Annotated in this window: 45 protein-coding genes and 4 tRNA genes (1 of these 49 only partly in view); 26 read left to right on the forward strand and 23 right to left on the reverse strand. The window is 54.0% G+C overall.

What is annotated here, in order from left to right:
- On the forward strand, positions 1-1,473 hold the 3' portion of the coding sequence (locus V6U78_RS02830; RefSeq protein WP_405336974.1) for a hypothetical protein. 1,275 nt of this gene lie to the left of the window's left edge; only the last 1,473 of its 2,748 coding nucleotides appear in the window; the start codon falls outside the window, past its left edge; the stop codon is at positions 1,471-1,473.
- Here the strand turns inward: V6U78_RS02830 and V6U78_RS02835 are convergent.
- The gene (locus V6U78_RS02835; protein WP_405336976.1) at positions 1,470-1,991 is read right to left on the reverse strand and encodes a DNA-deoxyinosine glycosylase; all 522 of its coding nucleotides are present in this window, start codon (positions 1,989-1,991) and stop codon (positions 1,470-1,472) included. The genes V6U78_RS02830 and V6U78_RS02835 overlap by 4 nt on opposite strands.
- A gap of 30 nt (positions 1,992-2,021) precedes the next feature.
- Between V6U78_RS02835 and V6U78_RS02840 the strand changes: the two genes are divergently transcribed.
- The 3 genes from V6U78_RS02840 to V6U78_RS02850 all read left to right on the forward strand — a co-directional run bounded on the left by V6U78_RS02840 (position 2,022) and on the right by V6U78_RS02850 (position 3,758).
- Entirely contained in the window at positions 2,022-2,498 is a 477-nt protein-coding gene (locus V6U78_RS02840; protein WP_405336978.1) for a YaiI/YqxD family protein, read from the forward strand.
- Positions 2,499-2,689: 191 nt separating this feature from the next.
- Positions 2,690-3,289, forward strand: coding sequence for a YitT family protein (locus V6U78_RS02845; RefSeq protein ID WP_405336980.1), 600 nt, complete (start codon positions 2,690-2,692; stop codon positions 3,287-3,289).
- A gap of 265 nt (positions 3,290-3,554) precedes the next feature.
- Positions 3,555-3,758 (forward strand): cold-shock protein, encoded by a 204-nt coding sequence (locus tag V6U78_RS02850; RefSeq protein ID WP_405336982.1) that lies wholly within the window; start codon positions 3,555-3,557, stop codon positions 3,756-3,758.
- 255 nt (positions 3,759-4,013) lie between these two features.
- Here the strand turns inward: V6U78_RS02850 and V6U78_RS02855 are convergent, their stop codons facing one another.
- The 4 genes from V6U78_RS02855 to rmf form a co-directional block, all read right to left on the reverse strand.
- A complete protein-coding gene (locus V6U78_RS02855) occupies positions 4,014-5,147 on the reverse strand; it encodes a cation diffusion facilitator family transporter (RefSeq protein WP_405336984.1) in 1,134 nt (377 codons plus the stop codon).
- Positions 5,148-5,215: 68 nt separating this feature from the next.
- Positions 5,216-6,373 (reverse strand): 1-acyl-sn-glycerol-3-phosphate acyltransferase, encoded by a 1,158-nt coding sequence (locus V6U78_RS02860; RefSeq protein WP_405336986.1) that lies wholly within the window; start codon positions 6,371-6,373, stop codon positions 5,216-5,218.
- Positions 6,374-6,492: 119 nt separating this feature from the next.
- Positions 6,493-7,419, reverse strand: a complete 927-nt coding sequence (locus tag V6U78_RS02865; RefSeq protein ID WP_405336988.1) for a recombination-associated protein RdgC — start codon at positions 7,417-7,419, stop codon at positions 6,493-6,495.
- Positions 7,420-7,573: 154 nt separating this feature from the next.
- Positions 7,574-7,792, reverse strand: a complete 219-nt coding sequence (rmf, locus tag V6U78_RS02870) for a ribosome modulation factor (protein WP_405336990.1) — start codon at positions 7,790-7,792, stop codon at positions 7,574-7,576.
- Between the two features lie 260 nt (positions 7,793-8,052).
- On the opposite strand from rmf, the gene rlmKL reads away from it, so the two are divergent.
- A complete protein-coding gene (gene rlmKL / locus V6U78_RS02875; RefSeq protein WP_405336992.1) occupies positions 8,053-10,287 on the forward strand; it encodes a bifunctional 23S rRNA (guanine(2069)-N(7))-methyltransferase RlmK/23S rRNA (guanine(2445)-N(2))-methyltransferase RlmL in 2,235 nt (744 codons plus the stop codon).
- Positions 10,288-10,342: 55 nt separating this feature from the next.
- Positions 10,343-10,585: a glutaredoxin family protein gene (locus tag V6U78_RS02880; RefSeq protein WP_405336994.1), complete on the forward strand. Its 243-nt coding sequence runs from the start codon at positions 10,343-10,345 to the stop codon at positions 10,583-10,585.
- A 46-nt stretch (positions 10,586-10,631) separates the two neighbouring features.
- On the opposite strand, the gene V6U78_RS02885 is transcribed toward V6U78_RS02880, so the two are convergent.
- A complete protein-coding gene (locus V6U78_RS02885; protein WP_405336996.1) occupies positions 10,632-10,922 on the reverse strand; it encodes a hypothetical protein in 291 nt (96 codons plus the stop codon).
- A gap of 194 nt (positions 10,923-11,116) precedes the next feature.
- Here V6U78_RS02885 and V6U78_RS02890 point away from each other — a divergent pair, with 194 nt between their 5' ends.
- Complete coding sequence (locus tag V6U78_RS02890; RefSeq protein ID WP_405336998.1) at positions 11,117-12,253, forward strand: 4-phosphoerythronate dehydrogenase; 1,137 nt, start codon at positions 11,117-11,119, stop codon at positions 12,251-12,253.
- On the opposite strand, the gene V6U78_RS02895 is transcribed toward V6U78_RS02890, so the two are convergent.
- The 6 genes from V6U78_RS02895 to V6U78_RS02920 all read right to left on the reverse strand — a co-directional run bounded on the left by V6U78_RS02895 (position 12,250) and on the right by V6U78_RS02920 (position 19,383).
- Positions 12,250-13,956: a methyl-accepting chemotaxis protein gene (locus V6U78_RS02895; protein ID WP_405337000.1), complete on the reverse strand. Its 1,707-nt coding sequence runs from the start codon at positions 13,954-13,956 to the stop codon at positions 12,250-12,252. The genes V6U78_RS02890 and V6U78_RS02895 overlap by 4 nt on opposite strands.
- 213 nt (positions 13,957-14,169) lie before the next feature.
- The gene (htpX, locus tag V6U78_RS02900) at positions 14,170-15,063 is read right to left on the reverse strand and encodes a protease HtpX (RefSeq protein WP_405337002.1); all 894 of its coding nucleotides are present in this window, start codon (positions 15,061-15,063) and stop codon (positions 14,170-14,172) included.
- Between the two features lie 158 nt (positions 15,064-15,221).
- A complete protein-coding gene (locus V6U78_RS02905) occupies positions 15,222-16,436 on the reverse strand; it encodes a pyridoxal phosphate-dependent aminotransferase (protein WP_405337004.1) in 1,215 nt (404 codons plus the stop codon).
- A gap of 20 nt (positions 16,437-16,456) precedes the next feature.
- Positions 16,457-17,629, reverse strand: a complete 1,173-nt coding sequence (locus V6U78_RS02910; RefSeq protein WP_405337006.1) for a GGDEF domain-containing protein — start codon at positions 17,627-17,629, stop codon at positions 16,457-16,459.
- A gap of 5 nt (positions 17,630-17,634) precedes the next feature.
- On the reverse strand, positions 17,635-18,543 hold the full coding sequence (gene ylqF / locus V6U78_RS02915; protein ID WP_405337008.1) for a ribosome biogenesis GTPase YlqF: 909 nt from the start codon (positions 18,541-18,543) through the stop codon (positions 17,635-17,637).
- Positions 18,544-18,618: 75 nt separating this feature from the next.
- Positions 18,619-19,383 (reverse strand): hypothetical protein, encoded by a 765-nt coding sequence (locus V6U78_RS02920; protein ID WP_405337010.1) that lies wholly within the window; start codon positions 19,381-19,383, stop codon positions 18,619-18,621.
- A gap of 210 nt (positions 19,384-19,593) precedes the next feature.
- Between V6U78_RS02920 and V6U78_RS02925 the strand changes: the two genes are divergently transcribed.
- From V6U78_RS02925 to V6U78_RS02940, 4 genes are all read left to right on the forward strand, one after another.
- Positions 19,594-19,669, forward strand: a tRNA-Glu gene (locus V6U78_RS02925).
- Between the two features lies 1 nt (position 19,670).
- Positions 19,671-19,745 (forward strand) — tRNA-Gly (locus V6U78_RS02930).
- Between the two features lie 22 nt (positions 19,746-19,767).
- Positions 19,768-19,843, forward strand: a tRNA-Glu gene (locus V6U78_RS02935).
- 1 nt (position 19,844) lies between these two features.
- Positions 19,845-19,919 (forward strand) — tRNA-Gly (locus V6U78_RS02940).
- 159 nt (positions 19,920-20,078) lie between these two features.
- Here the strand turns inward: V6U78_RS02940 and rarD are convergent.
- Positions 20,079-20,954 carry an EamA family transporter RarD gene (gene rarD, locus V6U78_RS02945; RefSeq protein WP_405337012.1) on the reverse strand — a complete coding sequence of 292 codons (876 nt, stop codon included), beginning with the start codon at positions 20,952-20,954 and terminating at the stop codon, positions 20,079-20,081.
- A gap of 108 nt (positions 20,955-21,062) precedes the next feature.
- On the opposite strand from rarD, the gene V6U78_RS02950 reads away from it, so the two are divergent.
- The 7 genes from V6U78_RS02950 to V6U78_RS02980 all read left to right on the forward strand — a co-directional run bounded on the left by V6U78_RS02950 (position 21,063) and on the right by V6U78_RS02980 (position 30,943).
- Positions 21,063-22,823 carry an ABC transporter transmembrane domain-containing protein gene (locus tag V6U78_RS02950; protein WP_405337014.1) on the forward strand — a complete coding sequence of 587 codons (1,761 nt, stop codon included), beginning with the start codon at positions 21,063-21,065 and terminating at the stop codon, positions 22,821-22,823.
- A gap of 119 nt (positions 22,824-22,942) precedes the next feature.
- Entirely contained in the window at positions 22,943-24,586 is a 1,644-nt protein-coding gene (locus V6U78_RS02955; protein ID WP_405337016.1) for an alpha/beta hydrolase, read from the forward strand.
- Between the two features lie 527 nt (positions 24,587-25,113).
- On the forward strand, positions 25,114-25,881 hold the full coding sequence (locus tag V6U78_RS02960) for an HAD family hydrolase (protein ID WP_405337018.1): 768 nt from the start codon (positions 25,114-25,116) through the stop codon (positions 25,879-25,881).
- Positions 25,882-25,893: 12 nt separating this feature from the next.
- Positions 25,894-27,498, forward strand: coding sequence for an ABC transporter substrate-binding protein (locus tag V6U78_RS02965; protein ID WP_405337020.1), 1,605 nt, complete (start codon positions 25,894-25,896; stop codon positions 27,496-27,498).
- A 16-nt stretch (positions 27,499-27,514) separates the two neighbouring features.
- Complete coding sequence (locus tag V6U78_RS02970; protein ID WP_405337022.1) at positions 27,515-28,474, forward strand: ABC transporter permease; 960 nt, start codon at positions 27,515-27,517, stop codon at positions 28,472-28,474.
- Positions 28,475-28,488: 14 nt separating this feature from the next.
- Entirely contained in the window at positions 28,489-29,313 is an 825-nt protein-coding gene (locus tag V6U78_RS02975) for an ABC transporter permease (RefSeq protein WP_405337024.1), read from the forward strand.
- Positions 29,306-30,943: an ABC transporter ATP-binding protein gene (locus V6U78_RS02980; RefSeq protein ID WP_405337026.1), complete on the forward strand. Its 1,638-nt coding sequence runs from the start codon at positions 29,306-29,308 to the stop codon at positions 30,941-30,943. The genes V6U78_RS02975 and V6U78_RS02980 overlap by 8 nt, the downstream gene beginning before the upstream one ends.
- 54 nt (positions 30,944-30,997) lie before the next feature.
- On the opposite strand, the gene folE2 is transcribed toward V6U78_RS02980, so the two are convergent.
- Both folE2 and V6U78_RS02990 read right to left on the reverse strand, forming a co-directional pair.
- Entirely contained in the window at positions 30,998-31,915 is a 918-nt protein-coding gene (folE2, locus tag V6U78_RS02985; protein ID WP_405337028.1) for a GTP cyclohydrolase FolE2, read from the reverse strand.
- 83 nt (positions 31,916-31,998) lie between these two features.
- Complete coding sequence (locus V6U78_RS02990) at positions 31,999-33,351, reverse strand: ABC1 kinase family protein (RefSeq protein ID WP_405337030.1); 1,353 nt, start codon at positions 33,349-33,351, stop codon at positions 31,999-32,001.
- A 32-nt stretch (positions 33,352-33,383) separates the two neighbouring features.
- Here V6U78_RS02990 and V6U78_RS02995 point away from each other — a divergent pair, with 32 nt between their 5' ends.
- The 7 genes from V6U78_RS02995 (at position 33,384) to V6U78_RS03025 (ending at position 41,950) form a co-directional block, all read left to right on the forward strand.
- Positions 33,384-34,277: a DUF1853 family protein gene (locus V6U78_RS02995; RefSeq protein ID WP_405337032.1), complete on the forward strand. Its 894-nt coding sequence runs from the start codon at positions 33,384-33,386 to the stop codon at positions 34,275-34,277.
- A 156-nt stretch (positions 34,278-34,433) separates the two neighbouring features.
- Positions 34,434-35,234 (forward strand): FecR family protein, encoded by an 801-nt coding sequence (locus tag V6U78_RS03000; protein ID WP_405337034.1) that lies wholly within the window; start codon positions 34,434-34,436, stop codon positions 35,232-35,234.
- A gap of 112 nt (positions 35,235-35,346) precedes the next feature.
- Positions 35,347-37,284: a methyl-accepting chemotaxis protein gene (locus V6U78_RS03005; protein WP_405337036.1), complete on the forward strand. Its 1,938-nt coding sequence runs from the start codon at positions 35,347-35,349 to the stop codon at positions 37,282-37,284.
- A 242-nt stretch (positions 37,285-37,526) separates the two neighbouring features.
- Positions 37,527-39,434: a CHASE2 domain-containing protein gene (locus V6U78_RS03010; protein WP_405337038.1), complete on the forward strand. Its 1,908-nt coding sequence runs from the start codon at positions 37,527-37,529 to the stop codon at positions 39,432-39,434.
- A gap of 170 nt (positions 39,435-39,604) precedes the next feature.
- A complete protein-coding gene (gene cysB, locus V6U78_RS03015; RefSeq protein ID WP_405337040.1) occupies positions 39,605-40,576 on the forward strand; it encodes an HTH-type transcriptional regulator CysB in 972 nt (323 codons plus the stop codon).
- A gap of 112 nt (positions 40,577-40,688) precedes the next feature.
- Positions 40,689-41,306: a bifunctional phosphoserine phosphatase/homoserine phosphotransferase ThrH gene (gene thrH, locus V6U78_RS03020; protein WP_405337042.1), complete on the forward strand. Its 618-nt coding sequence runs from the start codon at positions 40,689-40,691 to the stop codon at positions 41,304-41,306.
- A gap of 53 nt (positions 41,307-41,359) precedes the next feature.
- The gene (locus tag V6U78_RS03025; protein WP_405337044.1) at positions 41,360-41,950 is read left to right on the forward strand and encodes a YqiA/YcfP family alpha/beta fold hydrolase; all 591 of its coding nucleotides are present in this window, start codon (positions 41,360-41,362) and stop codon (positions 41,948-41,950) included.
- On the opposite strand, the gene V6U78_RS03030 is transcribed toward V6U78_RS03025, so the two are convergent.
- The 7 genes from V6U78_RS03030 to V6U78_RS03060 all read right to left on the reverse strand — a co-directional run bounded on the left by V6U78_RS03030 (position 41,947) and on the right by V6U78_RS03060 (position 49,781).
- Positions 41,947-42,996, reverse strand: a complete 1,050-nt coding sequence (locus tag V6U78_RS03030; protein ID WP_405337046.1) for an ABC transporter ATP-binding protein — start codon at positions 42,994-42,996, stop codon at positions 41,947-41,949. The genes V6U78_RS03025 and V6U78_RS03030 overlap by 4 nt on opposite strands.
- Positions 42,996-44,582: an ABC transporter permease gene (locus V6U78_RS03035; protein ID WP_405337048.1), complete on the reverse strand. Its 1,587-nt coding sequence runs from the start codon at positions 44,580-44,582 to the stop codon at positions 42,996-42,998. Before V6U78_RS03035 ends, V6U78_RS03030 begins: the two co-directional genes overlap by 1 nt.
- Before the next feature lie 203 nt (positions 44,583-44,785).
- Complete coding sequence (locus V6U78_RS03040) at positions 44,786-45,397, reverse strand: ABC-type transport auxiliary lipoprotein family protein (RefSeq protein ID WP_405337050.1); 612 nt, start codon at positions 45,395-45,397, stop codon at positions 44,786-44,788.
- A 3-nt stretch (positions 45,398-45,400) separates the two neighbouring features.
- Positions 45,401-46,294 (reverse strand): MlaD family protein, encoded by an 894-nt coding sequence (locus V6U78_RS03045; protein WP_405337052.1) that lies wholly within the window; start codon positions 46,292-46,294, stop codon positions 45,401-45,403.
- Positions 46,291-47,076, reverse strand: coding sequence for an ABC transporter ATP-binding protein (locus V6U78_RS03050; RefSeq protein WP_405337054.1), 786 nt, complete (start codon positions 47,074-47,076; stop codon positions 46,291-46,293). The genes V6U78_RS03045 and V6U78_RS03050 overlap by 4 nt, the downstream gene beginning before the upstream one ends.
- Positions 47,077-47,079: 3 nt before the next feature.
- A complete protein-coding gene (locus tag V6U78_RS03055) occupies positions 47,080-48,171 on the reverse strand; it encodes an MlaE family ABC transporter permease (protein WP_405337056.1) in 1,092 nt (363 codons plus the stop codon).
- Between the two features lie 272 nt (positions 48,172-48,443).
- Positions 48,444-49,781 carry a DEAD/DEAH box helicase gene (locus V6U78_RS03060; protein WP_405337058.1) on the reverse strand — a complete coding sequence of 446 codons (1,338 nt, stop codon included), beginning with the start codon at positions 49,779-49,781 and terminating at the stop codon, positions 48,444-48,446.
- 211 nt (positions 49,782-49,992) lie between these two features.
- Here V6U78_RS03060 and V6U78_RS03065 point away from each other — a divergent pair, with 211 nt between their 5' ends.
- Positions 49,993-51,510 carry a fumarate hydratase gene (locus V6U78_RS03065; RefSeq protein WP_405337060.1) on the forward strand — a complete coding sequence of 506 codons (1,518 nt, stop codon included), beginning with the start codon at positions 49,993-49,995 and terminating at the stop codon, positions 51,508-51,510.
- A gap of 114 nt (positions 51,511-51,624) precedes the next feature.
- On the opposite strand, the gene V6U78_RS03070 is transcribed toward V6U78_RS03065, so the two are convergent.
- On the reverse strand, positions 51,625-52,611 hold the full coding sequence (locus V6U78_RS03070) for an integron integrase (RefSeq protein WP_405337062.1): 987 nt from the start codon (positions 52,609-52,611) through the stop codon (positions 51,625-51,627).
- Positions 52,612-52,918: the final 307 nt, after the last annotated feature.

Consider the following 52,918-nt stretch of genomic DNA (forward strand, 5'->3'; position numbering starts at 1 on the left):
GAAGAGGATCAGGTGCTCGGCGGCTATGCAGTGCATCCGGCGGGTGATCAGCTGGTGGCCAGCCTGCGTCTGGGTCGTGAGAGCTGGAACCTCTATCAGCTCGATCTAGGCACGGGTCAGTGGAGTCCATTACTGACGGGGGCGGCGGTCTATAGTGATCCTGTTTATGACCCAGAAGGCGAGCGCCTGCTCTTCAGTGCAGAAGAAGAAGGCAGCTATAACCTCTATCAGCTGACACTGGCAACGCAAGAGTTAGTGCGGTTGACGCAGATGAATACTGGTGCTTTCACGCCAGTTTATACAGCGCAAGGCCTTGCCTTTCAGCGTTATTCAGCCAGAGGCTATGATCTGCATTATCTTGCGGCGAGCCAGTGGTTGAACGAACCTGCGCGTCCCTTAGAAGCCAGTTGGCGTCAAGCGATGGCGGCGGCTGAGCCAGTGTCACTGACGCCTGCGCGGCCTTATCGCCCTTGGGCAACGCTGCGCCCTCATGCGTGGATGCCGGTGGTCGAGAGCAACAGTGATCGCACTCAATATGGTGTAGAAATCTCGGGTCAGGATGCCAGCTTGCGCCATCAATACACCTTGCGTTTGGCTTATGATGATCTGGCCGAAGATGTCTTGGGTGATCTGACCTACGAATGGGATACGCGCTATCGCCTGCATCTGGAAAGAGAATTCGCCGAGTCGCGTGTTGATGGTGATTTGATGGCGCTGCGCGATGAGCTGAGTGTTGGCTTGGCGCGTTTAGCACTCTGGACGGCGGATCACGACCGACTGCGCCTGCATGCTGGCGCCTATTTTGAGCGTGAAAGAGCCGCTTGGCGTCGCTCAGAGCAGGTCATCTTATCGCAGACAGAGCGCAGTGATTTGGGTGTGGCGCTGACTTGGCAGCGTCAACGCTTTGGCCTTGACAATCTAGGTGGCCCAGCCTCGGGTTGGTCGGTGCTGGGTATTGCTGAACACCATGCCTGGGGGGATTACGAAGGTGGGCGTGTGCATTTGGATGGACGCTACTCTTGGCATTTAGGCCGCTCTCACGTGGCGGGTGCGCGTCTGTATGCTGCCTACGCAGAAGCGGAGGCCAAGGCCTTTGAATTAGGTGGCGAGAAAAACGAGATGGCTGCCAGTTTTGTTGGGCGCGATCGCTATCCTCTGCGTGGCTACGGCAGTGACAGCCTGCGCGTGCACGAGTTTGCCGCTGTCACGCTGGATTATCGCTTGCCTTTGGCACGCATCGATCGCAGCTGGGGCGTCCATCCTCTAGCTGCTCAAGGCTTATATGCCACCTTATTTACTGATTATGCGCACCTGAAGGGCGGTGAAGGCTATCCCGGCGTGGGTCTCGAACTGACCTTGGAGACGCATCTTCTCTATTCCATGGATCTACCGATTTCCATCGGTTATGCCTATGGCACAGAAGAACAGCTGGGTGGTAGCGAGTTCTGGCTCCGCATCGGCGCTGAATTCTAAGACTGGGTCAGCCAAGGACGGATGGCCTCGATCCAGACGCTGGTTTTATCGCTCAGGCTTAAGCGCGCGTGGGCAGGACTGGTTGAAGGCAGCTGAATAGCAGGGCGATCACACCAGGGTGTACTGAGCTGAGGAAGCACCTTGCGCTGATAGGTTGTCCACGCCGTGCCGCCATTGCAAAAAACCGCCTCAGTGGTGGGATGGCGCGCAAACCAGGCCGAAAAATCCTGCGTCTGGATACTCTGTGGCAAAATAGCGCTATCAAGGCTGGAGGGTCTGATGCAGGCGGCCATCACATCCCAGACGCCGATCCCTGCTCGCTGGAGCTGCTGCACACGCTGGTCATAGGTAAGATCGGCGCAGAAACCGAGCAGGCTGGCCATAATCGGCCAGAAAGCATTGCGTGGATGGGCATAATAGGCTTGAGCACTGAGTGAGGCCTGCCCTGGCATGGAACCCAGAATCAACACGCGGGCTGAAGCTGGCTCGATGGGCGCAAGGCTATGAATGGGTTGCATCAGTCATCCTTAAAATCAATGGAGAAGGTAATGAAAATTTGGGTCGATGCGGACGCCTGTCCGACAGTGATGCGAGAAATTCTGTGTAAAGCGGCTGAGCGGGTCAAGCTGCCGCTGATTTTTGTGGCCAATCAGCGCGTGCCTGTGCCCAGTTCAGAGTGGATCAGCGCCGTGCAGGTGGCTGCGGGTTTTGATGTGGCTGATAACGAGATCGTTCGTCGTGTTGCTGCTGGCGATCTGGTGATTACCAGTGATATTCCGCTGGCAGATGAGGTGATCACCCAGGGGGCTTTGGCGCTGAATACGCGTGGTGAGCTGTACACTGCCGATTCGATCAAGGCACGCCTGAATATGCGTGATTTTATGGACACCATGCGCTCTAGTGGTGTGCATACCGGCGGCCCTGCGGCCTTGAGTCAGGCTGATCGGCGTGCGTTCTCCAATCAGCTCGATCGCATTTTGACGCGTTATCGACGCCAGCATCCTGTGAATGCTGCTAGCCAATAACGCACCAAAATATGGCTTAAAAGCGTGATTTGCACCGAAATTGGGCGAAAATAAAGCCATTCAGGTGGCTGGAGCCAACAAAATAAACTGGTATACTTGTTGCATTGCAGAAGATTCAACGCTCTTCACAAGAGGGCGTAGAAAAAACTCCTTGTTGTTCTCCATAAGTCAACATCGTCAGGATAGATGCTATGCAAACCACTCATCGTTGGCTTTCGATTATCGAAGGCTGTCTTCTGGTCGCTCTGGGCGTCCATTTATTGCAAGTTTCCCAACTATTGATCAGCGGTACAGCGGGCCTCGGTCTGGTGCTGATTCAGGTGACCAACCTGTCCTTTGGACAGCTGTTCTTTTTGTTGAACCTGCCTTTTTATATTCTGGCTTGGCGAACGCTGGGGCGTGCTTTTACCCTACGCACCTTTTTGAGTATCTCGCTGCTATCCGTGCTTTCTGAGCTGATGGCCCGCTATGTTCATCTTGAAATTCATCCTATTTTGGCCTCAGTGCTGGGCGGGCTGCTGGTCGGTTTTGGTTTGATCTTGCTGTTTCGTCATCAGGCTTCCTTGGGTGGAATGAATATTCTGGCTGTCTATCTGGAGCGACGCTTTAACTGGCATGCCAGCACCACCTTGCTGATTGGTGATCTGGGCGTGCTGCTTCTGGCGCTCTTGTTGCTCGAACCTGCCCAGGTGATCTGGTCGGTATTGGCCTTTATTGCACTGAGTTCAGTGGTGAAGCGCTATCATCGTCCACCGGCTTGGGCCGTGCCTAAGCCAGCAGCGGCGGGTTGATCCGCCGTTGTGAAGGGATTGCGGATCAAGGTGTAGCAAAAAATAAATTTTATTTTGTTTGACTTAGGTGCAGAAGAAGCGCAACCTTAGCTTCGTTGGTGCAAGGTGGTTTCAGTGTTGTAACCCTAGTGTGATCGAAGTTGGCATATAACCTTTCGGTAACATCAGTACTTCATGATCCCTATCTTGATTTCCACATTGAATGAGCTTGGGAAATCATTTCTGAAAGTTCTGATTATTAAAAATATTGAAAGGTGTAAATACTATGGCTAACGGCACAGTTAAATGGTTCAACGATACTAAAGGTTTCGGTTTCATCACTCCAGACGACGGTGGTGAAGATTTGTTTGCTCACTTCTCTGAAATTCAATCTTCAGGCTTCAAAAGCCTGGCTGAAAACCAGAAAGTGTCTTTTGAAGTGACCACTGGTCCTAAAGGCAAGCAAGCTGCTAAGATCCAAGTGATCTAAGTCGCCGTCCTCCTAGAGAAGCTGTCTTAGACAGTCTTCTTGAAGAAGACACAAAAACCCGCTTACGAGCGGGTTTTTTGCGTCTGTGATTTTGTTGTCAGCCTTGTGTGTCCCTTCAATTCTTATGCTTACTTTTTTATTCAGTCCCTCTGCCTATCCGCATCGATCAATGGAGTCAGGTGTCGATTGAGTCAGGTATCGAGGCCGAGCTTGCCGGCCAGAAGCACACTGGCTGTTGGGTTGGCAGGGGCTTGCTTAATCTGATCGAGGCTGCACCCAGAGTTTGACGCGACGAATCCAAGGTAGATCCTCAATGGCATGGATCAACGCCTGCTGGAGCCTCTGTGCATCGATCAGTTGATCCTGCTGGTGGGCGAGTTGATCTTGTGTGTAATAAAGATCAATCTCGATTTGATGATCCAGATAGTGGAGTGTGATCTTTTGCGGTGGCTGATAATCCGCCAGACCTTGCCAGCGGTTTTGCAGCAGCTGCATGACTTCAGGGCGTAAAGGCAGCAGAGCTTCAGGACGCGGCGTCGGGACTTGGGCATCGTCTTCAGGATCGATGTGATAGGTGATGTCATCGATATCCGCAAAGGTATCGCGTAGATGGCGTGCCACCCAGACACCGATTTCATGGCCTTCAGAAACACTGATATGCGGCGGCACTTGCAAGTGAATATCCAGCAGCGTGCGATTGCCCATGCGACGTGTTCTGAGGTGATGCACATCACGGACACCAGAAATAGACAGCGCGGCTTCTTTGATGGCGCGGGTGGTTTCTTCTGGCAGAGCGGTATCCACCAGCTCCTGTAGGCTGCTCCAGATCAGCTGAACACCCATGCGGGCGATCATCAGGCCGAGTATCAGGGCAGCGAGTTGATCTAACCAAGAAAAACCAGCCAGGCTGCCCAGTACCGCCACCAAAACCACGACAGAAGAGAGTGCATCGCTGCGATGATGCCAGGCATTGGCCGTCAGAAGTCGTGAGTTGAGCTGAGTCGCAATGCGCAGCGTAAAGCGGAAAATCCATTCTTTACTGGCGATGGATGCCAGTGCCACCAGCAGCGCTATCCAATGGGGAGAGGTCAGGCTGGTCTCGCTCCATAAGCGACTGAGGCTTTCCCAAGCCAAAGCGCCGGCCACGCCAATCAGCAAGGCACCCAGCAGTAAGGTCGCCAGCGTTTCATAGCGATCATGTCCGTAGGGGTGATCTTGATCTGGCGCTTGGCGGCCAAAATGTGTTGCCACCAATACCAGTGCATCACTGAGCAGATCCGATAAGGAGTGGAGCCCATCGGCAATTAAAGCCTGAGATTGCGCCCAGAATCCCACCAGTATTTTTATCAGTGCATTGGCAGCATTGATCCATAAGCCAATCCAAGTCACCCGCTGGGCAGCTTTTTTTTCTGCTGACTTGTTTATCGATCTGTGTGAATCGGGTGTCATGGCGGACTCTAGTGTGTTGGGCCATCCAAGCGATTAAAGTAATTCTTGACTGGATTGGCATACATGGCGAGCCACTGATGCTGATAAGCTTCTGGGCAGGCCGCCAGTTGTTGATTAAAGGCAGCACGATAACGCAAATCAAAATCGGGCAGCGCGATGTCCTGCAGCTCGCCCAGTGCTTCCAGTGCCAGATAGTGGCTTGGGAACAGGCGATAGAGGCGTGAGATCTGCGCATCTATGGCTTGCGCAACGGCATCGGCATCAGCCAAATCACTTTGCAAGGGTTCGCCAAAGGCAACATGCACGCGGCCTTTATAGCCTGCGATGCCTTGAGCAATGCTATGGATATCCTCAAACTCGCTCTTGGCATAGCTGCCATCCTGCTGCTTCATCACCAGTTCACGCGCTTTTTCTATGCCGAGAGGATCATATTCATAGCTGATGGCAACAGGCACGATGTTCAGCTGCTGAATGATTTCGCTAAAAGGGCGTTCTTTCTTTTTGGCCATGCAGAACATTTTGATGATCGCCGGATCGGTGCGATCGATGCCGTTTTTCGCTCGTCCTTCACGCTGAGCGATCCAGATGGAGTGCTGCTCCTGGTGCAGGCTGAAGTCGATATAGCGCGAGAGCTGCTGAAAGGCCGCCATCACTTGACGCACGCCCTTGGCAGAGCGCTGGACTATAAAGCTCTTGTTGAGTCGCATCAGATCGCTGACATAGGGCTTCTTGAGCAGATTATCGCCTATGGCAATGCGCACGGTGTTCATGCCGCGTGTATGCAGGGCATAGTTCACCAGTGCTGGGTCCATCGCGATGTCACGATGATTACTGACAAACAGATAGGTTTGATCTGGATCGAGTTTTTCGATGCCGTCCACACTCATACCATCGGTGGATTTGGCAAGCATACGCGCCATATAGGCTTCGACATACAGCTGCACATCTCGGACACTGCGCGCACGCCCCAGTAGGCGGCGCAGATTTCTGCGCACCAACCAGCTCAGCAAGGGGGCAATCAGGGGCGTGGAGGCCAGCTGAGGGAATTTAAAGCGCAGTATGGCCTGAGCCAGTTCAGGATCTTCTGCCAGCCGGTTGAGCACAAGTTGCACCTCATCGTCATGATAAGGGCGGATATTGGCAAATTCATCGTCAGGGGTGGTCATAAAGGCAGTGTCTCAATTTACAAGTCTGGCGGATTATTATTGAAGTGGTGCGTTGTTCTGGTGCTGGTTATTTGGGTGGCTTGTTGTTTGGCTCGATGCCTCTTCTAGAAAGCCTCTGATTATGCTTGTGCTGGCTCAGCGTGCAAAGCGCTATGCAAGCCTTCATGCAGCTGGATCAAGCGATCAATTAAGCCGCTGAGGCAGTTGGTCATCAGGATAAATTCGGCATCCAGTGCAATCAGCGGGTCTTGGTCTGGGTTCACATCGGCGGCTTCTTCAAGGAGCTGATCTGCATACTGGAGGGCTTTTAAACCCAATTGATCCGTCAGAGTGAAGTTGAGCTGATCCTGCCAGTTGAGGCGCAGTTGGGTGACCTGTTGGCCACTGGCAACCAGCTGGCGAATCTCTTCACTGTGCAGGTCTTGACCTTTACAGCGCACAACGGCTTGGCTGTCTTCTGGATCGCGCAGTTCACATTGATCCAGCAAGGTGAAATCCTGGGGTGGCTGATCGCTGAGCCATCCTGTCATCACCTGGGTACTGGTGAGTTGGGTATTCAGCGGGATAACGGGGAGACTGCCGAGGCTTTCGCGCAGTAGATTCAGCGCCAGTTCGCAGAGTTTTTCTGAGGCATGATTAAAGATCAGTCGCTGTTGGTGTAGATCTATCCAGAGATGGAGCTGGCGCGAGCGAGTAAAAGCTTGAGGAAGCAGCGTGATTTTGACTTCTTCTGCCAGCTGCTGCTTTTCTTTACGGCCTATTTTGCGCTGTTCGCTGGCGGCCCTTTGCTCGGCTAACAGCTGAACCTGCTCATTGATGACGGATCGAGGCAGGATTTTTTCTTCGATTTTGAGCGCAATCAGCCATTGATCGCCTTGCTGGTGGATCAAGGTGGTCTGACCTGTTGGTGAGACCCAACCCAGACTTTGCTCTTGCTGTGCAGAACAGGGCTGAAAGGCTTGCTTGGCCAGCCCTTCTTCAAAGCTCTGACTCTGCCAGGTTTGGGGGCGAGTCAGTTGATAGATGCGTAACGCTTTAAACCACATGAAAAAACCCTTCTGCTCATTGAGTCCGCTATTATCTCTGATCCCGAAGGGAGACGCCAGACTCCAGCCAAGGATGGTGTTGCGTTGTTGCGCTAAAAGCAAGATCCCCGCAAAAAGCGGGGATAGTCGAGATGAGGAAGTGAGGTGGTCGTAGTTATAGGAGACCGGATTGGACTGCCGGGTTTTTATGAATCGCGGAGACGCCGCGCATACCTGACCAGCGATCTTCTCTGCCTTCACGCCAGCCATTCAGCCAGTTGTGACGGAGGTCTTCCTGAGTCAGTGGACATTTATCTTTAGATTGACCTGCCATGCCGGCTTGGTAACCACGGGTAAAAACACTCTGAGTACGATCTCGTTTTTGACGCTTCATAGAGTACGGCCTCTCTTGTTTATTGTAAGATAGCATCCTTCTACGGCAGGTCTCTTGAGTGCCTCATCTCTATTGATACGGGATATGACAGCCAAATGACAGCTTATTTTATTTATCACCCAAGGTGGAATGATTGGACAAGCTAATGGAACCTTTGGCGGTCTGCGCCAAGGTGAGGACTTCTCAGGCTTTTCAGTCAGGCACTTCATCAGGATTTTTTGCCGTCTTCTCAGGTGGCATGACATAAAAGGCGGCACACTATGCAAGATCATCTTTACACTTTTCATTTGAGCTGCTCGCAGGGCTTGGAAGCACTGCTTGCCGATGAAGCCAAATCTCTCGGGTTTGTTGAAGCCAATCCGCGCGTTGGGCGGGTCACCGGCAAGGCGACGCTTGAAGCCGCGTATCGCCTTCTCATCTGGTCGCGTTTGGCCAGTCGTTTGCTGCTCGAATTGGATCAGGCCAAGGTCACCAGTGCTGAAGATCTGGCGATTTGGCTTGCTGGTATTGATTGGCAAGACCACCTGTTGGCACAAGGCAGCTTTGCGGTGGATGTGCATGGCACCACGCCAGCCTTGCGTCATACGCATGATACGGCCTTGCGCGTCAAAGATGCGATAGTGGATTATTTTCGTGATCTATCGGGTCAGCGCCCGAATGTGATCAAGGAGCGCCCTGATCTGCGTGTGCATCTGCGCCTCGATAAAAATGAACGGGCGATGATCAGCCTGGATCTAGGTGGCATGAGCCTGCATCAGCGTGGTTATCGCCTACAAGCCGGTGCTGCGCCCTTGCGTGAGAATCTGGCTGCGGGGTTGCTGATGCGTGCTGGTTGGCCAGAGCTGGCGCGTGAAGGTGCAGCTTTGATTGATCCTTTTTGTGGCTCTGGCACTCTGCTGGCTGAAGCGGGTTTGATGGCGTGGGACATCGCCCCCGGCTTATTGCGGCCTTGGATTGGTGTCACCAGCTGGCTGGGTCATCATGCCGGTTTTTGGCAGGACTTGATCGAAGAGGCAGAGGCTCGTCGTGCTGAAGCAGCATGGCGACGTTTTGATCTGCGTGGCTATGATCAGGACCCAGCTGCAGTTGCGACATCCCTCGCGAATCTGAAGCGAGCAGGTTTGGCGGGCTTGATTGAGGTGGAGTCGGGTCGTGCGCAAGATTTACCTGCAACCAGCGCAGCGCGGGGGCTGGTGATCACCAACCCACCCTATGGTGAGCGTTTAGATGAGTTGGCCGGATTAGCCAGTGTGTATGCTGCTTTTGGACAGCGAGTGCAGCAGCAGTATGCAGGTTGGCGTCTGGCTTTATTCACCAATGAGAAGGATCTGGCCTATCGGATACCTGCTCGCCCCTATAAAAACTATCCACTGAAGAATGCGGCCTTGGATTGTCGCCTGTATCTCTTTGAGTTGTCGTCAGCACATGCCGCTGGGTCCACCGCTCAGATGGCGGCACAGCGGCAGCCAGCGGAGAAGGTCGAGGCTGAGGTTGGCTCAGCAGTGGCGGCACCTGTATGGAGCGAAGGTGCGCAGATGCTGGCCAATCGCTTGCGTAAAAATCTGAAAAAATATGCACGTTGGCTGAAGCGTGAGCAGATCAGTTGCTATCGTCTCTATGATGCTGATTTGCCAGAATATGCGCTGGCGATCGATCTTTATACTGATGCCAAGACCCATCAGCCGCAGGTGCATGTGCAGGAGTATGCGCCACCCGCTTCGGTGCCGGAGAACAAGGCGCGCCAGCGTTTGATGGAAGCCTTAACGGTCCTGCCTGAGGTGTTGCAAGTGCCGGCCAATGCTCTGCATCTTAAGCAGCGGCAGCGCCAAAGCGGTAAGCGTCAATATCAGAAGCAAGGGCAGGCAGGTGCCTTCTTTACTGTGCGCGAGGGCGCTGCGCTGCTGGAGGTGAACCTGAGCGACTATCTGGATACCGGCCTGTTCTTGGATCACCGCCCTGTACGGCGGCGCTTGTATCAAGAAACGCAAGGGCTGCGCTTTTTGAATTTGTTTTGCTATACCGGCGTGGCGACAGTGCAGGCCGCGCTCGGTGGCGCGATACAGACCACCAGTGTGGATTTATCGCGCACCTATTTGAACTGGTTAGAGCGCAATCTCGCGTTGAATCATTTGGAGAGCAAAAAGCACTTTCTGGTGCAGGCAGATTGTCGTGCCTGGCTGGCGCAGCAGGCCCAAGAGCAACGTCTCAGCTATGATGTGATCTTTATGGACCCGCCTACCTTCTCTAACTCCAAGCGTATGCAGGGCACGCTGGATGTGCAGCGTGATCAGGAGGATCTGGTTCACCATGCGATGTCTTTACTGACCAGCGACGGGGTGCTGATCTTCTCTAATAATTTACGCGGTTTTAAGATCAGTCCTGCTCTTTTAGAGGCCTATGAAGTCAAGGATATCAGTCGTGCTACGCTTGATCCTGATTTTGAGCGCCGTCCGAAGATTCACCAGTGTTTTGAAATACGCCATCCCATCGTTTAACCCAGTGTTGGCGCCACTCCATTCATTGGAGTGGCGTGAAGGAGTTCAATGCAAGATGCACTTAGAAGTCAGGCTTTATACCACCCTAGGCTGTCATTTATGCGAGCAAGCACAAGCCCTATTGCTGCCTTGGGTGGCGCAGGGCGTGCAGGTGGAGCTGGTGGATATTATCGAAGATCCGCAGTGGGTTGAGCGCTATGGGGTTCGCATTCCAGTGCTGGCGACAGCGCAGGGTGCGGAACTGGGCTGGCCTTTTGATGCTGAGCAGCTGCGGCAGTGGCTATTAGAAAGCCTCTGATTCACTCTTGCGCTTGGTCATGAGAGCGGCGGGTATGCGTTGTTGCCTACCCGTTTTGAAAAGCCAGTTCATCCTGCATGGTGGCTTGAAGATCGGCTGGAATCTGGTTCAGGCTTTGGGTTTCAAGCACTTTATGATAGCCACGGCTTTCTTGAATATGGCGTACATCATCTACGAGGATGGCGGCCTCGGCCTCAGAGTGTACCAGCGTGTGTTTGATGCCACCATACTGGGTGCCGGTTTGCCCCCAGACACGCGTGACCAGCAGATCACCGAGCATATCCTGATGCACATAGACCAGATAATAGTCTTGTTCTTTTTCCCAGCGTATTAACACCTGACCACTCCCCTGATGCCAATTGAGCGGTCAAGGTGCGTCCTGATTGACCGATCAACTGAAAAGTATTCAACTTAACCTTTTGGATTGTAAACTCTTTTTAGCAGGAGCGAGAAATATTTTCTTGATCTGGCTCCATCAGTAGCAGATCGCCCTTGATCAGTCTGCCTTGCAAGAGGCTGCAGGAGAACACCATGCGCTTAGTGATTGATGAAAATATCCCCTTTGCTGAGGCATTTTTTGCCTCCAGCGTGAGTGAGCTGATCCGTCTGCCGGGAGCTGCCATCCAAGCGGCCACCCTAAAGCAAGCCGATGCCTTGTTGGTGCGCTCGGTCACGCGAGTGGATGCAGCGCTCTTGGCGCAGAGCCAAGTGCAGTTTGTAGGCAGTGCCACGATCGGTGTCGATCATATCGATCAACAAGCCTTGGCCGCGCGCGGTATTCGCTTTGCCCATGCACCAGGCTGTAATGCCGATTCAGTGGTGGATTATGTGCTCGCCTGCTTGTTGTTGCTGGCTGAAGAGCAGGGCTGGCAGCTTGATCAGCAGCGCATCGGTATTATCGGTGTTGGTCAGGTTGGGGGGCGTTTAGCGCGGCGTTTGGCCCAGTTGGGCTGTCATTTACTGCTCAATGATCCACCACGTGCCGCTGCTGAGCCAGAAGGCGAGTGGGCCAGCTTGGAGACACTGCTCGAAGAAGCCGATCTCTTGTGCTTACATACGCCGCTGGTGCGTGATGGCCTGCATCCAAGCTGGCATTTGATCGGCGCCACGCAGTTAGAAAAAATGCGCGCTCGGATATTGATCAATGCTGGGCGCGGGGCGGTGATGGATCCAACGGCATTAGCAGCTTATCTTGCACAACCTGCGCCAGCTGAAGTGGTGTTGGATGTCTTTGAAGGTGAGCCGAATCTGGATCGCGAGCTGATCGCGCAGCTGAAGCTGGCTACGCCACATATTGCTGGTTATAGCCTGGAGGGCAAGGGGCGCGGAACAGAGCAGCTCTATCAGGCTTGGTGTCAGTGGCAGGGGCAGCCGCCACAGCATCAGTTGGCTGATTTTCTGCCACAGGTGCCTTGGCGTCAGCTGGTGCTCAGTCCACACCTCACGCCACAGCAGGCGGCCTTGCAAGCGGCGAGTCTGGTGTATCAACCTGCGCTGGATCACTGGCGCTTGCAGCAGGCCTTGAGACAGCCACAGCCGACAGCAGCGATCTACCATCAGTTGCGTAAGCACTACCCTGAGCGGCGTGAGTTTTCGAGCTTAGCAGTCGTCAGTGACAATCCAGCCCAGCGCGCTTGGCTCAGCGCACTGGGCTTTCGCTTGGGCTAAACCTTAAAGCGCGCAATACGATGATCCAGCTGCTCGGCCAAGCTCGCAAGGCTTTGGCTGGCGCTGCGAGTCTGGCTGGTAGCGGCAGAGCTTTCTTCGCATAGATGAACAAGATTGACAATGCTGCCATTGATTTCTCCTGCTACCTGAGACTGCTGCTCGGCAGCAGCGGCAATCTGATGGTTCATATCGCGAATATGCTCCGCCGCTTCAGCAATGCTGCGCAAGGCGACTTCTGCATCCTGTGCGGCTTGAACTGTCGCATCGGTTTCGCTAAGGCTGTGATCCATGGTTTTGACTGCCAGCTGCGCGCCCTCTTGTAAGAGCTGAGTAATGCGGCTGATTTCCTCAGTGCTTTCTTGGGTGCGACTGGCTAGTGCGCGCACCTCATCGGCCACCACAGCAAAGCCACGGCCAGCTTCGCCGGCCCGTGCCGCTTCAATGGCCGCATTCAAAGCCAGCAAGTTCGTTTGCTCGGCCACTGCGCGGATAACATCCAATACGGTCCCGATCTGCTGTGTATCGTCGCTTAAACGGTGAATGACCTGTGTCGATTCCTTGACCTGCATCACCAACTGGTGAATCGCCTGAGAGGCCTGATGCACACTATCATAACCGCTGGAGACAGCTTGATCGGCCGAGTTAGCCGCCGAAGAGGCGGTGCGTGCACTGGTAGAGACTTCGAGAATCGTCTGGCTCATTTCATTGATTGCTGTAGCGACCTGATCTGTCTCACGTGTTTGCTGATCTTGTGTGGTGTAGCCCTGTTCTGCAACCTGCATCAGCTGATCTGAGGCTTCAGTGACCTGTGTCGAAATCTGGCGCATCTCCTTCAGCATACCAGAGAGCTGTTCGGTCATTTTCATCACGGCCCCCATAATGCTTTTGGGGTGGGCACGAGACAGGCCCTGGATGCAGGTGAAATCCCCCTCGGCCACCTTTTCAACCAGCTCGCGTGTGGCGGCGACTTCACCACCCAGCTGCTTGAGGACCCAGTTACGCGTCAGGATAGAAAAGCCAACGGTAATCAGCACTAAAACCAGTGCCAGTATGCCAATGCGCCAAGCCAAGCTGGCAAAAATACTGCTGATATCATCAACATAGATTCCTGTGCCGATCACCCAATCCCATTCTGGATCATGGACAACATAGGATAGTTTGAGATAGCGATCTTCGGTAACGCCACCACCGGCGAGTGGCTTGGGCCAGCGATACTCAACAAAGCCGCGTCCATTGAGTTGGGTCACCGTTTGGGTGAAGGCAACAAAGATATTTTCATTATCAAGGCGTCGATCTACGCGGCCATCGAGGCTACGAATGCGAGTCGCATAGTGGTAGTTGGGGTTATCGAGAATCTGGCCATTTAAGCGCGGTACAGTGGGGTGCATGATCATGCGTGGGATCGGCCGAGTCAGATCGTTGATCCAGATGTATTCCACTTCTTGATAGCGTAAGCCTTGGATGGCCTGTTGGGCGGCGAGCTGGGCTTCTTCACGGCTCATCTGCCCACTGCGGGCCTGCTGCTGATAGTGACGCAGTAAACCTTCCGCCAGATCCACGATCGCCACAATGCGTGCTTGGCGATCTTCATGCAGGATCTGATTGAGTGTTGAGAGAGCAACGCCTGCCATAATGGCAAAACCGAGCAGCGCGAGCAAAGGGATGACCAGCAGGCGGCCGCCAATTGTTTTTATTTTAAGCATAATAATCCCTGGGTGTTTGAGTGAACACGGGATGGGTCAGCGTGACCTATCTAGATGGATGACGTCAGAGCATCTTAACAGTCACCGTCAGGTTTTAGATTTAGCCTTTAGGCTTAGAGAAAAAGTGGAGCCGCGCGCAACAAAAAGGCCACCCGAAGGTGGCCGTCTAATCTCGCTGACAGTGGCTAAAGTGATCTAGCCCTTGGCTTTTTGTTACTGATAAGCGCGCTGGCGCAGAGCCGCAATGCGATCATCCAGTGGTGGATGGCTTGAAAAGAGCTTTTGAATCATGCTTTGCGCTTGGCCTTTATTGATGCCAAAGGCAGTCAGGCTATCAGGCATCTCATTAGGCAGGTTCTGTTCGGCTTTTAAACGCTCCAGGGCATTGATCATCGCGCCAGCACCGGCCAGATGTGCGCCAGCGGCATCGGCACGATATTCACGGTAGCGGCTGAACCACATCACAATTGCTGAGGCCAGAATGCCCAGAATAATCTCAGCAATAATCGTGGTCACAAAGAAGGCAATACCATGGCCTTGTTCATTTTTGAACACAACGCGATCCACGGTATGGCCGATAATGCGCGCAAAGAACATGACGAAGGTATTGACCACGCCTTGCACCAGCGCCAGGGTGACCATATCGCCATTGGCAACGTGGCCAATCTCATGGGCGAGGACGGCACGTACTTCTTCAGGACGCATACGCTCCATCAGGCCCGTCGACACGGCAACCAGCGCATCATTGCGGTTCCAGCCGGTGGCAAAGGCATTGGATTGGTGTGAAGGGAAAATACCAACTTCCGGCATTTTAATGCCTGCCTTCTGCGACAGCTCTGCCACAGTTTGCATCAGCCACTGTTCTTGCTGATTGCGGGGTTGAGTAATGACCTGCGTGCCAGTGCTTCTTTTGGCCATCCATTTTGACAAGAGCAAGGACACGCCCGAGCCGACCATACCAAAGACAAAGCAGAAGATGAGCAGGCTGGTGAGATTCAACCCACCGCTGGCATCAAGATAGCTGCCCACGCCCAACAGGTTCAGGGTAATACTGGCGATGACAATAATCGCCAGGTTGGTGAGCAAAAAGAGCCCAATACGCATCATAGGTGTGTTACTCCTCATTTTTTAGTGATTCTGGGGTTTAGATTAGGGCAAAGATAAAAGGTTTCAAGGTCTTGAGCGGTTCACAGGGCAGCGCAGGAGGCAGCACAAAACTGGAGCCGCCTGACGACTCCAGATACTGCGCGTGATGCTGATGTGTTTTATTGACGATAGCGTGACAGGAAACGCTCCAAGCGGCCAATCGCATCTTCCAAATCATCAACGCGCGGCAAGGTCACGAGGCGGAAGTGATCCGGCTGTACCCAGTTAAAGGCAGTGCCTTGAACCAGCAGGAGTTTTTCCTGGCGCAGCAGATCCAACGCAAACAGCTCATCGTTCTGGATATTAAAGACCTTCGGATCAAGACGCGGGAACATATACAAGGCACCCTGAGGCTTGGTGCAGGTTACGCCAGGGATTTGCGTGATCAGCTCATAGGCTTTATCGCGCTGGGCCAACAGGCGGCCACCGGGCAGAATATAGTCTTGGATGCTCTGATAGCCGCCGAGTGCCGTTTGAATCGCATATTGTGCGGGCACATTGGCGCATAGGCGCATCGAGGCCAGCATATTCAGTCCTTCGTGATAGTCCTTGGCGAGATGCTTGGCACCAGAGACAATCAACCAGCCAGAGCGAAAACCAGCGACACGGTAGCTTTTTGACAGGCCGTTAAAGGTACAAAAGACCAGATCATCGGCGAGGCTGGCAATCGAGGTATGCTGGGCTTCGTCATAGAGAATCTTGTCGTAGATTTCATCAGCAAAAACGACCAGCTGATGTTCGCGTGCCAGATCAATAATCTGTTGCAGCAGCTCGGTGGAGTAGACCGCCCCAGTAGGATTGTTGGGGTTGATGATCACAATACCCCGCGTGCGCTTGGTGATCTTTTTCTTGATATCCTCGATATCGGGGAACCAGTCGCTTTGCTCATCACAGATATAATGCACAGCATTGCCACCAGCCAAGCGTGCAGCCGCAGTCCACAAGGGATAGTCTGGCGCAGGGATCAGAATTTCATCCTGATCATTGAGCAGTGCTTGCATTGCCATCACGATCAGTTCGCTGACGCCATTGCCCAGATAAATATCCTCAATCGCCACATTGGCAATGCCCTTGCGCTGGCATTCTTGCATCACCGCTTTGCGTGCAGAGAACAAGCCCTTGGAGTCGCTATACCCCTGCGCCTGGTGCAGATTGCGCATCACATCCTGCAAAATCTCATCCGGTGCTTCAAAGCCGAAGGGGGCAGGGTTGCCGATATTGAGCTTCAGAACACGGTGGCCTTCTTCTTCGAGGCGTTTGGCTTCTTGTAATACCGGGCCGCGAATATCATAACAAACGTGGTTTAACTTACTGGATTTACGCAAGGGATTCATAACAAGATCCTAAAAGAAGGCTAGTCGGCATCAATAAAGCAATTGCGTCCCTGATGCTTGGCAGCATAAAGACGCTGATCCACTCTTTGCAGGGCTGAATCGAGGGATTCCTGATCACGCAGCTGGGTAATGCCAATACTGGTGGTAAAGGGCACGGGCTGGCCATCATGCGCGTGGATGTCGGCATGGGCGCAGCCTTGTAAAATACGCTCGGCGATCTGAGTGGCAGCCTCTTTGGTCGCACCTGGCAGCACGGCCATAAATTCTTCTCCGCCATAGCGTGCGACTAAATCTGATTTACGCACCTCTTTGCGTAGGATGCTGGCAAACTCTTGCAGTACATGATCACCAATCGAATGACCGTAGCTATCATTGATCTTCTTAAAACGATCCAAATCAAACATGAGTAAACAGACGGGGGGCGCCGCACGGCCTTCGCTCAGCGCTTCTTGACGCTGTATTTGTAAGTCATCCAGCTGTTCCAGCAGGACACCACGATTCAGGAGCCCCGTGAGGCTATCCATACTGGCTTGACGATAAAGGCGCATCAGCGCACTCACCTGAGAATGATTGGCCCATAAAGAAATACACAACACAGTGCCCAATAGCCAGATTTCTTGCAGGCCCGCAATCGAAGTGAGCTCACCGAGGTGATAAAGCACAAAGGCTTCTAAGAGACAGACAGCAAAACCAACGCCAAAGCCTTCGATTAAGGTCAGCGGAAAAACACTGATAAAAGCCACCAGCAGCAGAGGGATAAAGTTATAGCCAGCCAGCGAGCCAAGACTGGGTCCGATGGCCCAGGCCAGCGCGGCATAAAAAATCAGTGGCAGCAACAAGGTGGCGGCAAGCAGATTGCGCACGCGATTCAGATTCTGGCGACTGCGCAGCAAGCGATAAAGCACAAAGGCGAGGCTGAGCATGAGCAGGCTGCGGCCAATCAGCAGTTCCAAGGTGTGGCCGCGTGGGAGCAGCAGCAGATCGACCAAAAACCACAAGGGCACCAGCAGGAAAAAAGCGCTGGCGACAAACACCAGTCGGCTGCGTAGATATTCGCTGCGTGCACAGTTGAAATCATGCGAATGATGACGGTTACTGAGCGTATCGCGTAAAGAAGCTGGCAACCAGCGTGGATGCCAGGGATTACGCAGTTTGAGGCCTAAAGAAAAGCGCCGACGCTCAGTGTGGGGCATGATAGCTAGGATTCCTCTTTAAATTCAGGCGCATCTTGCCCTAAATCAGTGGTTTCACGCAAGGCCAGCAGCATCTCTTCAGTGGGGATTTCTGTTGGTGCTTCGAGGGTGATCAACCCAAGCTGGCCGCCGCGCAGATCATGTAATAAGACTTCGCAAGCGCGGTGGTAATCTATTTCGCCACCCGCTCTGAGGCCACCCCGTTTTTCAGCGATCAGCTTAAGCAGGCTGGCTGCACTGTCTGGCTGCTCTTTCAGCTTATAGCGTGCTATTAATCGCTCAGGGTAGCGCTGTAGCAAATCCTGTGCGCTCCAAAAGCCGACATCTTCATAGTCCATCGCGGTATCACGAATCGCCCCCGAGGCGGCAAGGCGGTAAGCCGAATCTGGCCATTCAATTCTGGGCCATAACACGCCAGGTGTATCGATGATCTGGAGGCGATCACCAACTTGAATCTTTTGCTGACGCCGAGTCACCGCTGGCTCATTGCCTGTTTTAGCGATTTTTTTGCCCGCCAGGGAGTTAATCAAGGTGGATTTGCCGACATTGGGAATACCCATCACCAGCGCCTTCACCGAGCGGCTTTCACGGATATGGCTGGTGAGCTGTGCGCATAGGCGTGCGATGGGTTGCAGGGTTTTCTTGTCGGTGGTGACAATCGGCAGGGCACGCATCTGGCTGTCCTGCTCAAAATGCTCGACCCAAGCCTGGGTGAGTTGTGGATCAGCCAGATCACTTTTAGAAAGAAGCTTAAGGCGGGGCTTATGCGCGATCAATTGTCCCAATACTGGATTGGCGCTTGAAAAAGGCAGGCGTGCATCGACCAACTCGATCACTAGATCGATCTCAGGAAGGGCTTTTTTGATTTCTTTGCGGGCCTTGTGCATATGGCCCGGATACCAATTGATTGTCATAAATCTCTGCTGTGTTCAGGGTGGGGTGAGGCAAAAAAGCAGCGGCTTGCTGAGGCTACGTTGATCAGAGGCGTCTTAGTCATCATAGATTTGTTTTTTCTTCCAGCTGTCGGCTTCATCGATCATCTCAGAAACACTGTTCGCCAGCTGGTTGTCGTTCGCTTCGGCAGAAAGTGCGATCTGTTCTTCTAATTGATGGATCATCTGGCGTGACTCAAGCAGCAGCTGGTTATTGATGCCATTGGGATTGTTGCGATTCAACTCGCTCATGATGCGTTTATGGTGAACAACGGCAAGGCGCAGATTGCCTTCGAGTTCAGCCTTGCGTGCTCCAGTTTGAAAGACCTCAACCATGGTTTGGGTGAAAGCCTGTTTGATCTCATTGAGATAAGTCTGAGCAATACGATGTGAAATTTTGCGATCTTGGTACATGGCCACGATCAACTTATTGAGCAGCTTGAGGTTGCGACGTACGGCATTGGCCAGCTGTATGTCCGTTACGGGCTTATGCTGAGGCTGGTTGCTGCTGCGCATGGTATTGAGCTTGTTTTGCGCTGTTTCCAGCTCGCTGGTCAGCTTGGCATCCTGGCCGCTTGAGTTTTGTATCTCGTGCAGCAGCTCGATCCACTGGGTGGCCAGAAAAATCCTGAAATCCTGCGAGATATAAGTAGGAGGCAGCTCTTCTAAAAGCAGCTGGATTTGCCGAGCGCGATCGCCAAGAACGCGAATACGACGTAGTTCTTCTATTCTCTTTTTCTCGTTTTGCTGTCGAGCAAATACAACCAATACCAACAGTAGGGCAAAAGCAAACACCCCGCCGAGGACTAAAATGATGACCATCCTGTGCTCCCGCAAGCTTATCTTTGCTAGATCAGATCTGAAACTCCAGCGCCTAAGTATCTTACAAAGCTTAGCGTGATGACAATCATGTGCCTGATATTTTAGCGGACAGAGGGTGTTTTGTTGGCTTTGCAAAAAAAATGCAAAACAGAGTTGACACATGGAGGATGTCTCTTTAAGATACGCGCCATCTTGAACAGAGCAAGTCATGTCCCATTCGTCTAGTGGTCTAGGACACCGCCCTTTCACGGCGGTAACAGGGGTTCGAACCCCCTATGGGACGCCAAGCGGGAATAGCTCAGTGGTAGAGCACAACCTTGCCAAGGTTGGGGTCGCGAGTTCGAATCTCGTTTCCCGCTCCATTATGTTCTGTAAAGATTTTTTGTCCCATTCGTCTAGTGGTCTAGGACACCGCCCTTTCACGGCGGTAACAGGGGTTCGAACCCCCTATGGGACGCCAAGCGGGAATAGCTCAGTGGTAGAGCACAACCTTGCCAAGGTTGGGGTCGCGAGTTCGAATCTCGTTTCCCGCTCCAGATTCTAAGAACCAGCCTTCGGGCTGGTTTTTTGCGTTTGGGGGTGCACAACCGATGCGCTTAAGCCCTGTCGCGCCTTCCTGTCAGGAGACACCTGTCTTGATGTCTCCTTGCCTGATTTTTTCTCTTCTTTGCAGCATCCGTGCTCGGCGTGCGTTTTTACGCCTTGGCCTTTGTGCGCCTGGCTCGCCAGAGACCCAGCATAAAGACCAGTATGGCGATCCAAGTGAGTAAAAAAGTGATCAGCCTTTGGTGCGGATAGCTTTCACCGAGAATCCAAACTGCCGTGATAAACTGCATAATCGGGTTGATATACATAATAAAACCGACGATAGAAAGATCGAGTCGGCGGGCAGCGGCAGCAAAGAGTAGCAGGGGTGTCGCCGTCAACAATCCAGAGGCCACCAGTAGCCAAGAAAGTGGCGCATCATGACTAAAGACGACCGGGAGGTTAGCAAGCTGCATCCAGATCAACCAGCCAAGAGCAAAAGGCAGCATCCACAGCGTTTCCACTGTCAGGCCTTGAATCGAATCCACTGCTTGTTTTTTGCGTATCAGGCCATAAAAGCCAACTGTTAAGGCCAGAAAAAGCGGTATCCACGGCAGCTGCCCTAGGCTTACTAATTCCCAGATGATGGCCAGAGCCGCGATGACGCCTGCGGTGAGTTGTAAGGGGTGTTGCTTTTCTTTGAGCAGGAGCCAGCCTATTAACAGGCTGCACAAGGGTGAAATGAAGTACCCAAGGCTGGCCTCCAGCACACGGTTTTGGCTCACCGCCCAGATAAAGACCAGCCAATTGGAGCTGATCAGCAATCCAGAAAGGGCCAGCCAGCCCAATGTGCGTGGTTGTTGGAGCAGCTTTTTGAGGCCCTTGGCCTGGCCGAGCAGCATAATCATGCCCAGGGTGAACACCAAGGCCCAGATCACGCGATGCGCCAGAATCTCGGTTGGCAGCACCGAGTTCAGTTGATGGAAAAACAGTGGGAAGAAACCCCAGATCACATAGGCAGCGATAGCCAGTGCTAAACCTTGCATGCGCGCAACTCCAGAAAAACAGAGTATGTTATCACCCTCGTATCGGCTGTCTTGTGTTATTTTAGGCTGACGAGTCTATTTTTCTTATTTCACTCCATCTGGAAGCCTATGACCACTTCTTCGCGCGCGCATCCACGCTTTCTGCTGCCACTGCTTAGCTTTTTGCGACCTTATAAATTGCGTCTGTTGTGCGCAGCGATCGCCTTGGTGGTGGCGGCCAGTGGTGTGCTTTTATTAGGGCAGGGTTTGCGTTTGGTCGTCGATCTGGGTTTTGCATCAGGAAATGCCCAGTGGTTGAACTGGGCGCTGATGGGCACGCTTGGCGTCGTCGCGATCATGGCGCTGGCCTCGGCTTGTCGTTTTTATCTGGTGAGTTGGATTGGCGAGCGTTTAGCGGCGGATCTACGCGCCCAGGTTTTTCATCATCTGCTTACGCTTGAACCCGAGTACTTTTTTCGTAATGGTGCGGGTGAAATCCAAAGCCGACTGACGGCGGATGCCAGTGTGCTGCAAAGCCTGTTTGGCTCCTCGCTGTCGATAGCCTTGCGCAATCTGTTGACCTTTATTGGGGCTGTTGTGCTGTTATTGATGACCAGCCCCTGGCTGACGCTGATGGTGCTGCTGGGGATTCCGCTCGCTGTGGTTCCGGTCATTTGGTTTGGGCGGCGTGTGCGTCGGCTTTCTCGTTCGAGTCAGGATCAAGTGGCAGAACTTGGCCGCTATGCCGGTGAGGCGTTGCAAGGCATCGAAACCCTGCAAGCCTTTCATCATGAGGCAGAGGATCAAAAACACTATGGTCGTCGTGTTGAAGAGGCTTTTGTGGCGGCGCGCGCCAGAATTTTTCAGCGTGCGCTGCTCACTGGTTTTGCCCTTTTCATCACCTTTACGGCTGTTGGCATTATTCTATGGCAAGGTGGGCACGATGTGCTGGCTGGGCGTATGAGCCCGGGTGAGTTAACTGCTTTTGTGTTTTATGCATTGATTGCGGCCGGTGCCATTGCTGCCTTGGCTGAAGTTGCAGGCGAGGTCCAACGCGCGGCAGGCGCCGCCGAGCGTTTATTAGAGCTCTTAGCGGCGCAGCCCAGTATCGCCGCGCCAGAGCACCCCCTGGCCTTACCCAAGCCGCTTGAAGGGCGGGTGGCCTTTGAGCAGGTGACCTTTGCCTATCCATCGCGCAAAGATCAACCGGCTGTTGAGGATATCTCAGTGGTATTGCAGCCAGGGGAGCGCGTTGCACTTGTGGGGCCATCGGGTGCGGGTAAATCCAGCCTGCTTAAACTCTTGCTGCGTTTTTATGATCCTCTTGCAGGGCGGGTGACCTTAGATGGCGTGGATATCAAACACTTCGATCCGCGTGATCTCAGGTCGTGTTTGGCTTTAGTGGCGCAAGAACCTGTGTTGTTTACAGGGAGCGCAGAAGACAATATACGTTATGGACGACCAGAGGCCAGCATCGAAGAGATACGCCAAGCGGCGGCTGAAGCTCAGGCGCTGGATTTTATTGAGGCACTACCGCAAGGTATGCAGACCTGGTTAGGGCCAGGGGGTGTGCAGCTCTCTGGTGGTCAACGCCAAAGGCTCGCGATTGCCCGCGCCCTCTTGTGTCATCCGCGCGTGCTGCTGCTGGATGAAGCCACCAGCGCGCTGGATGCGGCCAGTGAACAAAGAGTGCAAGCGGCTTTAGATCGACTGATGCAAGGACGCACCTCGCTCGTGATCGCCCACAGGTTTGCCACCGTGATTGCCGCGGATCGTATTTTGGTGATGGATCAAGGACGACTGGTGGCGCAGGGCACCCATCAAGAGCTCTTGCAGACTTCTGCCTTGTATCGCCAGTTGGCGGAGTTACAGTTTCGGCAGGCTTCTTGAATCGGGCGGGTATGTCGGATGTGTGATCTTTTGCATAATGAGTGAAGTGATCCAGTCTGGTGTGGCTGGATGACTCTGTTCTCAGCCTATCAATGAGTGTAATTGGTGGACATGAAATAATGCGTTATTTGGCTTCTCCCCTCGTGTATCCCCATGTAGTCGGGTTGTTGATCGGTACGATTTTCTTTGCCTTTTCGTTGACGCCTTCTTTGCTACCCAGACCGATTTTGATCCAAGGCATCTTGTCTGGCTTGTCCTTCTCTGCTGGCTATGGATTGGGCAGTGTCTTGCTCTGGCTCTGGTCCTATTTGCAGCTGCCAAGCCCTCATCTGCGCTGGGCGCGCGCGATTCAGCTGGTCGCCAGTGTCCTGTGCTTGATCTTTGTGCTGCATTTCGCTTGGCAGGCAGCTGAGTGGCAAAATGCACTGCGCGGCATGATGGGGTTGGAACTGCTGACCGACAGCCAGCCGTTTTATCTTGGACTGATCGTGGCGCTGGTGTTTTTGCTGATGCTGGCAGTGGCACGCTTGTTCAAATGGGCTCTGCATGCGCTGGCAGTGCGTTGGCAGCATTATATTCCGCCGCGCATCTCTTACCTGACCAGCTTTGTTGTGGTGTTGCTGCTCTTCTGGTCGGTGATCGATGGGGTGCTGATCAACAGTTTGATGCGTACCGCCAACAACTCCTTTAAACAGCTTGATGCCTTGATTGACGACCACTTGCCACGCCCGACGGCGGCATATCAGACGGGCAGTCAGGCTTCATTGATGAGCTGGGAAGAGCTGGGACGTCAGGGGCGACGCTTTGTGGCGGGTGGACCGGGCGAGGCAGGTTTGCATGCGTTTTTCGGCCAGGAAACAGCCGCACCTGTGCGTGTTTATGTGGGGTTGGCTTCAGCAGAAACACCGCAGCAGCGTGCTGAGCTAGCTTTGCAGGAACTCAAGCGCAGCGGTGGTTTTGAGCGCTCGCTGCTATTGCTGATCACCCCGACGGGAACAGGCTGGATCGATGCCTCCTCGATTGATACGCTGGAATATCTGCATCGTGGTGATGTCGCGAGTGTGGCTGTTCAGTACTCCTACTTGAATAGCCCGCTCACGATGATGACCAATCAGGCTTATGGTGAAGAAACAGCTCGAGCCGTGTTTTCGCGTATTTATGGCTATTGGCGTGAGCTGCCAAGGGAGAGCCGTCCGCGTCTTTATTTATCTGGGATTAGCCTGGGATCACTGAATTCGGATCGCTCCTTTGATCTGTTCGATATTATTGATGATCCTTTTCACGGTGCGCTTTGGGCGGGGCCTCCCTTTCGCAGTAACACCTGGCGACGTGTGACAGCCCAGCGGGATGCTGATTCACCTGCTTGGTTGCCCAGCTTTCGAGGTGGCGCGGTGGTACGTTTTATGAACCAAGAGCAGGGATGGGATCACGCCCGTGAAGATTGGGGCAGCTTTCGCTTGCTCTATCTGCAATATGCCAGTGATCCGGTCACCTTCTTCAGCCCCGGCATTGCCTGGACGGAGCCCGACTGGATGAAAGCCCCTAGAGGGCCGGATGTCTCGCCTGATCTGCGCTGGTTTCCGCTGGTCACGATGCTCCAGCTGGGTGCTGATACCATGTTTGGTATCGCGCCCAAGGGTTTTGGCCATGAGTATGCGCCCGAGCATTATATTGATGCGTGGCTCGGGCTGACGGAACCAGAAGGCTGGGATGAGAGGAGTATCCAGCGGCTGAAAGCCCTATTTCAGGCACAGCGGAATTGATGTCACGGCAGCCAGCAGGCTGAATTTCTCTTTTTCATCGCTGGATTTTTCTCAGTGCATCTTAATAGGTGCACTTTTCACTTCTTATTGTTCACGCTTGATTCCTCTTGCGCCTCGGCCGTCCTGCACAGAAATCAGTCATCTTATCTGACTCATCAGTCATCTATTCTGTCATCAAAGCTTCACACTCAGCGCTTATTTTTGTAGTATAAAAATTGAATGAACGTTCAATAAAAAATATAAGTAGCTCATTTATTTAGGTTTTTGAATAAAGTCTATGGTTGAGGGGCCTGGTGTCCTGATCTTTTAGGCCTGTTCATGTCTTTTGCTCCTGTGCTGAGACGCCTGTCTGGCTCAGCGAGTCACGCATCGCGCCTGCGGTGTCACCCATGTTACGCGATCGAAGGCTGTGTGCCGGGTCAGCGAATGAGGATCAAGAAAAGGATGGTGATGTTGGATAGCTTGCCCTCTAGTGGAACAGACCTTTACAAGATGCGATTAGGTGCTGGTGTCGCAGAGGTGGATATATGACTCAGGTACGTATTGCTCAGCAGATCTACGATGTTGATGCCTTGCTCTTCGATAAGGATGGCACCCTGCTGAACTTGAATACCCTCTGGTGCCCTTGGTTGGATGCGGTGGTGGCGCAGCTTGGTCAGGCGTCAAGCGCACCCACGCCTGCCGATTTTGATCTGGCATTGGGCGTGTACAAGGCAGAACAGGGGCGGGTGATTGATCCGACAGGGCCCTTGGCGATTGGCTCGATGGATGATGTGCTGACGATCCTGGCGCAGGTGCTCTATCAGCAGGCGGGTTATGGCTGGAATGACGCGCTGCGCTGTGTGCATCTGGCGCGTATGGCCGCAGAGTCTGCCTTGAATTGGGCAGAGTGGATTCAACCCCTGGCTGGCGTGCAGTCTTGGATTGCCGCTGCGCAGGCCGCTGGGCTGCGCTTGGGTGTGGTGACCTCGGATGATCAGGCCAGTGCCTTGACACATTTAAAAGCGCTGCAACTGGATCAGGCCATGTCGGTAGTCATCGGTCATGATCAGGTCGAACAGGGCAAACCCTTCCCACAAATGGTCGAACGTGCCTGTCAGCAGCTGGGCGTCTTGCCAGAACGAACGCTGCTGTTTGGTGATTCGAATGGCGATATGCAAATGGCACAAGCGGCGGGTTTGCTGGCCGGTATTGGTATCGCCCCTGAAGATCAGCGTTCACATCTTAGCGCAGCACAGCAGGTGATTGCTGATTATACCGACTGCGCCCTTCTCGATTCATTCTCATCATCATAAAGGACGACTCCAATGCATGATCAAAAGAAGAAGCAACTGCAACATCTGAGTGAACAAGCGCGTCAAGGCCAGCTTTCTCGGCGGGATTTTCTGGGCTATGCCGCCGCTTTAGGCGTGAGCCTGCCGCTTTCCGGCGGCCTGTTTGCTGCCAGCCCTGCGGTGCAGACACCGATCAAGGGCGGCACACTGCGCGCGGGGATGCAGGGAGGTGAGTCAACCGATAGTCTCGATCCCGCCAGTTGGACCAGTCAGGTGCAGCACTCTTTTGGTCAGTCTTGGGGAGAAACCCTGACCAATCTTTCGCCAGAAGGTGAGTTGATCCCACGTCTTGCTGAATCGGTGAGTGCCACGCCAGATGCACGCACCTGGACTTTCAACCTCCGTCGCGGCGTGCTTTTTCATCACGGTGAAGAGATGACCTCTGCTGATGTGGTCGCCACCTTGCAGCGCCATTCGGATGAAAACTCGCAATCTGGAGCGCTGGGCATTATGCGTGGCATTCAGTCCATTGAGGCCAAAGGGCGTTATCAGGTCGAGGTGGTCGCCACTGAGCCTAACGCGGATTTGCCCTTTTTGATGTCGGATTATCACCTGATTATTCAACCTAACGGGGGGCGTGATCAGCCGGCAGCGGGCATCGGCACCGGCCCTTATCGTGTGACGGAGTTTAACCCGGGGGTGCGTCAGCGAGCGGAGCGCTTTGAAGACTATTGGAATCTGGAAGAGTTTGGACATGCTGATGAGATCGAGATTCTGGTGATCAATGATCCTTCAGCGCGTGTTGCCGCGCTGCAAAGTCGTCAGGTGGATATGATCAACCGCGTTGAGCCGCGAATTATGGGCATGCTCAATCGCCTGAATCATGTGGTGCCGCGCAGTGTTTCAGGCCGTGCGCACTATGTTTTTGTTATGCACACAGATACCGCGCCTTTTGATAACAATGATCTGCGTATGGCGCTTAAACTGGCGATCGATCGCGAAGATATGGTGAATCGCATCCTGCGTGGTTATGGCACGGTGGGGAATGATATGCCGATTAACGCGGCCTACCCGCTCTTCTCCGATGATATTCCGCAGCGCAGTTTTGATCCGGATCGGGCACGCTACCACTATGCGCGCTCAGGCCATAGCGGACCGATTGTGCTGCGAACATCCGATACCGCCTTCCCCGGTGCAGTGGATGCCGCTCAGCTGTTCAGAGAAAGCGCGGCTCAGGCCGGAATTGATCTGCGCGTGCAGCGCGAACCCAGTGATGGCTACTGGTCAGAGGTGTGGAATAAGCAGCCCTTCTGCGCTTCCTACTGGAGTGGCCGTCCCACGCAGGATCAGATGTATTCCACCGCTTATATCTCTGATGCAGATTGGAATGATACCAATTTCCAGCGAGCTGATTTTGATCAGCTGGCGCGTCAGGCTCGCGGTGAGCTGGATCAGGAGCGGCGTCAGGCCCTGTATCGTCAAATGGGGTTGATGGTGCGTGATGAAGGTGGACTGATTCTGCCGATGTTCAACGATTATCTAGAAGCCACCAGTGATCGTGTTGGCGGCTGGAAACCCCATCCAATGGGAGAAATGTGCTCAGGTTATGCCTTATCTCAGTGCTGGTTAACGGCGTAAACGGGTCAAAAAACTGATGAATGTCTTGGTCTTTAAACTGGTTGCCCAGCGGATAGCGCTGGGCCTCCTGCTGCTTTTGGCTGTCTCTGCACTGATTTTTGCAGGCACAGAACTTCTTCCTGGGGATGTGGCGCAATCCATTTTGGGCCAGTCCGCCACACCTGAGGCGGTGGCGAATTTACGCCGCGAAATGGGGCTGGATCAGCCCGCTCTACAGCGTTACTTCTCTTGGTTAGGTAGCGCCTTGCAGGGTGATTTTGGCGTCTCGCTGTCAAACCAGCGGGATATTGCTGAGGCCATCGGGGATCGCCTTGGCAATACACTGTTTCTGGCCTTTTGGACGGCATTGATTGCCGTACCGCTGGCGATCCTACTGGGTTTGCTCGCGGTGCGCTATCAGAATCGTTGGCCAGATCGTCTGATTTCTGGCAGCACCTTAACGGCCATCTCGCTGCCGGAGTTTTTTGTCGGCTATATCATGATCTATGTGTTTGCGGTGCATTTACAGTGGTTTCCTAGTCTTTCCACTGTGCACTCAGGCATGCCTTTGGGCGAGCGCTTGTATGCCATTGCGCTGCCGGTCGCCACGCTGACGCTGATTATTCTGGCGCATATGATGCGTATGACCCGCGCGGCCCTGCTGAATGTGATGCAATCTGCCTATATTGAAACGGCTGAATTGAAAGGGCTTTCAGGCTTGAAGGTCATCTGGCGACATGCCTTACCCAACGCGATTTCACCTGTGGTGAATGTGGTGATGATTAATCTGGCCTTCTTGGTGGTGGGTGTGGTGGTGATTGAGGTGGTGTTTGTTTATCCCGGCCTCGGCCAGTTTTTAATCGACCATGTTGCCCGTCGCGATCTGCCTGTGGTGCAAGCCTGCGGATTGATTTTTGCTAGCGTTTATATCTTGGTCAATATGCTGGCTGATGTGATCGCGATACTGGCCAATCCTCGCTTACGCCATCCCAAGTAAAGAGCCTGTTATCGATGAATATCAAACAAATACCTTGGACCGCCTTGATCGGTCTGATCTTGACCATCCTGTTTGTGGTGGCTGCCATTTTTGCCCCTTGGATTGCACCCTATGATCGCAACGAGCTGGTGGGTGATCTGTGGGAACCTGCCTCGCACTATGCCTGGCTGGGTACGGATAACCTGGGGCGGGATATCCTCTCACGTCTCATCTATGGTGCCAGAACAACACTGGCGATTGCCGCGTTGGCAACGGCCTTGGCTTTTACGCTGGGTTCGGTGCTGGGCATCTTGGCCGCCGTGCTGGGCGGTTGGGCCGATCAGCTGATGTCGCGTTTGGTCGATATGTTGATGTCGATTCCGACGCTGATTTTTGCTTTGGTGGTCTTGTCGGTGATGCCAGCCACGATTCCGATCTTGATTTTGGTCATGGGCTTGCTGGATTCAACACGGGTGTATCGCTTAGCCCGCGCAGTGGCGGTGGATATCCATGTGCAGGATTTTGTGGAGGCGGCTCGCTTGCGTGGAGAAAAGCGCAGCTGGATCGTGTTTCGCGAGATTCTGCCTAACGCCTTACCTCCGCTGGTTGCTGAACTGGGCCTGCGCTTTGTCTTTGCGGTGCTCTTTCTTTCTTCCTTATCCTTTTTGGGCTTGGGTGTTCAGCCACCTGAGGCAGACTGGGGCAGTCTTGTGCGTGAGAATCGTCAAGGTATCGCCTTTGGTGTGCCAGCGGCCTTGATTCCTGCTGCGGCCATTGCGCTGCTGGCGATCTCAGTCAATCTGGTCGCGGATTGGGTGCTGAAGCGGGCTACAGATTTAAAAGGAGGTCGCCGTGCCTAACCTGTTGCTTGAAATCAAAGATCTGAAAATAGAAGTCACGGTGCAGGCGGCAGGTGAGGCGGCACGAGAAGTCACGCTGGTGGATGGCGTGAGTGCTTCTTTAGCGCGCGGGCAGGTGCTGGGCCTGATAGGTGAATCCGGTGCGGGTAAATCAACCCTGGGTTTAACGCCAGCTGGTTATGGGCGAGGTGGTGTGCGCATCACAGGTGGAGAAATCTGGCTGAACGGGCGCAATATCCTGCAAGAAACACCCAGTGGATTGCGCCAGTTGCGTGGCCGCGAGGTGACCTATGTCGCGCAATCCGCCGCCGCTGCTTTTAACCCAGCGATCAAGCTGATCGATCAGGTCATTGAATCCACGCTCGAACACCAGCTGGCCTCCCCGTCAGAGGCCAAAAAGCGCGCGATAGATTTGTTTCGTCAGCTGGGGCTACCTGATCCTGAGCAGTTTGGTGAGCGTTATCCGCATCAGGTTTCAGGTGGGCAGTTGCAGCGTGCCATGACGGCCATGGCACTGTGCTGTGAACCTGATCTGATTATTTTTGACGAGCCCACCACGGCATTGGATGTCACCACACAGATCGAGGTCTTGGCCGCGATTAAAAATGCCATTCGTGAAACTGGGGTCGCCGCGTTATATATCACGCATGATCTGGCTGTTGTGGCGCAGCTGGCCGATGACATCATGGTGCTGCGCCAAGGACAGTGTGTTGAGTATGGCTCGGCTCGCCAGATTCTTGAAACCCCTCAGCAGGAATACACCCAAGCGCTGGTTTCTGTCCGCTCGATCACGCATCAAGCTCAGCAGCCAGATTCGCAGCCGCTGTTATCCATTCAGGATATTCATGCCGCCTATGGGCGAGATCAAAAAGCACCGAGCGTGCTCAAGGGCATCAATTTGGCACTGTCTGCGGGGCAGACTCTGGCGGTCGTGGGAGAATCTGGCTCGGGCAAATCAACGCTGGCGCGGGTGATCACTGGGTTATTGCCGCCACGCCAAGGGCAGATAGAGTTTGACGGTATCCAGCTGGCCTCAGCGCTGGATCAGCGACCTAAGGCGCATCTGCGCCAGTTGCAGATGGTCTATCAGATGGCGGATGTGGCGATGAATCCGCGCCATACCGTGGGTGACATCATCGGTCGCCCCCTCACCTTTTATTTTGGTTTGCGCGGCGAGAAAAGACGCCAGCGGGTGATGGAGTTGCTTGAGGCGATCGAAATGGGGGATGGCTATTATCACCGCTATCCTGCTGAGCTGTCTGGCGGTCAAAAGCAGCGTGTTTGTATTGCTCGCGCCTTGGCAGCAGAGCCCAAGCTGGTGATCTGTGATGAGGTCACCAGTGCGCTGGACCCACTGGTGGCAGATGGCATCCTCAAGCTGTTGTTGAAGCTTCAGCAGCAGCAAAATGTGGCTTATCTCTTTATTACCCATGATCTGGCCACGGTGAAATCGATAGCAGATTCGATTGCCGTGATGTTTCAGGGCGAGGTTGTGCGTTATGGCACGAAGGAGAAGGTACTCAGCCCACCCTTTGATGCCTATACCGAAGAGCTCTTGTCCTCTGTGCCGCAAATGCGTCTTGGATGGTTAGAAGAGACGCTGGCGGCACGCGCGCAGCTGACGTCATGATCATGACTCCCTCGGTGTCGTCTCAACGCCGAGGGAGAAGAGCGGCTTAGGCCATCAGAAGGTCATCAACCACGGCCGAGGCGTGGCACGACGGCTGAGCCAGCGACTGGCGATGGCATCATGCGCATGCAGGCTTTCAAAATGTGCCACCTGAATATGGGCTTCCAGCCATTGGCTGTCTTCTTCCATCATCTGGGTGAGACGACGGGCCGCATCCTCACAAAACATCTGATTGGCCCCATTGCGTAGTGCAAAGGCCTGTTCATCTGTGCGCTTGACGGCAGTTTGCACTGGGGTCGCCAGCGTCTGCTCGGCACGCTGAAGATGATCGATCAGCTGCCAGGCTTTTGCCTGCTCAGCGGCTCGCCGCCAGCTGAGTGTCGCTTGGCTGCGTTGACTATGGGGTGTGGCCAGGCTGCCATGCGCTTGAATCCAGTGGCGGATGTCTTCACGCGCCACCAGCGGTTGGTGCGCAAAGTCGGCTTCCAGCGCTTCGGCCAGAGCATCGCGGGATAAGGCGGCCGAACAGGGGCAGGTCGAGGAGTAGAGCAGGCGGATCTGTTCCACCAGCTCGGTCTGCCCAGCTTGATGCGCAACAGTGATGCGCATGGGATAGGCTTGCCAGCCCTGATGTGGGCTGAGCAGCGCAGGGACAAGACGCAGCTGCTCCCATTCCAGCGTCAGGCTGAGTTGCTGGCTGCCAGAGCCTTGGGTTGCCAGAAGCTGCTCTGCTGCAGCCACCAGCCCTGCTGGAGTCAGCGAGGCTTGACCTAAGGCTTCTGCAAGACCGAGATAAAGGCGTGACATATGAATGCCGCGCTGCTGACGATCGAGATCGACCGTCAGCGTGGCGCGCGCTTGTACTGGCTGATCATCAAATATCAGTTGCAGGGGAATACCTGCCATACCGACCTGATCCAAATACAGGCTTGAGTGGGTTTGGCTGGCGACATCGGGGAGAGAGGCGCTCATGATTCTTCCTTAGCTCAAAAGTGTTATCTTATAACATATCTGGCCTTGGCGTCATCTGCTTCTGTGTTGAGCGTGGCTGTCGGTTAAGAAAGTGTTGGTTGAGAAGATGTTGGTTGAGACGGCGTCGCTGGATCAAGATAGGGTGCGACCACAGCCCGAACATCGATGGTGACCTGCATCCGCTGAGCGAGTAAAAATAAACCAGCCAGTTTACGATGGAGCAGCAAGGCTTCTAGCGGTGGTTGATACCAGTAACCCAGCTCGAAGCTCAGCCGCATGGCCAGTTGCTGGAGTTCGGCCACCAGATCTGAACCAGCAAAGTCATAAGGGCCATCAAAGATGCGCCCAACACACTGTAAAAGCTGCACGAGACAAGCCTCCTGCGCGGCGGTCATCCCCGGGCGGCAATAGCCTATTTGCTGTGCAGCAGCCAGTAGCGCCGGCGCATCTGCGGCGATCAAGGCCTGTAATAGCGCGCGATAAGCCTGACAGAGGGCGGTCGGATAGGTGCGCGCGGCGCCAAAATCGATCAGACCCAGGCGCTGGTGTTTGAGATCCAGCAGATAGTTGGCAAAGTTGGGGTCCGTTTGAATGTGCTGCCACTCAAAAAGCTCGCGCAGCAGCAGTCGAAAGAGTTTTTCTACCCAGAAGTGGCGCTCTGCCTGGCTGGCGCTGGCCAGCTGATCGATGGGCTCACCGCCAATAAAATCCATCGCCAGAATCTTGGCACCGCTGAAAGAGGCTTCAAGCTGAGGGAGAATCAGATCGGGATCGCTCGCCAGTTGTCGCTGCATCTGTTCGAGCTGCTGCGCTTCATAGAGGTAGTCGGCTTCTTGTTGCAGCTGAGCCTTGGCTTCGGCCAGCAGGGGAGCGATATCCAGATCTGGCGGTAGCAAGCGGCTCCAGCGCAGTAAGGTCGCGACCTGATCCAGATCATGATCGATGCTCTCGACGACACCCGGATACTGCACCTTGATGGCCAGATGGCGACCTGAAACTGTCCAAGCTTCATGCACCTGCCCAATCGAGGCTGCAGCAATGGGTTGATAGCTAAAGCGTTGAAAAGAGGACGGCCAGTCAGCGCCCCAGGCCGCGCTGAGCAGTGGCTCCAGCTGAGACAGAGGCAGGGTATGGGCATGGTTTCTTAAACCTGCCAGAATACTAGCCAGTTCAGGTGGCAGCAGATGTCCGGCATCCATCGAGAGGAGTTGGCCGAGCTTCATGGCTGCGCCGCGCATTTCAGAGAGGCGATCACTGATACGCTGTAGGTTGCCTGCACTGAGCGCCTGTTGCTGCCAATCCCAAGACTCACCGCGCTGCCAGCGGCGTACGCCCTCGCCAACCAGACCACCAGCGACGCCGACAGCAAGGCGACCAAAATGAGATAGACGGGTCAAACGACCGCTGGGCAAAGGACGGCTAGGGCGTTGGGTCATGATTTCTCTCTTCAATGAAAGGAGTGCATCTCTTGCATGAACAGACGCACTACCCAGCTTGGAAGCAAGCGTGTCTGATGGATGATCTGCGTTGGCTGGTGAGCGCACCACCCTTGATTCAAGGTGCGCAGGTGACCCAGTTGACGCTGGATTTTCTCGGCTGGGATGCAGCTGGCTTTGAAGCCTGGCTGCAACAGCTCACCAACCCACCCAGATTAGCAAATCTTTTGCTGTCACGCCGCCTTGGCCAGTATCACGAGGCCTTATGGCAGCTGCTGCTTGAAGCCGCGCCAGCGGTTGAGCTGGTGGCCGATCATCTGGCGATTCGCGAGCTAGGGCGCACGCTGGGTGAGCTGGATTTTCTCTACTGGCACCATCCAACCCAGCGCCTTTTTCATCTAGAGGTGGCGATCAAATTTTATCTGGGTGATCCCGATGCGGCCTGTGAAGCCGAGATGTGGCGTGGACCAGCCAGCCAAGATCGCTTGGTCATCAAGGCCGAGCAGATGCAACAGCGCCAGCTGGCGCTGAGCTGTGATCCGCGTGCCCAATCGGCCTTACAAGCGGTGGCCGGTGCACGACTTGAACGGCTCAGCCACCAACTGGTGATGCCGGGTGTGCTTTTCTATCCTTGGTCTGGGCAGCTTGCCTCGCCCCAGTTAGCCCACCCGCAGCATTGGCGCGGTCACTGGATGACACGTTCTGATTTTACCGTCTGGCTGGCTGGGGCACCGCCCAACTTCGCGGCCTGTCTATTGCACAAACCCCATTGGCTCGCCTTGCCGCAGCAACTGGTTTCGGCCTCAAGGCTAGAGCAACAGCTGGCTCAGGTCTCCTGGCCGGTCCAGCTGGCATGGCGCAGTGAGGCAGGGCCTGTAAAGCGCTTGTTTTTAGTCGAGGATGGCTGGCCAGGGCAAAGAGCGTAACGCTGTGTTGCTTTCTTTAAACAGGTCACATAAAAGGTATTGGGTCTACATTAAACCTAGGCTTTTTTACACTCTCCTTCTATATTAAATCTGGCTCATGGTAGATCATGAGCCGCTTCCATCTGCTCAGAAGTTATATCAAAACTGGATATCATCATGAAGCTCCTTTCATTGCGCGTGGCGAGTCTTAGCTTACTGCTCACGCTGTGCTTTTCCTTACCCGCTTTTGCTGCTGATTCTGTTGACGCCTTAGCTGATCCGGCCTGCTTGCCTCTGGCCGAACTGGTCAGAACCGAGGGTCAAGTGCGTGTGACCCGAGCCCCTTCGCCCTTTCCCTTGCGTCAACTTGAGCTGCCTTTTGCACTGTGTGCCGAAGATCAGGTGCAAACCGTCACCGGCGCGCAGGCTTTGATCCACTATGCCGGTGGCGAGCTGGTTCTGGCTGAGCAAAGCCGCCTGCAATTGCGTGGCGCAGAGCAGCTTGAACTCGAAGAAGGCGTGGCCTTGTTTGAAGTCAGCCGTCGTGAAGGCGGGCAGTTTGTTGCCCAGACGCCCTTGGTGGTGATCGGCGTCAAAGGCACGCGTTTTCTAGTCAGTGCACAGGCCGAACGGCATGATGTCGCGCTTTTTCGTGGCGCGGTTGAAGTCGAGCGTCAGGATGGTCAAGAGATGGCCTATTACCTTGCTCGCCCGATTGAAGAAATGACCTTTGCCGAATATCGCGCCTATCAGCGCCAGCAATTTCAGCAGTTTCAGCAGGATTTTAATCAGGCCTTTCAAGATTACCGCGAACAAGTGCGCGCTGAGTTTCAGGCCTTTGTGCGAGGGGTGGATCTGCAACCTGGTCGTCAGCTCACACTCAGTGGTGCCGATGACTCAGTGGATGCCATCGATGCCCCCGTTAGTGAGTCAACCCTGGCGGTGCAAGAGGCCTTGGCGAATTGGTTGACTGAATAATAACAAGCCTCAGGTTCACCACTGGGTGAGCTGAAGTTGGCGCTAAGAAAAATAGCTAAGAAAAATAAAGTGGGCTCATCCCACTCTTTCATGCATGCAAACGGAGAAGAAAATGAAAAGCCTGATCGGTTTTTTTGAGCATTTCAGTATTGCCAGAAAGCTCTTGGTTGGCTTTCTGAGCGTGGTACTGCTGATGCTGGTGGTCGCGACAACCAGTTATCAGGGGCTGAACCTGCTGATTGATCGCAGTAATAAAGCCAGTTGGGGTGAAGAGCTGGATCAGCTGGTGATCCAAACCGAGCTAGCGCGGGCAGCCTATCGCCAGCAACCCAATGATCAACAAGCGCAAGCCGTCCAAGCCAGGCTGAATGAACTGGCACAGTCCCTAACCGGTCATGACTATCATTTCTCGGATGCGCACAACCTACAGCAGCTGGCTGCGCTGGCGCGCTTAAACGAAGAGTATCGGGGGCATTTTCGGCGCTTGATGGATTTAGCTGTCGAACGGGATGGCGTTCGTCAAACCTGGGTTGCCGCAGGTAACCAGATGGTGCAGGGCTATAGTGAGCTGGAGCAGTTGCTGACGCAAACAGCACGCATGGCCGACTATCCCTTGATCGCTACAGAATCCGCTTTAGAAGCAGCCAGAATCAACCAGCAGGTGGCGTTGCTGCGTTTTCATATGCGCGGCTATATTCTTGAAGACCAGCAGCGCCACTTAGATGCGGCCAACCAGATTTTGGATCAAATTATTCAGGCCACGGAGAATCTGAATCTTCTTGGGCAATCGCGTTTGATGGAGCAGGCCAATCGCTCTGTTGAAGCACTGAATCGCTATCGCACCCACTTGGGTCAGCTGCAAGGCGTCAACCAGAATATTGTTTCCGAGCGTGCCCAGCTGGAAGGCCTGAGTCAAACAATGCGCTCAGTGGTGACTGAATTTGTTGATGATCAGCTGGCCAAGCGCGTTGCGGCTGTCAGTCAAGTGATCAGTCGTTTGCTGCTGGTGGTGGGCTTAGCCATTTTGGTGGCGCTCTTCTTTGCTTGGGGGATTACCCGCCTGATCGCGCAGCCCTTGGTGGAGGTTGTGACTTTAGCGCAGAAAATCGCGCAGGGTGATCTGACGTCGGATCTGGCCAGTGAGCGCCGCGATGAGGTTGGGCAGCTGATTCGAGCCATGGGCGAGATGAACGCCAAACTGCGCGAAGTGCTGGGGCATATCGGCGAAAGCAGCTTGCAGTTGGCCTCAGCCACCACTCAGCTGTCTTCCTCTTCTGAGCAGAATACACAAGGCATGCAGCGCCAGTGTCAGGAGACAGACCAGGTTGCGGCAGCGATTAACGAGATGGCGGCCACAGTACAAGAAGTGGCGCAAAATGCCGAGCTGGCTGCACTGGCTGCGACTGAGGCCGATCAGCTGACGCAGGCCGGTTCTTCCAGTGTATTAGGTACAGCGCAACAAATTGAAACCCTGGCAGATGAGATTCTGGCTGCGGCGGAATCGATGAACCAGCTGAAAGAAGAAAGTGATCGCATTGGCGGTGTTTTGGATGTGATCAAAGCCATTGCTGAGCAGACCAACCTCTTGGCACTGAATGCCGCGATTGAAGCCGCGCGTGCCGGTGAAGCCGGACGTGGTTTTGCTGTAGTGGCGGATGAAGTGCGCAGTCTGGCCTCGCGTACACAAGGCTCGACGCTGGAGATCGAAGAGCTGATTGCTGGCTTGCAGAATAAGGCGCAGGGTGCCGTGCAGATGATGGAAAAAAGCCGTGGTGTGACCGACAGCAGTGTGCGTCAGGCGCGTCATGCCGCAGGCCAGCTGGAGAAGATTGCCCAGTCGGTATCTCGTATTCAAGGAATGAACCAGCAGATTGCGACCGCCGCTGAAGAGCAAAGTGCCGTGGCGGAAGAAATCAACCAAAGCGTTATCCGTGTGCGCGATATTGCTGAGCAGGCCGCCGAGGCCGCGCATGAGATTTCTGGTGCGTCAGAAGGTCTCGCGCAGATGGGTGGACGTTTACAAAACATGATGGGGCAATTTAAGCTCTAGATCAGTAGCTTCAGCCTGAGATCTGGTGCTTTGATCCATCAGTGCTTTGATCAATCAGTGTATTGATCCATCGAGGTTCTCTGAAGGGTGTGGATTGCCAGTTCAGGGAGCCTTTTTACAGTGCTGAAGCCTAATTTCTGTGCCCCATCTTTCTGTGATTCATCTTTTTATGACTCATCTTTCTATGACTCATCTTTTTATGACGCATCAAGGAGAGGTTGTCGACCGCTGTCAGCCTATGAATGAATAACCCCCTGCCATTACTGCAACGTGAGCGTTTGCAGCTGCTGTACCTGAGCCTTCTGCTGTGCAGCACTTTGCTGATCGGCAGCCTCGCTCCTGCATCTCCAGCCTGGTTGAGTCGTTTTGCGGCGCTGGTGAGTGATAGCTATCATGCTTGGCAGCCACGACCTGCTTCCACTCAGGTGGTGTTTATCGATATCGAAAATACCAGTGTACAAGCCCACGGGCGCTGGCCTTGGCCGCGTCACCTGCTGGCCGAGGCCCTGTTGAGATTAGATCAGGCCGAAGCCATCGCGCTGGATATGCTGTTCGCTGAGGCCACCACCGAGGCCGATGATCTGGCGCTGGCCGAGGCGATGCAGCAGCTGCCGCTGGTGAATGGTGTTTTCTTGAATGGTCCGCAGGCCAGACACCTGACAGCAGAAGGCTATGCCCAGCTTTTGGATTCTTCGCTTTTTCAGATTCAACACGCGCAGCTGATTCAGGCTCAAGAGCTGGAGCTACCGACGCCCCTGCTGAGTGGCGCTAGTCCTGTGCTGGCGACGCTGAATATTCTGCCGGATGCGGATCAACATCTGCGCCACTACCCCTTGGCTTTTTGGGTTGATGATCTGGCGGTACCCAATCTAGGGGTGCAGCTGTTGCGCTTGGCTGAGCAGCAACCCTTATTGATTGACGGTCGGCAGGCCCAGTTTTTAGGCCAGACGCTGCAACTGGATACACTGGGCCGCATCAAGCTCAGCTATTACCCGCTAGCAAGCTATCAGCGTATCCCCTTGGCGGATGTCTTGGCCGCCGATTGGGACCCAGCGCGCCTGGCGGGTAAGCTGGTTCTGGTTGGTGTCAGCGAGGCAGGTGTCACGGATTTACGCGCGACGCCCGTGGGTTATCTGCCTGGGCCCTTGGTGCATGTCACGCTGATCAGTAATCTCCTCGAAGGCCATATCATTCAGCCTATTGCGACTCTGCATTGGTGGCTGGGTTTGGCCTTGCTCGCGCTGTTGCTGATCTGGATCTACTACTGGCCGAGTGCACTCTGGCGTCTGGCGGGCTATCTCTTGTTGATGATCAGCCTGTATGTAGGGGCCGCACTGCTATATCGGATGAGCAATCTGTGGCTGGAGGCTTTTTATCCGCTACTGCTGGTGCTGGTTGCGATGCTGGTTGGCGAGTTGATTCTCTTCACGCGTCATAAGCGCCAAGGCGAGCAGCTACAAAGTGCCTTTTCCAGCTATGTGGCACCGGCTTTGGTGAAGCGGATCGTGCAGCAAGGCAGTGCGCTTCAGCTTGGCGGCAAGCGGCAAGAGCTCACCTTGCTCTTCTCTGATTTGCGCAACTTTACGCCCACGACTGAAGCGCTAGAAACCGAGGCGCTGGTCGAGCTATTGAATCAGTATTTTGGCTGCATGATCACCCAGCTACACCGTTTTCAGGGCACGCTCGATAAGCTGATGGGCGATGGCATCATGGCGCTGTTTAATGCGCCTCTGGATGATCCAGAACATGCCTACCATGCCTGTCTCAGTGCTGCGGCCATGCAGCAGGCGCTGGAGGCGTTTAATGCACGCTTTGCCGAGGATGATGTGCGGCGTTTGGCGATGGGTATTGGCCTCAATACTGGCCCTTGCGTGGTGGGTAACATTGGTGCCGCTGGGCGTTTTAACTACACGGCCATCGGTGATGCAGTGAATACGGCAGCGCGCCTTGAAAGCGCGACCAAAGGCCTGACCGATCTGAATGGACGCCCAGTTGATATTCTGCTGGGGCCAAGCACCTATGCCTTGGTCAAGACACGCCTTGGTCAGTATTGTGCGCCAGTGGGGGCAGTGCAGCTTAAAGGTAAGGCGCAGGCAGTCGAGGCTTGGGCCTTACATTGGCGTGATCTGGCGGCCGATTTATGGCCCTAAGCTGAGACTGAGGTATTCAGGCTGAATCGAACTCTCAGATTCGACCCAAAAACAGCAGTGGAGATGATTTTTTATTCTTATAGGTTATAAAAGCGCTTGCCTTTGTTGACGCAGCTTATTATTCTTTCTGGCTATCAAAGATGGTTTTTTTATTTCTTTTGGAGAGTCAGATGAAGCTGCAACAGCTGCGCTATATTTGGGAAGTCGCCCACCATAACTTAAATGTATCCGCGACGGCGCAGAGCCTCTATACCTCTCAGCCAGGGATCAGTAAGCAGATCCGCCTCTTGGAGGATGAACTGGGTATCGAGATTTTTGCGCGCAGTGGTAAGCACCTCACACGCATTACGCCCGCAGGCCAAGAGGTGGTGCGTATGGCAGGAGAAATCTTGCGTACGGCTGAGAATATCAAGCGAGCGGCGCAAGAGTTCAGCGATGCCAAACGCGGCAGTCTGGTGCTGGCAACCACCCATACTCAGGCGCGTTACATTCTGCCCGAGGTCATTCAGCAGTTTATTCAGCGCTATCCCGAGGTCACGCTGAGCCTCAAGCAGGGGACACCGCCACAAATTGCCCAGATGGTGGTTGAGGGTGAAGCCGATCTGGCCATTGCGACAGAATCCATCGCCAATACCAACGATTTGATCACCTTCCCTTGCTATCAGTGGAACCGTTGTGTGCTGGTGCCGAAGGATCATCCCTTAACCCAGGTGCAGCCTTTAACCTTGGCGGCCTTGGCAGAGCATCCTCTGGTCACCTATACCAGTGGTTTTACTGGTCGTGCGAAGGTAGATGAAGCTTTTCAGCAAGCTGGTATCGAGCCGCGCTTTGTGTTTACCGCAGCGGATTCTGATGTCATCAAAACCTATGTGCGCCTCGGTGTGGGTGTCGGCATTGTGGCCCATATGGCTGCCGATCAGGCTGAAGAGGATCTGGTCGTGCTGGATGCCAGCCATCTTTTTGAGCCAAGTATCACCCGCCTTGGGCTACGTCGTGGTGCCTTTATGCGCAGCTATCTGTATGACTTTATTGAGCTTTTGGCCCAGCATTTGGATCGCGATACGCTGAGTCAGGCGCTTGAGTTGGGCTCGAAAGCCGAGGTTGACGCGCTGTTTGCCGATCTGACCCTGCCACTGCGCTAGCCAGCAGCATTTTGCATGTGAAAAAGCTATACTGCGCTTTCTGATGAGGCCCAGCCCAGTGCTGGGTCTTTTGTTGATGCTTATGGCTTTTCTCTGAGTAGGAAGAAAGATTATGGAATTGGCTTGCCTGGATTTAGAAGGGGTACTGATCCCTGAGATTTGGATCGCTTTTGCTGAAAAAACTGGCATTGATGCACTCAAAGCGACCACCCGCGATGTTCCTGATTATGATGTGCTGATGCGTCAGCGTTTGCGTATTCTGGATGAGTATGGCTTGAAGCTTCCTGATATTCAGGCGGTGATTGCTGAACTGGAGCCCTTGCCCGGTGCGGTTGAATTTGTGAACTGGCTGCGTGAGCGTTTTCAGTTGGTGATCCTGTCGGATACCTTCTATGAGTTTGCCATGCCTTTGATGCGCCAGCTGGGCCACCCCACACTCTTGTGCCACAAGCTTGAAGTCGATGCCGAAGGCCGAGTGGTGGATTACAAGCTGCGTCAACGTGATCCCAAGCGTCAGAGCGTGCGTGCCTTCCAGCTATTGAACTATCGCGTGATCGCGGCGGGGGATTCTTATAACGACACCACCATGCTGGCACAAGCCGAGCAGGGAATACTCTTCCATGCGCCGGATAATGTGATTGCTGAGTTCCCTCAGTTCCCGGCTGTGCACACCTACGACGATCTGAAAAAAGCTTTTTTGCAAGCCAGTGAGCGGCCATTAAGCCTGTAAGCTGTCTGCTGCTCAGCAGAGCAGAAGCCTCTGCTGCTGAAAGGAACAACAAGATGCGCCCACTGCTGCTGATCTATCTGCATGGTTTTGCTTCAAGCGGTCAGGCCCACAAGGCCGAGCTGCTTCGCGCTTGGTGTGCTCAACACCAACTGGCTTTTATCGCGCCCTCGCTGCCAATCCAGCCGCAGTTGGCGCTTTCCAGTGTGCAGGAAACTCTGACCGCGCTCCTGCCCTTCTATCGGGTGGGATTGGTGGGCGCATCGCTTGGTGGATTCTATGCACGCTATCTGGCGCAGCAGGCGCAGCTTCCCTGTGTGTTGATTAACCCTGTCGTCAACCCAGCGCAACGTTTGCAAGAGGCGATAGGCTCGGTCACTCATTATCACGATCAGCTGCGTTTTAGCTGGACGCAGGAGCACTGCCAGAGTCTGGCCGCTTATCGGGTTGAAAAGGCCAGCGTGCCTTGTCGATTGCTGCTGCAAACCGGGGATGAAGTGTTGGATTATCGCCAAGCGCAGCTGGCCTATCCAGAAGCTGAACTCTGCCTAGAAGAGGGTGGGGATCATGGTTTTGCAGGCTTTGAGCGGCATATTCCTACGCTGGTGGCCTTCCTTGACCAGCATGCCGCAGATCAAGAGGGTTAAGCGCCAAACATCTGTGGAGGCAGCACTGCCGCGAAGCGTTCACTGCGTAGCTCAACACGACTGCCCAGCTCAAAATAATGGTGGCTGGGGGTGATCACACAATACTCTGCGCCATCTTGCTCCAGCACATAGAGATAATCGTGGCCACGAAACTCTCTTTCCTTGACCAAGGCAGCCTGATCACTGTCGCTGGCGACCATATACAGGTCTTCAGGCCGCAAGGATAGCTGCACTTCGCCTTGAGTATCGCGATTAAGCTGAATGCGCCCCAGTGCTGTACTGGCTTCTAAACCTTGTGCCGTGCCTTGGAGCAGATTGGTGTGGCCCAAGAACTTGGCAACAAAGGCATTGGCTGGCTGTTGATAGACCAGCTGAGGTGTATTGAGCTGCACCAGCTGGCCTTGTTGCATGACGCCCACGCGATCTGCAAAGGTCAGCGCCTCGGCCTGATCGTGGGTGACCAGAATGACCGACGTGCCTGCCTTCTTAAACAGCTGGCGCATCTCCTTACGTGTTGATTCTCGCAAGGCCGCATCCAGGTTGGAAAAAGGCTCATCCAAGAGCACCAGTTCCGGTTCTGCGGCCAGCGTCCGCGCCAAAGCCACCCTTTGTTGTTGACCGCCAGACAGCTCATGCGGATAGCGCTTGGCATAGTCTTTTAAACCCACCAGCTGCAGCCATTCCAGTGCCTTCTCAACCTGCTGCGTCTTCTCGATATGACGCATGGCAAAGGTCACATTGCGCAGCAAGGTCATATGGGGAAAAAGGGCGTAGTCCTGAAAAACGATGCCAATATTGCGCTTTTGCGGTGGACTCTCAGTGATATCCTGCTCTTTAAGCAGGATCTGGCCTTGATTGGGTTTTTCAAAGCCTGCCAGCATGCGCAAGGTAGTGGTCTTGCCGCATCCACTGGGACCCAGCAGCGCCAAGATTTCGCCACGGCCAAGGCTGAAGCTGACATGATCCACTGCCCATTCAGTTTGCTGGGCATAGCTTTTACACAGATCCTTGACCTGCAACAGAGGAGGAGATGTTAAGGCATTCACTAGGCTTTCTCTCGATTCAGAACCAGTCCAACGGACAGGGTTGAAAACAGTAGGATCGCCGCCGCAAAGGGGGCCGCTTCGGCCATCATGCCCTCAGACGTGCGCGTGTACACAGTGACTGCGAGGGTGGTGTAGTTGGTCGGCGACAGCAGCATGGTGATGGGCAGCTCCTTCATGCAAAACAAGAAGACCAGCGTGGCCGAGGCCAGCAGGCTGCGTCTTAAACGCGGAAAGATCACATGATAAAAGGTGGCCAAAGGACTGTAGCCGAGCGAGAAGGCCGCTTCTTCAAGATTGACGCGGGTTTGTAGCAGGTGGCTGCGTATCGGCCCCATCGCCAAGGCCAGCGTAGCCAGCGCCAGCGCAAAAACCAGCATGGCCAGAGTTTGATAAAGAAAGTAGGCCGTATTGAGCGCAAAATAGACCATTGCCAGAGCCAGTGTAATGGGTGGCAGGGCATAGCCGATATAGGTTGAGCGCTCAATGAGGCTCGACCAGCGTGATGGATAGCGCACCAGCAGATAGGCCACTGGAATCGCCATCAGGCTGGTCAGCAAGGCAGCAGGAATCGCGACGGTTGCTGAACGCAAAAAGGTGGCCGGCACTTGTAAAAAGAAGCTCAGATCAGGGGGCGCGAGGATCAGCCAGTAGGCCAGAATCATCACCGGCAGGCCAATCGAGCTTAAAAATACGGCACTCAGATACAACCAGGCAGGCAGGTGGAGCCATCCTAAACGGCTCTGACGCTGCTGACGCGGTGCGCTGCTGCCCAGACTGGCCAGGCGCTTGCGCTTAATCAGGGTTTCCATCATGACAAAGCTGGCAGCCAAAGCGAGGAGCATCAACGATAGCCAAGCGGCATAAAAGCGATCAAAGGAGTTTTCATACTGGTTGAAAATGGCATAGCTGAAGGCCTCATAGCGCATTAAGGCTACCGCGCCAAAATCGCCCATCACATACAAGCCGATGACCAGCCAGCCCGCCATCAGCGCAGGCAAGAGGTGTGGCAGCAGCACATGACGAAAGGTCGCCCAAGGGCCATAGCCAAGAGATTGTGCGCTTTCTTCTAAATTGGGATCTAGTCCGAGTAGGGCTGCACGCAGATTCAAAAAAAGATAGGAGAAGGTATAAAAAGAAAGCGCCATCAGTGCGCCCCAATAGCCGCTGATGCGGGGGAGCTGCCAGCCAAACAGCTGAGCAAAAACACCATAGTAGCCACCGAGTCCCATCAGTGCATAGGCCATCACATAGCCAGGCACCGCCAAGGGAATGACCGCCAGCAGAGTAATCAGCTTTTTAAAGCGGATATCCGTGCGAGTGACCAGCCAGGCCGTGGGCAATGCCATCAGGGTAGTCAGAATCAGCACGCCGCCAGTCAGTTTGAGCGTATTCCACAGCAGATCGAGATTACGTTGTCGCCACAAAATATCGGCTAACTGAGCCGGTTCAGCTTGAAAAGCACGCAAAAATAAATAGAAGAGTGGAATAAGCATCGCTACAGCAACCAAGGTCGCTGGTATCAGCAGGTAGAGCGGGGCCCGTGTGCGTTGCGCGACAGGCTGCTGGGGTGCGACCACGACAGACATAGAGGATGCAAGCTTCCTGAACGGATGGTAGACAAAAATAAGAGGTCAAAAATTACCAGATTTCAGTGCTTAAGTAAATGATAATTAAAATCAAAACTAGAGGGGCTGGCGTCAAACAGCCCTCTTCACCTCAGGCGCTCTGCTGAGGTGAGAGGCCGATGCGCTTTTACGAAAGAGATCGCATGACCCAGCGCAATAGTGAGTCACAGGCTGCCTAAATCTGCTTCCAACTCGATCAACCAAGCTTCAAGCCAGATTTGTGACGCCTGGACCATGCCCAGTGGAGAAACCGGTGCGACGCTCGGTTTGGCTTGCCAGCGACGTTGATAAAGACTCACGCCCTGTGGATCGAGCAGTGTGATCTGAAGATCAATATCCAGCGTTTGCTCAGGCAGGTTCAAGTACCACTGATCTAGAGTCAGTAGCAGACGCAGATCACTGGTAAAGCCAGGTTGATCCGGCAAGACACTGTGCGTCCAACTGGCTTGCCCCAGCCCGTGGACCAGCCAGCGTTGTAGCTGCAGGTCTAGACTTTCTGCCCATTGGTAGCGGCTAAAGGCATTCAAGGCCTGCTCTTCGCGATACCAGAGATCGCGACTGCGTAACGGTCCAGCGGCATTGGGCCGGTCAATCGCCAAATGCAGGCCACCTGAAGACGCGAGCGGGTTTGTATTCATCATAGGCAGGGCAAGTTGCAGACGCTTGGGTTCTGGCTCAGGGTGAGGCAAGAGTGTGCAGGCGTGCAGGCTGATCAGCAGCAGAAGCAGGGCGCTGATTTGAAGCCCGCGCGATAAGAGTCTATTGAGGGTCAACATGATTTATCTGGCCTCCTCGCCGGGACCGAGTGGACGGTGTTGATTGCTACGTAGCCAGCTGCGGCCTTCTTGTTGCAGCTGCTCCAGCAGTTCTTCTGCCTCGCGGATCAGCGGCACTAACTGGCGACTTGAGCTGCGTGCATCCTGCGAGAGGAGTGTGATCTGCTCGCTCAGATGGGTGAGTTGGGTGATGCTGGCCTCTTCGAGGCGGGTCAGGCTCTGGGGTAGCTGGGTGCTGAGCTGATCAACGAGCTGCGTCATGCTGAGCGCCAGACCTTGAAAAACTTCTGGTTCAAAGGCCGCGACACGATTTTCAGCTACTTGAACCAAACGCTCTGTGGCGTTAAGCAGATCGCTGATTTGATTGCGCATGCCTTGATCAGTCATCAGCGCCAGCTGCTCACTGACTTGAACCAGTGCGGCAGACAGCTGATTGAACTGCTGCAAGGAGTGGTCCAGCATTTCAGCGATCTCGACCAGGCGTGACGCATGGCTGGGGATGGTGGTCGGTTGGTTTTCTTGCGTCGTCAGCGGATCACCGCCGGTGCCGCGGCTTTTGAGTTCCACAAACAACAAGCCAGTGATGCCCTGGTGTTGCAGTGAGGCGTAGGTATCCGTGCGCAAGGGCGTACTCGGGTCGAGGCGCAAGCCCAGACGAACGGCCTCTTCTGGCTCGGTCACCAGTGAGATGCTTTCAACAAAGCCGACAGGGACACCATTGTAGCGCACGGCAGCGCGCTCATTGAGTCCTGAGACTGAATCATAAAAGTAGGTGTAATACAGCTCGCGATTCTGGTTACGGCTATCGCGTGTCATCAGTGCGGAAAGCATCAATCCGGCGACTACCAGCAACACGACAAACAGTCCGACCAGAGTATAGTTGACCTTAGGGTTCATACTGGCCTCATGGATGAAGCAGCGCGATCATAGGCGAAAGCGGCGCGCTGATTAGAAAAATAATGCTGAATCAAAGGATGGGGGTGCTGCATCAGTTCGCGCATGGGCGCTTTACAAAGGACACGGCCTTCTCCAAGAAAGGCCACTTGATTGGTCACTGTCCATAACGAATCCAGATCATGGGTCACCAGCAGCAGCGTCAGATTCTGGTGTTGATGCAGCTCAAGCAGCATCTGATCAAAGGCTGCCGCCCCGGCCGGATCGAGGCCCGCCGTAGGTTCATCAAGCAGCAGCAGCGGTGGATCAAGTGCCAAGGCCCGCGCAACCGCAGCCCGTTTGAGCATCCCGCCGCTGATTTCCTGCGGGTATTTATGAGCCGCCTGCGCCGGTAAACCCACAAGACAGAGCTTGAGCATCGCCAGCTCTTTGAGCAGGCTGATCGGCAGCTTCTGGCTTTCTCTGAGGGGCAGCATGATATTTTCTAACAGGGTGAGACTTGAGAAGAGCGCACCCTGCTGGAACATCATCCCCATCATCAAGCGGCGCTTTTGAATCTGATCCGCCTTTAAGCGGTGAATGGGCTCACCAAAAAGATGGATCTCGCCTGCTGTTGGGCGCAGTAACAGGGCTATTTCATTCAGCAGAACGGATTTGCCTGTGCCGCTGCCGCCGACCAAAGCCACCCTCTCTCCGGCATAGATGGTCAGATCCAGCTGCTGGTGAACGACCTGAGTCCCAAACTGGGTCTTGAGCTGATGTAATTGGATGATCGGCTGGCTCATGATCTACCACCCCAGATCGCTGAAGATGATCGAGAAGAGCGCATCGGCAATAATCACCAGAAAGATAGCCTGAACCACACTGCGTGTTGTGCGTTGGCCGACAGCCTCTGAGCCCCCCTTGGCCAGCATGCCTTGCATACAGCCGACGTTGACAATAATCAGCGCAAAAACCGGCGCTTTATACAGGCCCACCAGAAAATGCTGGATATCAACCTGACTGCCGAGGCGTTGCCAGAACACAGTTGGAGAGACATCCAACTGCATCTGCGCCACCAGCATGCCGCCGAGCAGTCCGCATAGATCAGCCAGAACCGTCAGCAGAGGCAGCACCAGCAGCAAGCCAAAGAGCTTGGGCAGAACCAGCCAATGAAAGGGGTCTTGTCCTAGGCTTTTTAACGCCATGATTTCTTGATTCATATTCATCGTTGCCAGCTGCGCGGCATAGGCTGATCCAGAGCGCCCAGCCACCAAAATGGCGGCAATCAATGGGCCAAGTTCACGCAAATGGGTGAGAGCAACCAGTTCGACAATAAAGATATTGGCCCCATAGGTGGCCAGCTGCAGCCCGCCTTGATAGGCCACGACAGCACCGAGTAAAAAAGAGAGCAGTGCGATAATCGGCATCGCATGGAGGCCATCTTTTTGGATGACATCCAGCAGCAAACGCCAGCGAATCAAGCGTGGATGACGCAGGCTTTGTAAGCCCGCCAGAGTCAGGCGACCGAGAAAATCCAATAATTCTAGCGCATGGCTGCCCAGCAGCATCACGCCTTGACCGAGACGCGCCAAAGGGTTGAGCTTGGCTGCGGCTGGCTCAGCAGGACAGGTGCGCTGGTGGAGTGAGGTCAGGAGTTGGCGCTGCTCATCGGTCAGCCCTGCGGGCCAGGCGGCGGCGTGAGTGCCAAAGACGCGTAAAAAAACCACCGCGCCGTTGGTATCCATCTGTGCGCATTCGAGTCGAACGGGGCCAGAAAGCTGCGTCAGGTTTTTTTCCAGCCGCAACCAGAGTGCCAGGTGCGCTGTTGTCCAATCGCCCGAGATCACCGAGCCATCTGGCTCGGTTAAAAGACGCGGGGCTTGTTTAGCAACTTCCATGAATGGCTCCATCAATACCCAAGAGCTGGATTATCCTTGAATCCGTTTTGTTTGTCAGCTGTTGGTGTCAGCAGTGCTTAAGGAACCTCTGATCAACGTCACGAGCGCAGGTCAGGACAGCATTCGTTCCAGACGAATGGCTGCACTTCCTACATCCATGTAGGTCGCAAGGCAAAATTGATCGAAAAAGCGGAGTTGACACGGAGTCAATGAGCATTTTGAGACCAATTTTAACGTAGCATCACCAAGCGCAGTAGTTAATCAGAGGCCTCCTAATCGACCTGACGCGCCGCTTGCGGTCGCGGTGATCGACGCCGCTTGGGTGCCGAGGCTGGCTTGGATGTATTCGCTGGCGCAGTTTGTGCTCCAGCAGGTTTGTGACCTGAGCTTTGGGTGCGCGCCTTGGGCTTGGCTGCACGAGACCTCGGCTGGTGTGTACGTCCTGCGGCAGGCTTGGAGGCTCCGGCTGCTGGTGCTTTGGGTGCGGCAAAGCCTTCGGCTTGCAGGCGTGGAATCTGCTGATTGGTGAGTCTTTCAATGGCCTTTAACAGCTTGTTTTCTTCTGGCTCAACCAGTGAGACCGCTTCACCGCTGGCACCTGCGCGCCCTGTGCGTCCAATACGATGGACATAATCCTCAGCGACATTGGGCAGCTCATAGTTGACCACTTGCGGCAGCTGATCAATATCGAGACCACGCGCCGCAATATCGGTCGCCACCAGAATTTGAATCGAATTATCCTTGAAGCCAGCCAGCGCCTTAGTGCGTGCGCCCTGACTTTTATTGCCATGAATGGCCGCAGCCTGAAAGCCACTTTCTTCTAGGTATTTGGTGAGCTTATTGGCACCGTGTTTGGTTTTGGTGAAGACCAGTGTTTGGCCCCACTGATGATCAACCAGCAGTTTCACCAGCAGTGCTGGCTTTTGTTTTTTATCGACCAGATAAACTGACTGCGTGACCTTCTCTGCCGTGGTGTTGCGTGGACTGACCGAAATTTCAACCGGATTGTTGACCAGCCCTTTCGCCAGCTGACGTATCTCATCCGAAAAAGTCGCGGAGAAAAGCAGGTTCTGTCGCTTGGCAGGCAGGATCTTCAGTATGCGCTTGATATCATGGATAAAACCCATATCCAGCATGCGGTCGGCTTCATCCAGTACCAGTACTTCGAGGTGATCAAACTTGACTGCGTTTTGATTGAATAGATCGAGCAAGCGACCTGGCGTGGCGACCAGCACATCAACACCACGGCGCAGTTTCATCATCTGCGGATTGATTTTGACGCCACCAAAAACCACGGTGGACTTCAGCTGCATCTGGCGGCCATAGGTAGCCACGCTTTCGCCTACCTGGGCGGCCAATTCACGCGTTGGCGTCAGGATTAAGGTGCGAGCCTGATTGGCTCCAGCGGGTTTGCCACGCGATAAACGCTCTAAAATCGGTAGCGTAAAGCCTGCCGTTTTGCCGGTGCCGGTTTGGGCTGCGGCCATGACATCCTGGCCTTGCATGATGGCTGGAATGGCTTGGGTTTGAATAGGAGTGGGTTGGGTATAGCCTTGTTGCTCCAGAGCAGCAAGAATCGGGGCGCTGAGGCCCAAAGAGGAAAAACTCATAGAATCAGGGAATCTCGGTAACGTAAAGAAGGGCGTCGTTAAGGACGTTCCTGCAGCATACAGTATGCCGACTACTGCTGTCACTGGTATTCCTTCGACTTATGACTGGCTGGTCTGGCTGCAAGGGAATGGTATACTCATGCGCGATCAAGCAAGGTGCATTTCAACAGAACAGACTCTATTCAAATAGAACAGCCAAGAGGACTCGTTTATGACCGTCATCCGCCAGGACGACCTGATTCAAAGCGTTGCTGATGCTTTGCAGTTTATTTCCTACTACCACCCCAAGGATTTTATCGATTCGCTCAATCAGGCCTATGAGCGCGAAGCCTCGCCTGCTGCCAAGGATGCGATGGCGCAGATTCTGATTAACTCGCGCATGTGTGCCATGGGTCATCGTCCTATTTGCCAAGATACCGGCATCGTGACTGTCTTCTTGGATATCGGTATGGATGTGCGCTGGGATGACGCGACCATGAGCGTTGAAGATATGGTCAACGAAGGCGTACGCCGTGCTTATCTGCACCCGGACAACGTCCTGCGTGCCTCGGTACTGGCTGATCCGGACGGCAAGCGTGCTAACACCAAAGACAACACTCCAGCCATCATTCACACCAAGCTAGTACCTGGCAACACCGTTGATGTGCATGTGGCAGCCAAAGGTGGCGGCTCTGAGGCCAAATCCAAGTTTGCGATGCTCAATCCATCTGATGACGTTGTTGAGTGGGTGCTGGAGCAGATCCCCAAAATGGGCGCAGGCTGGTGTCCGCCCGGTATGCTGGGCATAGGTATTGGTGGTACCGCTGAAAAAGCCATGCTGTTGGCTAAAGAAGCTTTATTGGAGCCGATCGATATCCAAGATCTGCAAGCTCGGGGTGCCAGCAATCGTGCGGAAGAACTGCGTCTGGAACTCTATGAAAAGGTCAACCAGCTCGGAATTGGCGCACAAGGCCTGGGCGGACTGACGACGGTTCTGGATATCAAAGTCAAGGACTACCCCACTCACGCGGCCAACAAGCCAGTGGCGATTATTCCTAACTGCGCCGCCACGCGCCACACCCACTTTGTGCTGGATGGTTCTGGCCCTGCGGCTCTGGAAGCGCCCAAGCTGGAAGACTGGCCTGAAGTGACCCGTGAGGCTGGCGCTGGCGTCAAGCGCATCAACCTGAATACCGTCACACGCGAAGAAGTCAAAGATCTCAAGCCTGGCGATGTCGTGCTGCTCTCTGGCAAAATGCTGACCGGCCGTGATGCTGCACACAAACGCATGGTGGATATGATCAACAAGGGCGAAGAGCTGCCTGTCGATCTGAACGGCAAATTTATCTATTATGTTGGCCCTGTTGACCCAGTGCGTGAAGAAGTGGTGGGACCAGCTGGCCCGACGACGGCCACGCGTATGGATAAATTTACCCGCACCGTACTGGAAAAAACAGGCTTATTGGGTATGATCGGTAAATCTGAGCGTGGCCCCATCGCAATCGAGGCTATCCGTGATAACCAAGCCGTGTACCTGATGGCAGTGGGTGGCGCCGCTTATTTGGTTGCGCAAGCCATTAAGCATGCCAAGGTGCTGGCTTTTGAAGATCTGGGGATGGAAGCCATCTACGAATTTGATGTGGAAGACATGCCGGTGACGGTCGCAGTTGATGTTCAGGGTGAATCCATCCATAACCTTGGCCCAGCCAAGTGGAAGGATATTATCGCCAAGGATGCAGCCGCAGTCTAAGACATCAGAAGTCGATGAAAGCCACCCCAAGGACGAGGTGGCTCGGTTCAAGGAGTGATTAAGCAGCACACAAGGAAAGCGGTTTTCAAGGAGGGAAGTGCTGCATAGCGACTTTCATGGCGGTAGCGTGCCTGAAAATGCCTCTAGCTGATCCAAAGGACTGGCGGTGCCCGCAAAATGCTGACCGATCACATGGGTATAAATCTGCGTTGTACTCACATCGTTATGCCCAAGCAACTCCTGCACTGTGCGAATATCTCGGCCTGCTTGCAATAAATGCGTTGCAAAAGAATGACGAAACGTATGGCAGGTAATTCTTTTGTTTCTGATTCCAGCCTCGGCGACGGCCACCTTTAATACCTTACGCAAGGCCGAATCATCAAGGTGATGGCGACAGAGTTTGCCAGACAAAGGATGCTGACTCAGCTGTGTTGAAGGGAAGAGATACATCCATGCTGGTTGTCGATAGGCTGCTGGTAGTTTGCGATCTAAAGCATAGGGCAGAGAAGGCCCCACTCCTTGCAGATTATCCTGCTCTTGAATCAAGATCACTTCATCAATCAAAGCGCGTAAATCAGGTATCAGGCTAGTGGGCAAAAGCGTGCTTCTTGATTTCCCACCTTTGCTATCGTGGATCAGCATGGATTGATGATCAAAATCGAGATCCTTAACACGTAAACGTAAGCACTCACTAACTCTAAGCCCGCCACCATAGAGTAAAGAGAAAATCAAACGATGACGTGGGCTCAGCTGGTCCAGAACACGCTTGACCTCGGCTGTTGACATTACCACTGGCAAGCGGCGTGGCTTCTTCGCCGGACTAAAATCAAGATCTCCCAAAGGCTGATCGAGAAATTGATTGTAAAGAAAGGCAAGGGCATTTAAAGCCGTCTTCTGCGTATTGATCGTCACATGCTTGGTATTGGCAAGAAAAGACAGGAAAAGACGGACCTCTTCACCACCCATTTCCTGCGGGTGGCGCTTACCATGAAAGAGAATAAATCGCCTTATCCAATGTAAGTAGGTCTTTTCAGTCTTGAAGGCATAGCCTTTTTGGCGTAAATCCTCACGAATAGATGTTAAGAAGGGGCTGGCTGGCATGGCTGACACTCCTTGTAAGCTTGACTGTTTAAATATACAGCCTATTGTGGATTTTGCCTCCTTAATGAGTCATTTATTTTGAATAAAGGCACGTTTTACACTGCACGGATTGAAATCAATCCTTGCAAAACAATGAGATGGGGTTTTTGTCTCGTTCAGATGGCTGCCTAGAATTAAGAGAAATAGGCCAACTCCTTTGCCTTGTGAGTCTGCTGAGCAGGCTAGGAAAAAGAGTGGTTTTACGGTAGCTTACCTTGAATCACACGGGTGATTGCTTTGTAGAAAAGCGCCTGCCCACTAATAAAAT

Origin of the sequence: Marinospirillum alkalitolerans, from assembly GCF_045055655.1 — a bacterium.
Lineage (GTDB): Bacteria > Pseudomonadota > Gammaproteobacteria > Pseudomonadales > Halomonadaceae > Marinospirillum > Marinospirillum alkalitolerans.

Excerpts from the sequence above, each read along its gene's own strand:
- V6U78_RS03065 (WP_405337060.1), top strand. The coding sequence starts at position 49,993 with ATGACCGTCATCCGCCAGGACGACCTGATTCAAAGCGTTGCTGATGCT.
- ylqF (WP_405337008.1), bottom strand. The coding sequence starts at position 18,543 with ATGACAATCAATTGGTATCCGGGCCATATGCACAAGGCCCGCAAAGAA.
- V6U78_RS03050 (WP_405337054.1), bottom strand. The coding sequence starts at position 47,076 with ATGAGCCAGCCGATCATCCAATTACATCAGCTCAAGACCCAGTTTGGG.
- folE2 (WP_405337028.1), bottom strand. The coding sequence starts at position 31,915 with ATGAGCGCCTCTCTCCCCGATGTCGCCAGCCAAACCCACTCAAGCCTG.
- rmf (WP_405336990.1), bottom strand. The coding sequence starts at position 7,792 with ATGAAGCGTCAAAAACGAGATCGTACTCAGAGTGTTTTTACCCGTGGT.
- V6U78_RS02965 (WP_405337020.1), top strand. The coding sequence starts at position 25,894 with ATGCATGATCAAAAGAAGAAGCAACTGCAACATCTGAGTGAACAAGCG.
- V6U78_RS02920 (WP_405337010.1), bottom strand. The coding sequence starts at position 19,383 with ATGGTCATCATTTTAGTCCTCGGCGGGGTGTTTGCTTTTGCCCTACTG.
- htpX (WP_405337002.1), bottom strand. The coding sequence starts at position 15,063 with ATGATGCGTATTGGGCTCTTTTTGCTCACCAACCTGGCGATTATTGTC.
- V6U78_RS03010 (WP_405337038.1), top strand. The coding sequence starts at position 37,527 with ATGAATAACCCCCTGCCATTACTGCAACGTGAGCGTTTGCAGCTGCTG.
- V6U78_RS02910 (WP_405337006.1), bottom strand. The coding sequence starts at position 17,629 with ATGCCCCACACTGAGCGTCGGCGCTTTTCTTTAGGCCTCAAACTGCGT.
- V6U78_RS02850 (WP_405336982.1), top strand. The coding sequence starts at position 3,555 with ATGGCTAACGGCACAGTTAAATGGTTCAACGATACTAAAGGTTTCGGT.
- V6U78_RS02860 (WP_405336986.1), bottom strand. The coding sequence starts at position 6,373 with ATGACCACCCCTGACGATGAATTTGCCAATATCCGCCCTTATCATGAC.
- V6U78_RS03045 (WP_405337052.1), bottom strand. The coding sequence starts at position 46,294 with ATGAACCCTAAGGTCAACTATACTCTGGTCGGACTGTTTGTCGTGTTG.
- V6U78_RS02835 (WP_405336976.1), bottom strand. The coding sequence starts at position 1,991 with ATGCAACCCATTCATAGCCTTGCGCCCATCGAGCCAGCTTCAGCCCGC.
- V6U78_RS02990 (WP_405337030.1), bottom strand. The coding sequence starts at position 33,351 with ATGACCCAACGCCCTAGCCGTCCTTTGCCCAGCGGTCGTTTGACCCGT.
- V6U78_RS02970 (WP_405337022.1), top strand. The coding sequence starts at position 27,515 with ATGAATGTCTTGGTCTTTAAACTGGTTGCCCAGCGGATAGCGCTGGGC.
- V6U78_RS03055 (WP_405337056.1), bottom strand. The coding sequence starts at position 48,171 with ATGGAAGTTGCTAAACAAGCCCCGCGTCTTTTAACCGAGCCAGATGGC.
- V6U78_RS02890 (WP_405336998.1), top strand. The coding sequence starts at position 11,117 with ATGCGCTTAGTGATTGATGAAAATATCCCCTTTGCTGAGGCATTTTTT.
- V6U78_RS02845 (WP_405336980.1), top strand. The coding sequence starts at position 2,690 with ATGCAAACCACTCATCGTTGGCTTTCGATTATCGAAGGCTGTCTTCTG.
- V6U78_RS03005 (WP_405337036.1), top strand. The coding sequence starts at position 35,347 with ATGAAAAGCCTGATCGGTTTTTTTGAGCATTTCAGTATTGCCAGAAAG.
- V6U78_RS02895 (WP_405337000.1), bottom strand. The coding sequence starts at position 13,956 with ATGCTTAAAATAAAAACAATTGGCGGCCGCCTGCTGGTCATCCCTTTG.
- V6U78_RS02955 (WP_405337016.1), top strand. The coding sequence starts at position 22,943 with ATGCGTTATTTGGCTTCTCCCCTCGTGTATCCCCATGTAGTCGGGTTG.
- V6U78_RS03040 (WP_405337050.1), bottom strand. The coding sequence starts at position 45,397 with ATGTTGACCCTCAATAGACTCTTATCGCGCGGGCTTCAAATCAGCGCC.
- V6U78_RS02865 (WP_405336988.1), bottom strand. The coding sequence starts at position 7,419 with ATGTGGTTTAAAGCGTTACGCATCTATCAACTGACTCGCCCCCAAACC.
- rlmKL (WP_405336992.1), top strand. The coding sequence starts at position 8,053 with ATGCAAGATCATCTTTACACTTTTCATTTGAGCTGCTCGCAGGGCTTG.
- V6U78_RS02950 (WP_405337014.1), top strand. The coding sequence starts at position 21,063 with ATGACCACTTCTTCGCGCGCGCATCCACGCTTTCTGCTGCCACTGCTT.
- V6U78_RS02840 (WP_405336978.1), top strand. The coding sequence starts at position 2,022 with ATGAAAATTTGGGTCGATGCGGACGCCTGTCCGACAGTGATGCGAGAA.
- V6U78_RS02880 (WP_405336994.1), top strand. The coding sequence starts at position 10,343 with ATGCACTTAGAAGTCAGGCTTTATACCACCCTAGGCTGTCATTTATGC.
- V6U78_RS02905 (WP_405337004.1), bottom strand. The coding sequence starts at position 16,436 with ATGAATCCCTTGCGTAAATCCAGTAAGTTAAACCACGTTTGTTATGAT.
- V6U78_RS03035 (WP_405337048.1), bottom strand. The coding sequence starts at position 44,582 with ATGTCTGTCGTGGTCGCACCCCAGCAGCCTGTCGCGCAACGCACACGG.
- V6U78_RS02960 (WP_405337018.1), top strand. The coding sequence starts at position 25,114 with ATGACTCAGGTACGTATTGCTCAGCAGATCTACGATGTTGATGCCTTG.
- V6U78_RS03000 (WP_405337034.1), top strand. The coding sequence starts at position 34,434 with ATGAAGCTCCTTTCATTGCGCGTGGCGAGTCTTAGCTTACTGCTCACG.
- V6U78_RS03060 (WP_405337058.1), bottom strand. The coding sequence starts at position 49,781 with ATGAGTTTTTCCTCTTTGGGCCTCAGCGCCCCGATTCTTGCTGCTCTG.
- cysB (WP_405337040.1), top strand. The coding sequence starts at position 39,605 with ATGAAGCTGCAACAGCTGCGCTATATTTGGGAAGTCGCCCACCATAAC.
- V6U78_RS03070 (WP_405337062.1), bottom strand. The coding sequence starts at position 52,611 with ATGCCAGCCAGCCCCTTCTTAACATCTATTCGTGAGGATTTACGCCAA.
- V6U78_RS03025 (WP_405337044.1), top strand. The coding sequence starts at position 41,360 with ATGCGCCCACTGCTGCTGATCTATCTGCATGGTTTTGCTTCAAGCGGT.
- rarD (WP_405337012.1), bottom strand. The coding sequence starts at position 20,954 with ATGCAAGGTTTAGCACTGGCTATCGCTGCCTATGTGATCTGGGGTTTC.
- V6U78_RS02975 (WP_405337024.1), top strand. The coding sequence starts at position 28,489 with ATGAATATCAAACAAATACCTTGGACCGCCTTGATCGGTCTGATCTTG.
- thrH (WP_405337042.1), top strand. The coding sequence starts at position 40,689 with ATGGAATTGGCTTGCCTGGATTTAGAAGGGGTACTGATCCCTGAGATT.